Annotated in this window: 49 protein-coding genes and 3 tRNA genes; 27 read left to right on the top strand and 25 right to left on the bottom strand. The window is 64.4% G+C overall.

All coding sequences use genetic code 11. The annotated features are described in order from the left end of the window. Window positions 1-74: 74 nt before the first annotated feature. Both NMG10_RS09210 and NMG10_RS09205 read right to left on the bottom strand, forming a co-directional pair. A complete protein-coding gene (locus NMG10_RS09210; protein ID WP_254464218.1) occupies window positions 75-1010 on the bottom strand; it encodes a ThiF family adenylyltransferase in 936 nt (311 codons plus the stop codon). A gap of 46 nt (window positions 1011-1056) precedes the next feature. Further along, entirely contained in the window at window positions 1057-1269 is a 213-nt protein-coding gene (locus NMG10_RS09205; RefSeq protein ID WP_254464217.1) for a hypothetical protein, read from the bottom strand. Between the two features lie 424 nt (window positions 1270-1693). Here NMG10_RS09205 and NMG10_RS09200 point away from each other — a divergent pair, with 424 nt between their 5' ends. Together NMG10_RS09200 and NMG10_RS09195 are read left to right on the top strand one after the other, a co-directional pair. Then, entirely contained in the window at window positions 1694-2419 is a 726-nt protein-coding gene (locus tag NMG10_RS09200) for a class I SAM-dependent methyltransferase (RefSeq protein WP_254464216.1), read from the top strand. Continuing rightward, the gene (locus NMG10_RS09195; protein WP_254464215.1) at window positions 2407-4173 is read left to right on the top strand and encodes a GNAT family N-acetyltransferase; all 1767 of its coding nucleotides are present in this window, start codon (window positions 2407-2409) and stop codon (window positions 4171-4173) included. The genes NMG10_RS09200 and NMG10_RS09195 overlap by 13 nt, the downstream gene beginning before the upstream one ends. A gap of 175 nt (window positions 4174-4348) precedes the next feature. On the opposite strand, the gene NMG10_RS09190 is transcribed toward NMG10_RS09195, so the two are convergent. The 5 genes from NMG10_RS09190 to NMG10_RS09170 form a co-directional block, all read right to left on the bottom strand. After that, window positions 4349-4422: transfer RNA gene (locus NMG10_RS09190), tRNA-Gly, on the bottom strand. Window positions 4423-4537: 115 nt separating this feature from the next. Then, window positions 4538-5422, bottom strand: a complete 885-nt coding sequence (locus NMG10_RS09185) for an alpha/beta fold hydrolase (RefSeq protein ID WP_203647821.1) — start codon at window positions 5420-5422, stop codon at window positions 4538-4540. Between the two features lie 526 nt (window positions 5423-5948). Next, window positions 5949-6641, bottom strand: coding sequence for a pseudouridine synthase (locus NMG10_RS09180; protein ID WP_254464214.1), 693 nt, complete (start codon window positions 6639-6641; stop codon window positions 5949-5951). Between the two features lie 34 nt (window positions 6642-6675). Next, window positions 6676-6897: a cysteine-rich CWC family protein gene (locus NMG10_RS09175; protein ID WP_203647819.1), complete on the bottom strand. Its 222-nt coding sequence runs from the start codon at window positions 6895-6897 to the stop codon at window positions 6676-6678. Beyond that, window positions 6890-8380, bottom strand: coding sequence for a diguanylate cyclase (locus NMG10_RS09170; RefSeq protein ID WP_254464213.1), 1491 nt, complete (start codon window positions 8378-8380; stop codon window positions 6890-6892). Before NMG10_RS09170 ends, NMG10_RS09175 begins: the two co-directional genes overlap by 8 nt. 212 nt (window positions 8381-8592) lie before the next feature. Here NMG10_RS09170 and NMG10_RS09165 point away from each other — a divergent pair, with 212 nt between their 5' ends. Next, the gene (locus NMG10_RS09165) at window positions 8593-9030 is read left to right on the top strand and encodes a hypothetical protein (RefSeq protein ID WP_062572988.1); all 438 of its coding nucleotides are present in this window, start codon (window positions 8593-8595) and stop codon (window positions 9028-9030) included. 13 nt (window positions 9031-9043) lie between these two features. Here NMG10_RS09165 and NMG10_RS09160 read toward each other — a convergent pair whose 3' ends face one another. Beyond that, on the bottom strand, window positions 9044-10150 hold the full coding sequence (locus NMG10_RS09160) for an enoyl-CoA hydratase/isomerase family protein (RefSeq protein ID WP_203647817.1): 1107 nt from the start codon (window positions 10148-10150) through the stop codon (window positions 9044-9046). A gap of 128 nt (window positions 10151-10278) precedes the next feature. Here NMG10_RS09160 and ung point away from each other — a divergent pair, with 128 nt between their 5' ends. Beyond that, window positions 10279-10971, top strand: a complete 693-nt coding sequence (gene ung, locus NMG10_RS09155) for a uracil-DNA glycosylase (RefSeq protein ID WP_232855766.1) — start codon at window positions 10279-10281, stop codon at window positions 10969-10971. Window positions 10972-11084: 113 nt separating this feature from the next. On the opposite strand, the gene NMG10_RS09150 is transcribed toward ung, so the two are convergent. From NMG10_RS09150 to NMG10_RS09130, 5 genes are all read right to left on the bottom strand, one after another. Next, window positions 11085-12113 carry an AbrB family transcriptional regulator gene (locus NMG10_RS09150; RefSeq protein ID WP_232855767.1) on the bottom strand — a complete coding sequence of 343 codons (1029 nt, stop codon included), beginning with the start codon at window positions 12111-12113 and terminating at the stop codon, window positions 11085-11087. Next, window positions 12106-13620 (bottom strand): tripartite tricarboxylate transporter permease, encoded by a 1515-nt coding sequence (locus tag NMG10_RS09145; RefSeq protein WP_232855768.1) that lies wholly within the window; start codon window positions 13618-13620, stop codon window positions 12106-12108. The genes NMG10_RS09150 and NMG10_RS09145 overlap by 8 nt, the downstream gene beginning before the upstream one ends. A gap of 3 nt (window positions 13621-13623) precedes the next feature. Further along, window positions 13624-14082, bottom strand: coding sequence for a tripartite tricarboxylate transporter TctB family protein (locus NMG10_RS09140; protein WP_203647814.1), 459 nt, complete (start codon window positions 14080-14082; stop codon window positions 13624-13626). 176 nt (window positions 14083-14258) lie between these two features. Beyond that, on the bottom strand, window positions 14259-15239 hold the full coding sequence (locus tag NMG10_RS09135) for a tripartite tricarboxylate transporter substrate binding protein (RefSeq protein ID WP_028690165.1): 981 nt from the start codon (window positions 15237-15239) through the stop codon (window positions 14259-14261). A 31-nt stretch (window positions 15240-15270) separates the two neighbouring features. Next, window positions 15271-16560 (bottom strand): OprD family porin, encoded by a 1290-nt coding sequence (locus NMG10_RS09130; protein WP_203647813.1) that lies wholly within the window; start codon window positions 16558-16560, stop codon window positions 15271-15273. A 199-nt stretch (window positions 16561-16759) separates the two neighbouring features. Between NMG10_RS09130 and NMG10_RS09125 the strand changes: the two genes are divergently transcribed. Both NMG10_RS09125 and NMG10_RS09120 read left to right on the top strand, forming a co-directional pair. Beyond that, entirely contained in the window at window positions 16760-17431 is a 672-nt protein-coding gene (locus NMG10_RS09125; protein ID WP_028690163.1) for a response regulator, read from the top strand. After that, complete coding sequence (locus NMG10_RS09120) at window positions 17424-18803, top strand: sensor histidine kinase (RefSeq protein ID WP_203647811.1); 1380 nt, start codon at window positions 17424-17426, stop codon at window positions 18801-18803. The genes NMG10_RS09125 and NMG10_RS09120 overlap by 8 nt, the downstream gene beginning before the upstream one ends. Window positions 18804-18910: 107 nt before the next feature. On the opposite strand, the gene NMG10_RS09115 is transcribed toward NMG10_RS09120, so the two are convergent. Next, complete coding sequence (locus NMG10_RS09115; RefSeq protein WP_050703963.1) at window positions 18911-19717, bottom strand: HDOD domain-containing protein; 807 nt, start codon at window positions 19715-19717, stop codon at window positions 18911-18913. A 55-nt stretch (window positions 19718-19772) separates the two neighbouring features. Beyond that, window positions 19773-20714 (bottom strand): folate-binding protein YgfZ, encoded by a 942-nt coding sequence (locus NMG10_RS09110; RefSeq protein WP_254464212.1) that lies wholly within the window; start codon window positions 20712-20714, stop codon window positions 19773-19775. Between the two features lie 133 nt (window positions 20715-20847). Here NMG10_RS09110 and NMG10_RS09105 point away from each other — a divergent pair, with 133 nt between their 5' ends. Then, a complete protein-coding gene (locus NMG10_RS09105; protein WP_028690159.1) occupies window positions 20848-21102 on the top strand; it encodes a succinate dehydrogenase assembly factor 2 in 255 nt (84 codons plus the stop codon). Next, window positions 21086-21538 (top strand): protein YgfX, encoded by a 453-nt coding sequence (locus NMG10_RS09100; RefSeq protein WP_203647809.1) that lies wholly within the window; start codon window positions 21086-21088, stop codon window positions 21536-21538. Before NMG10_RS09105 ends, NMG10_RS09100 begins: the two co-directional genes overlap by 17 nt. Window positions 21539-21541: 3 nt before the next feature. Here NMG10_RS09100 and rdgC read toward each other — a convergent pair whose 3' ends face one another. Then, window positions 21542-22462, bottom strand: a complete 921-nt coding sequence (rdgC, locus tag NMG10_RS09095; RefSeq protein WP_232855770.1) for a recombination-associated protein RdgC — start codon at window positions 22460-22462, stop codon at window positions 21542-21544. Window positions 22463-22678: 216 nt separating this feature from the next. Here rdgC and NMG10_RS09090 point away from each other — a divergent pair. The 3 genes from NMG10_RS09090 (at window position 22679) to NMG10_RS09080 (ending at window position 24708) form a co-directional block, all read left to right on the top strand. Beyond that, window positions 22679-22754 (top strand) — tRNA-Val (locus NMG10_RS09090). A gap of 13 nt (window positions 22755-22767) precedes the next feature. After that, window positions 22768-22844, top strand: a tRNA-Asp gene (locus tag NMG10_RS09085). 157 nt (window positions 22845-23001) lie between these two features. Continuing rightward, the gene (locus tag NMG10_RS09080; protein WP_254464211.1) at window positions 23002-24708 is read left to right on the top strand and encodes a molecular chaperone HscC; all 1707 of its coding nucleotides are present in this window, start codon (window positions 23002-23004) and stop codon (window positions 24706-24708) included. Here the strand turns inward: NMG10_RS09080 and NMG10_RS09075 are convergent. The 3 genes from NMG10_RS09075 to pcaQ all read right to left on the bottom strand — a co-directional run bounded on the left by NMG10_RS09075 (window position 24702) and on the right by pcaQ (window position 29032). After that, complete coding sequence (locus NMG10_RS09075) at window positions 24702-27347, bottom strand: DUF805 domain-containing protein (RefSeq protein WP_254464210.1); 2646 nt, start codon at window positions 27345-27347, stop codon at window positions 24702-24704. The genes NMG10_RS09080 and NMG10_RS09075 overlap by 7 nt on opposite strands. Then, window positions 27344-28036, bottom strand: a complete 693-nt coding sequence (locus NMG10_RS09070; protein WP_203647806.1) for a DUF1266 domain-containing protein — start codon at window positions 28034-28036, stop codon at window positions 27344-27346. The genes NMG10_RS09075 and NMG10_RS09070 overlap by 4 nt, the downstream gene beginning before the upstream one ends. Window positions 28037-28099: 63 nt before the next feature. Beyond that, window positions 28100-29032, bottom strand: coding sequence for a pca operon transcription factor PcaQ (gene pcaQ / locus NMG10_RS09065; protein ID WP_232855774.1), 933 nt, complete (start codon window positions 29030-29032; stop codon window positions 28100-28102). A gap of 131 nt (window positions 29033-29163) precedes the next feature. On the opposite strand from pcaQ, the gene NMG10_RS09060 reads away from it, so the two are divergent. Beyond that, the gene (locus NMG10_RS09060) at window positions 29164-29589 is read left to right on the top strand and encodes a DcrB-related protein (protein ID WP_203647804.1); all 426 of its coding nucleotides are present in this window, start codon (window positions 29164-29166) and stop codon (window positions 29587-29589) included. Between the two features lie 55 nt (window positions 29590-29644). Here NMG10_RS09060 and nirD read toward each other — a convergent pair whose 3' ends face one another. The 3 genes from nirD to NMG10_RS09045 form a co-directional block, all read right to left on the bottom strand. Next, entirely contained in the window at window positions 29645-30013 is a 369-nt protein-coding gene (nirD, locus tag NMG10_RS09055) for a nitrite reductase small subunit NirD (RefSeq protein WP_254464209.1), read from the bottom strand. Then, a complete protein-coding gene (nirB, locus tag NMG10_RS09050) occupies window positions 30013-32565 on the bottom strand; it encodes a nitrite reductase large subunit NirB (RefSeq protein ID WP_254464208.1) in 2553 nt (850 codons plus the stop codon). The genes nirD and nirB overlap by 1 nt, the downstream gene beginning before the upstream one ends. 260 nt (window positions 32566-32825) lie before the next feature. Then, complete coding sequence (locus NMG10_RS09045) at window positions 32826-36806, bottom strand: bifunctional nitrate reductase/sulfite reductase flavoprotein subunit alpha (RefSeq protein WP_254464207.1); 3981 nt, start codon at window positions 36804-36806, stop codon at window positions 32826-32828. A 319-nt stretch (window positions 36807-37125) separates the two neighbouring features. Here NMG10_RS09045 and NMG10_RS09040 point away from each other — a divergent pair, with 319 nt between their 5' ends. From NMG10_RS09040 to NMG10_RS09015, 6 genes are all read left to right on the top strand, one after another. Continuing rightward, window positions 37126-37329, top strand: a complete 204-nt coding sequence (locus NMG10_RS09040; protein WP_050703975.1) for a ParD-like family protein — start codon at window positions 37126-37128, stop codon at window positions 37327-37329. Next, window positions 37326-38105 (top strand): type I methionyl aminopeptidase, encoded by a 780-nt coding sequence (gene map / locus NMG10_RS09035; protein ID WP_232855778.1) that lies wholly within the window; start codon window positions 37326-37328, stop codon window positions 38103-38105. The genes NMG10_RS09040 and map overlap by 4 nt, the downstream gene beginning before the upstream one ends. A gap of 192 nt (window positions 38106-38297) precedes the next feature. Beyond that, a complete protein-coding gene (locus tag NMG10_RS09030) occupies window positions 38298-39020 on the top strand; it encodes an FKBP-type peptidyl-prolyl cis-trans isomerase (protein WP_050703977.1) in 723 nt (240 codons plus the stop codon). Window positions 39021-39299: 279 nt separating this feature from the next. Beyond that, window positions 39300-39740: a YkvA family protein gene (locus tag NMG10_RS09025; RefSeq protein ID WP_050703978.1), complete on the top strand. Its 441-nt coding sequence runs from the start codon at window positions 39300-39302 to the stop codon at window positions 39738-39740. Window positions 39741-39830: 90 nt separating this feature from the next. Continuing rightward, complete coding sequence (locus NMG10_RS09020) at window positions 39831-40175, top strand: helix-turn-helix transcriptional regulator (RefSeq protein WP_203647798.1); 345 nt, start codon at window positions 39831-39833, stop codon at window positions 40173-40175. Continuing rightward, the gene (locus NMG10_RS09015) at window positions 40172-40540 is read left to right on the top strand and encodes a hypothetical protein (protein ID WP_050703980.1); all 369 of its coding nucleotides are present in this window, start codon (window positions 40172-40174) and stop codon (window positions 40538-40540) included. Before NMG10_RS09020 ends, NMG10_RS09015 begins: the two co-directional genes overlap by 4 nt. 69 nt (window positions 40541-40609) lie before the next feature. Here the strand turns inward: NMG10_RS09015 and NMG10_RS09010 are convergent, their stop codons facing one another. After that, window positions 40610-42367 (bottom strand): bifunctional diguanylate cyclase/phosphodiesterase, encoded by a 1758-nt coding sequence (locus NMG10_RS09010; RefSeq protein ID WP_254464206.1) that lies wholly within the window; start codon window positions 42365-42367, stop codon window positions 40610-40612. Between the two features lie 108 nt (window positions 42368-42475). Next, on the bottom strand, window positions 42476-44557 hold the full coding sequence (locus NMG10_RS09005; RefSeq protein ID WP_203647797.1) for a carboxy terminal-processing peptidase: 2082 nt from the start codon (window positions 44555-44557) through the stop codon (window positions 42476-42478). Between the two features lie 144 nt (window positions 44558-44701). Between NMG10_RS09005 and NMG10_RS09000 the strand changes: the two genes are divergently transcribed. Next, a complete protein-coding gene (locus NMG10_RS09000; RefSeq protein WP_254464205.1) occupies window positions 44702-45664 on the top strand; it encodes an NAD(P)H-quinone oxidoreductase in 963 nt (320 codons plus the stop codon). A 149-nt stretch (window positions 45665-45813) separates the two neighbouring features. On the opposite strand, the gene nadB is transcribed toward NMG10_RS09000, so the two are convergent. Continuing rightward, the gene (gene nadB / locus NMG10_RS08995) at window positions 45814-47415 is read right to left on the bottom strand and encodes an L-aspartate oxidase (RefSeq protein WP_203647795.1); all 1602 of its coding nucleotides are present in this window, start codon (window positions 47413-47415) and stop codon (window positions 45814-45816) included. Window positions 47416-47851: 436 nt separating this feature from the next. Here nadB and rpoE point away from each other — a divergent pair, with 436 nt between their 5' ends. The 8 genes from rpoE (at window position 47852) to era (ending at window position 56353) form a co-directional block, all read left to right on the top strand. Continuing rightward, window positions 47852-48433: an RNA polymerase sigma factor RpoE gene (rpoE, locus tag NMG10_RS08990; protein ID WP_010220971.1), complete on the top strand. Its 582-nt coding sequence runs from the start codon at window positions 47852-47854 to the stop codon at window positions 48431-48433. Window positions 48434-48464: 31 nt separating this feature from the next. After that, window positions 48465-49055 carry a sigma-E factor negative regulatory protein gene (locus NMG10_RS08985; protein ID WP_203647794.1) on the top strand — a complete coding sequence of 197 codons (591 nt, stop codon included), beginning with the start codon at window positions 48465-48467 and terminating at the stop codon, window positions 49053-49055. A gap of 13 nt (window positions 49056-49068) precedes the next feature. Continuing rightward, a complete protein-coding gene (locus NMG10_RS08980) occupies window positions 49069-50034 on the top strand; it encodes a MucB/RseB C-terminal domain-containing protein (RefSeq protein WP_203647793.1) in 966 nt (321 codons plus the stop codon). A 167-nt stretch (window positions 50035-50201) separates the two neighbouring features. After that, window positions 50202-51641, top strand: a complete 1440-nt coding sequence (locus NMG10_RS08975) for a DegQ family serine endoprotease (RefSeq protein ID WP_232855782.1) — start codon at window positions 50202-50204, stop codon at window positions 51639-51641. 306 nt (window positions 51642-51947) lie between these two features. Beyond that, entirely contained in the window at window positions 51948-53747 is a 1800-nt protein-coding gene (gene lepA / locus NMG10_RS08970) for a translation elongation factor 4 (RefSeq protein ID WP_110739522.1), read from the top strand. Between the two features lie 5 nt (window positions 53748-53752). Further along, complete coding sequence (gene lepB, locus NMG10_RS08965) at window positions 53753-54607, top strand: signal peptidase I (RefSeq protein ID WP_110739523.1); 855 nt, start codon at window positions 53753-53755, stop codon at window positions 54605-54607. A gap of 161 nt (window positions 54608-54768) precedes the next feature. Next, on the top strand, window positions 54769-55458 hold the full coding sequence (rnc, locus tag NMG10_RS08960) for a ribonuclease III (protein WP_028690123.1): 690 nt from the start codon (window positions 54769-54771) through the stop codon (window positions 55456-55458). Next, complete coding sequence (gene era / locus NMG10_RS08955; RefSeq protein ID WP_203647791.1) at window positions 55451-56353, top strand: GTPase Era; 903 nt, start codon at window positions 55451-55453, stop codon at window positions 56351-56353. The genes rnc and era overlap by 8 nt, the downstream gene beginning before the upstream one ends. Window positions 56354-56380 lie beyond the last annotated feature (27 nt).

The raw sequence follows: 56380 nt of genomic DNA, 5'->3' as shown, positions 1-56380 counted from the left end.
GAGTGCATTGACAGAAAGACGGCGCACATGTTGGCCAGGGCCGCTCAGGTCAGCGGGCCACCCTCTTCTTCATGCTATTGGAAAGTTTCTCTCGAGTTCCATCGGGCGATACGGGTCTTCTGCCGTCCGAACGTATTCTCTGCCAGAGAAGCGATCAGGTTCGAGCTCAACGCGGAGGCCAACGAAAAATTCATAGGACCATAGCTTGGCATAATGGCACTCGGTAATGCAGTCCACTGCTCTTCTTCTAGCATGTTGTAAGCATCTTCGATCGCTTCACAATCATCAGGTACAAAGTGAAAAGAGGTGCATATTTGGTGCAAATAACCGCCAGAAACAACCGGTATGCCTAGTGCTTTGGTGATCATCCAACCTTCTCTCGCCAGCGTCGGTGGATTGTCTGCGGTAATGGCAACGCCATGAATATTTGTCATGGCCAGTTGATGAATCCCATCTGTTCCCGGGCTGGCGTCTACGCAGTCAACCTCTATATCCTCGAATCGAGCTTCCAAGGCACGTTTTAGTACGTCCACCTTTTTGTGATTAACATCGCTAAGTACCCAGAATAACTGACGGTTCAAATTGCTTCTCTCGACAACGTCAGTGTCTACCAGGCAGAACTTTCGTATTCCCGCACCCGCCAGCAACATGGCGAGCGAACTGCCAATTCCACCGCAACCGACAATCAATACCCTGGATTGCCGAAGGTTTTTCAAGTCGGCAATCAAGCTTGTGCAGTTTTTTGCGTAGCAGAGTAGATAACTTGCCGTCCTGCTCGTCTGAGGTTCCGCCAGAAGGCCAAGTACTGCATTAACCTCAGCAGGGGTTCCTTTTACAAGCGAGCCGGCAGCATGCAGCGCTTTGTGCAATGCACTCTCTGAGTTTTCAGGGATCTCCACAATGGCATCAGGCCCGTTTACAAAGAGCGATCCGGGCCTGCTTGAGAACAATGTGGAGGGCGCAACAACGCCTGTCGCTATTCCTTTTGAGTAAAACACCAGATCTTCCATATCATCTCCAACAAGGCCAGAGCTCTTGAGCTCTGGCCTTGATCTATCAATTACGGCAAGAGGGGAGCATGGCGACCCCAGGCAAGCAGCCTGGGCCTGCTGCCACGGTCAACTGATGAGGGGTCACACTCACTTCTTTAGTCGCCACACTCACTTCTTTAGTCGTAAGTTTTTGAGCATCCTTCTCTTGATGCAGAGCGGCCTGGGCTGCAGGAGAGCCGATTAGAACTGCTGCTGCTACACCAATCATCTTCTTCATCATGTAACTCCTGTATGAGAACGGTTATCGTTCGCCTCGGACATTATTCTCTAAATGATTCTCAGTCAAGATGTAAAAACAGATTTTTATCGATGAAAGCACCGTTGATGGTGTCAGTGCGTTGCCTATGAGGCGTTGAGCCGGTGCAGCCAGGGAACGAGGCTTTATGGCGATTGGCCATCGCTTGAGCGGCGGTGCAGTCTGATTCTGGTTCGCAGGCAGATATAAGGAATAAGAGCCTTTTATTCCGTTCGTTCGGCAATAGATCGAAGAGGTTGACAAGGTGAAAAATAACATCCATCATCGCGAATGATTATCATATCGATCACCGGGAGGGATGCCTGTGAAATGCTCAGCTGAAGTAATAAATACCGATAAATCTTCACCCTTTCAGGGGATGTCATATCCCGATCTTGTAGCGTACATGAAGCAAGAAAATACGCCTCCAGGTGCTGGCTTCACGCTTGATTATTGGATTGAAAACGCATTCATCGATGGTTCATCTTTTCTACTGGATTTAGCGTGCTCAACCGGATTTAGCTCTAGATATTGTTATGATAAAGTGGGTGCCACAGCTGAAGGGGTTGATTTGAGCCATAAGGCTGTGGAAGTAGCAAACGAAAAAGCAAAGGTTGTTGGGGCAAGTCGCAATGCCTATAAAGTAGGGGATGCCTGTCAATTGCCCTATGCGGATCATACATTTACTCACGTACTGGGTGGGTGTAATTTCGCCTTCATTCAAGATCGTGAAAAAGGGATTTTAGAGTGCAAGAGAGTGCTTAAGGATAATGGCATTCTGTGCGTGTCGAACTATTTTTATTTTGAGACGCCTCCAGTCGATGTCATCGATGCGGTCGAACGATCATTGGGATGGCGTCCTGACCCCTCTTGGGATTACGATTATTGGAACAACTTTTACCAGCGCGCTGGCTTTGTCCTGGGGTCTGAGATGAAGTTTGGTCTGGAGGTAAAGAGCGAGAGTGAGTTATTTGACAGCATCTGCTCATACATAAGGGATGAAAATGAATGTACAAGCCAGCTCGACGCCAGCCTGCAGGAGCCGCTGATCAAGCACTTCTATGAAGTTAGAAAAAGCCTGAATGAGCAAAGGAACTATCAGGGGGTTGCAATCCAGCTATGGCACAAGTGAAGCCGAAGGAAGATTTACTGAGGATTATTGGCAGGATTGCCAGCGAGCCATCCTCTTCTGGCGAGCCGTTCTTTGTTTTTGACCTCGATGCATCCTTGGAAAACGCTGCTGCTTTTCAAGACGCTGCGAGGCGTGAGTTTGAGAAGGTTTCACTTAGGGCGTCGATCAAATCATGCAATGTCGGCTTGTTTTGCGAGCGGCTCAGGCAGTTAGGCTATGGGGCCGAGGTGTGTAGTTTAGAAGAACTCGGGTTGGTTGAACGCGCCGGGTTCAGTTCCTCGGATATCATATTTGACGGCCCGTTGAAGACGGATGAAGAGTTAGGCTACTGTATCGATAACGATGTGCTCGTCCAGATTGATGGCCTGGGAGAGCTTGAGCGAGTCTGTGAAATAGCCCAGGCCAGACTCAAGAAAGTAGATGTTCTTGTCCGTCTAACCCATTTGTATAAGGATCAGGGTTATTCCAGGTTTGGCATGTCCGGCTCTGAATTTACCGCTGAGGCCGCCCCCCTGCTCAAAGATTGCAGCTTCGTTGAGCTCAAAGGATTTCACTTCAATTTTGGTTCGAACCTTTCTTCCCATCTTCCCATCGTAGAAGGACTTTCTCACTGGGTAGAGTTACTGAATACATGGATGCCGGAAAATGGCGTATTAGATCTGGGCAGCGGTTTTCCAGCAGATTCATTCAGCGATGACCCCGGGACGTCGACCCCTGACGCTGCCCAGTTTTTCTCTGGTATAAAGTCTTATCTGCTCGACAAATTTGGAATCAAGGCCAATGCCTGGACATACCTGTTCGAGCCTGGCCGGGTATTGAGCGAAGACTTTGGATACTTGGTAGGCAGGGTCGTAGATTCTAAATGGAGGAATGGGATCGAGATACTGCAGAGTAATCTTGCAGTCAACTGGGTGGGGTCCATGCGGTCATGGCATCATCTGGTCGCGCCTTTGGACCACGCCCGACCTCCCGCCAGAGCGACTCAGTATATCGCTGGCTTCAACTGCTTCGAGCAAGATTATTTAACCGCGATAGGTTCTGAGTTTTCGTTAAAGGCAGGTGATTGGTTTTATATCAGGGGCTGTGGCGCATATGATCTGCAGACGATGACTGAGTGGGTAAGGCGTCGTCCGGTGGTCTTGGCAGTAGTCAATGGCGATGTGGAGGTCGCGAGGCCTCGTGGGTTGACGAACGGGCTGTGCTCTGACGATCTATACCTTGCGTATGAATCCATAGATGTAAATGAGGACATATCGCTCCTTCAAGCAAGACCACGATTTGCTGACAAACTATATCCGATCATCGACAGGAACAGGCAGGGCTTTTCTGAAGCGATGCATTGGCCACGCTATTCGACCAGCCTCAAGAGCGTTCAAGATTTCTTGTTGCAGTCTCAGCTTGAACATCAGAAGGGAGCGTCGAAAACTTACGTCGTACACTTCAGGGGCGAGCCATGTGGCATGCTTTCATTTCACGAAATAGATTCGTCAAATAAAACGGCCTATATTGGATATTGGCTCGATCCTGACCGCCGTGGTTGCGGCATCATCACCCAAGCCCTACAGGCTCTTATCTCACACTATGCCGATGGCGGAGATATTCAACGATTCGTTATCAAAGTGTCCGTGCACAACGGCCCAAGCAATCGAGTCGCGCAGCGCTGCGGATTCGCGTTGGAGGGCACTCTTAAACGATCAGAAAGAATTGGCGACCGTTACGTCGACCAAAATATTTATGGGCGTGTTGTGGAGTGAATGTTCAAGTGGGAGGAGGGCAGTAACGCAGCGCCCTTTTGACCGCTGGCTGGCGGGGCTATGTCCGGGTTGAGCGGAAGGCCAGATCAATGCTTTGGCGCAGAGACGAAAAAAGGAGCCGAGGCTCCTTTTGACGGCGACGACGTTATTGGAACGTCGTGCGGGGAATGCGAGTTGGAGCGGGTAGAGGGAATCGAACCCTCCTCAATAGCTTGGGAAGCTATAGTTTTACCAATAAACTATACCCGCTTCGAAGCACGACTTTTTACCAGAACCCTCGCCGAATGAGAAGCCCAAGGCTGCAAAAAAGCCTGTCGGCGACCCGTAGCCTGCGGGTATCGAGGGCTACGGGGCGCCGATGCGCTCAGATGGCCAGTGCATGCTGCCCCGTTTCCTGTGAGTAGCGGTGGCGGGATTCGCGCAGAGCCGGCTTGAGGAAACCGAGCATCGCACTGCGGGTATCCTCGCAGGCGGTCTTGTGCTCCATGTCGAGGAAGTGGCCGGCGCCCTGGATCACGCTGAACTGGCTGCGCCCGACATGGCGGCTGAACTGGCGGGCATCCTCGACGGTGGTGTACTCGTCGCGGTCGCCGTTGATGAACAGCACCGGGATGTCGATGTTGCGCGCGGCCTTCAGCGCCCGTTCCAGGTCGTGGTCGAGCACCTGGTTGATGTGGAAGTGCATCTGCGCGTATTCGTGGCTGTCCAGGCTGCTGACGTGGCGGTAGTTGAAGCGCTTGAACAGCGACGGCAGGTACTTGCCGATGGTGTCGTTGACCAGGTTGCCCACCTGGTAGCGGTCGCAGGCGGCCAGGTACTGGCAACCGCGGTCCAGGTAGTCGCGCATCGGTTCGTTGATCACCGGCGAGAACGAACTGACGATGGCCTTCTTCACCAGCCGCGGCTGGTGCGCCAGCGCCAGCAGGGTGCAGGCACCGCCCCAGGAGAACGACAGGACATGGTCGGCACGGAAATGCTCGATCAGTTCGAGCAGGATGTGCGCCTCGGTCTCCTTGGTCAGCAGCCGTTCATGGCGGTTGTGCGGTTTGGACTTGCCGGCATACGGCTGGTCGTACAGCACCACGTTGAACTGCGGGTGCAGGCTGCGCACTGTCTGTGCAAAGGACGCCGTGGTAGCCAACGAGCCATTGATCAGGATGATCGTCTTTTCGGCGCCCTGCGCGCGATGGAACTCCGTGTAAACCCGGTACTGCCCTTGGATATCAAGTACAGCGATTTCTGGCCTCATGTCATCGACTCCTGGCGCAAAAAGGGTATTCGCGTCACCTGGTGGCGTGTGCGATCGGCAGGCGGGCTAGGCGCCGAATCGACCGGACAGGCCATTAGGGTGCACGTGCTTTATGACAGGTAGGCATTCGCCTGGAACGGAAACCGGTGGGCCCTTGTGTCGATCCTTGACGCGTGTAGTCGACGGTATTGTTGTGCGGGCGATTACCGTGCCCCAGGGCATCGAGACCCCGGGTGGCCGGTAAAGGGCGTCTTGGACTGCGGTTGTGACCGTTGAGTCACATGCAGACCGACGAGTTAGCAGTCAAGCAGGGAGGGCGGGATCGCGCAAGTGCCGTTGGAGCAATCTTTCGTGGGAAACCGCCGAATGGTGGATCGGCCGCATACACGCCCTGTAGGAGCGGCCTTGTGCCGCGAAAGGGCTGCGAAGCGGCCCCACGACCTCCGCGTCGAGGTAGAAATTGCCGGGGCCGCTGCGCGGCCCTTTCGCGGCACAAGGCCGCTCCTACAGGGGCATGCAAATCCGCTCAGACCGAGGCGATTTCCTCGGCGGTCAGCGCCCTGAACGCTCCTGGAAGCAATATCGGGTCCAGTGTGATCGAACCCATGCTTTCCCGATGCAGCCCCACCACCTTGTTCTGGAAGTGCCCGAACATCCGCTTCACCTGGTGATAACGCCCCTCGACGATGACCAGACGTGCGCTGCGCGGGCCGAGGATATCCAGCTGGGCGGGCAGGGTGGTGAGGTCTTCGAAGGCGAAGTAGAACCCTTCGCGGAACCTGTCGACGTAATGTGCGCCGATCTCGTCCTCGGTGTGCACCAGGTAGGTCTTGGGCTGCTTGGTCCGTGGCTGGGTCATGCGTCGCGACCACTGGCCATCGTTGGTCAGGATCATCAGCCCGGTGGTGTTGTAGTCCAGGCGCCCGGCGATGTGCAGGTCATCGCGCAGCTCTGCCGGCAGCAGGTCGAGCACGGTACGGTGCTGCGGGTCCTGGGTGGCGCTGACGCAACCGGTGGGCTTGTGCAGCATCAGGTAGCGCGCCGGACGGCCGGCCTGGAGCACCTGCTCATCGACCTCGACGCGGCTGAATTCACGCACCTCCAGCAACGGGTCGGCGGTCGGCAGGCCATCCACGCGCACGCGCCGCTGCGCCAGCAGCAGGCGTACTTGCTGGCGGTTGTAGCAGGGCAGGTTGCCGAGGAATCGGTCGAGGCGCATGGGGCGGGTCGCTTGCGGGAAATCGGCGCGCAGTCTAGCGGATCGTGTGCACTGGCGCTGCCTTGAGTTGCCCATCGACCTGCGCGCAGCGCGGGCACAGGCAAGCCTTGTCGCGCAGTTCGGTGGGCAAGGCCTCGATCACTGTTGGGTCGATGGCCACTTCGAAGCACCAGCAGCCTTGCGTGGCGTTGCGCGGGTCGGCCAGGCCGCACCGGTTGAGGGCGCCGCAGGCGGGGCAGTGTCGAGGATCAGGCATGGTCGGTTCCGGGCATTTCGCTGCAGACACGGTTGCGTCCGCCTTGTTTGGCACGATAGAGCGCGTGGTCGGCGCGGGTCAGCAGGCTGTGCAGGCTGTCGTCGCGCTGCAGGGCGGACAGGCCGATGCTCACGGTCAGGCGCAGTGGCTGGTCGGCATGGCTGAAGGTCAGTTGCTCGGTGCGCCGGCGGATCTTTTCCGCCACCTCGATGGCCTGGCGACCTTCGGCTTCGCGCAGCAGCACGATGAACTCCTCGCCGCCCCAGCGGCACAGTATATCGGACTGGCGCAGGCTGCCCTGCAGCACATTGGCGAACTGGCGCAGCACTTCGTCGCCGGCCAGGTGGCCGTGGGTGTCGTTGAGGGTCTTGAAGTGGTCGAGGTCGATCAGCAGGGCGACCAGCGGCGCGTTGTCGCGCTGGGCTTCGATAAGGGCCTGGCCGGCCAGCAGGTCGAAGCTGCGGCGATTGGGCAGGCCGGTGAGGCTGTCGAGGGTGGCCAGCGCTTCGGCGTTGTCCTGGTGCCGCTTGACCATGGCATTGAGCAGCGACAGGACCACCAGGGTGATCATGGCGCAGATCGCCAGGTTCAGGTACAGCGACTGGCGGATGCGGTCCAGGGCGCCGGTTTCGCGCTTGTCCACCAACAGGTACCAGTCCAGTTCCGGCAGCAGGCGCACATTGAGGAAGTGACTGTGGCCGTCGTTGTCGGTGTACTCGTGGCTGCCGCTGGCCGGTGTCGGCATGCGTGCCAGCAGGTCCTGCCACTGGCTGCTGTCGGCCAGTTGCTGGCCAGCCCGCAGGCCATGGGGGCCGCCGTCGGAGCCGGTCAGCAGGACCTTGCCCTGGGCATCGGTGAACAGCACCGAGCGCTGGTAGCGCCGTTGGTAGTCGTCGATCAGGCGGACCACCGACTCCACGCTCAAGCCCACGCCGGCGGCGCCGATGAAGCGCTGCTGGTAGTCGAGCACCCGGTGGTTGATGAACACGGTGAGCTTGTCCTGGTTGGCCATGTCCAGGTCGACGTTGATCTCGTAGGGTTTGCTCGACTGGCGCAGGCGAAAATACCAGGCGTCGCGCCAGGCGTCGGCCCGCACCTGCTTGAGCACGCCCTTGGCCTGGTAGTAGGTGAGGCTGCGGTCGGAGACGAAGAAGCTGGTGCAGGTGGCCTGGCTGCCCATCACGGCGCCCAGGTAGCGGGTGATGCGCCCGGTGTCCTGCTCGCCGGCCAGCACCCAGTCGCGCAGGAAGGTATCCTGGGCCATCATCGAGGCGATCAGCACCGGGCGGATCAGGTCCTTCTGGATCTCCGAGTAGACGTTGTCGGAGGTCAGCGGCAGCTCGGTGTTGACGATGCCGTCGCGGATCGCCCCGCGCGAGGCGTAGTAGCCGAGCAGCGAAGTGGCCAGGAAGCCACCGGCCAGCAACAGCAGCAGGGCGAAGATCAGCGAGCGTTGCGAGAACAGGGTGGAAGGCGAGGGCATGATCGTCCCGTGAGGTGTGCCGGTGGCCACATTCTAGAGAGATGACCGAAAAATGACTGCATGTTTTTCGGCGTTACAGGACCTGTTTCAATTTGTTGCGAAAATGGCACTGAACCCGGTTGCCACGGTCTTATCCTGTGTCGACCAACAGCTTGTCGTCGACGCCCGCCAGCGTCGCTGTGCCGGGCATCCCTGCGGTCCAGGAGGCCGCCATGTACCCACGAATCCTGCTCGTCGTCCTGCTCGGACTGCTGACCTCCGCCTGCGCCCCCTATTACGAGAGCGGCGGCTATTACCGCAGCGACTACTACACCAGCGATCGCTACGTTTACCCAGGCTACTACCGCCAGGACCGCTACTACGTGGTGCCGCAGACCCGTTACTACTATCAGCCCGCGCCGCGTTACTACAGGCCGGCGCCGGTGCCGCAGTACCGCCCTTATCCGGCGCCCGGCATGCAGCCGCGCTGGCACGGGAATCCGCGTTACGACTACGGCAACCGCCAGCGCTATGACTACGGGCGGGATCGCGACCGCCACGACTACCGCAATGACGACCGCCGGGGCGATCGCTGGCACTCCAACGGGCAGGGCAACCGTGACCGTCGACCCGATGGGGGCCGGGGTGGCGAGCGGGGCTGGTCGCGGTGACAGGGCACTGACGTCATCCCAGTTCCGCCAACGGATGGCGCCCCTCCCAGGCCTTGCTGAAATGCGCCTCCACCACCGCCGCCGGCACCTGTGCCACATCCGGCCAGTGCCAGCGCGGGGTGTTGTCCTTGTCCAGCAACCTGGCCCGCACCCCTTCACTGAACTCCGGGTGACGGCAGCAGTTCAGGCTCAGGGTGTATTCCATCTGGAACACCTGGGCCAGTGACAGGTGCCGCGCTCGACGGATCTGTTCCCACACCAGGTGCGCCGTCAGCGGGCAGCCCTCGTGCAGACGCTGGCCCGCCGCCGCCAGCAAGGGATCGGTATGGGTGGCCAGGCCGGCCAGGGCCCGCCAGGCCGCCACCGGGTCGGCCACATCGAGCACTTCGTCGATCACGGCGCGGCGTGCCAGCCACTGGCCTTGCGGCAGTTCGGCGCAAGCGCGGTGCTGCTCGGCCTTGAGCAGGCTGTTGAGCTGCAGGGCGGTCTGCTCCTGCCAGTTCAATTGCAGCAGTTCCTCGATCAGCGCCTCCTGCTGATGCTCGCCCAGGAAACGATCGGCCAGGTCCAGGTCCAGCGCGTCGCGGGCGTTGAGCGGGGCCCCGGTCAGCCCCAGGAACAGGCCGAGCTTGCCCGGCAGGCGGGCGAGGAACCAGCTGGCGCCGACATCCGGGTACAGGCCGATGCTGATTTCCGGCATGGCCAGGCGGCTGCTGGGGGTGACGATACGTACCGCGGCGCCCTGCAGCAGGCCCATGCCGCCGCCCAGCACATGGCCATGGCCCCAGCACAACAAGGGTTTGGGGTAGGTGTGCAGGCGATGGTCGAGGCGATATTCGCTGGCGAAGAAGGTAGCGGCCAGCGGCGGTACGCTACCGGGGTGTTCGCGGCAGGCCTCGACCAGGGCGCGGACATCGCCACCGGCACAGAAGGCCTTCGGCCCGTTGCCGCGCAGCAGCACGCAGACGATCCCGGGGTCGCTGGCCCAGGCGCGCAGCCGCTCGTCGAGCACTTCGATCATGGGCAGCGTCAGGGCGTTGAGCGCCTTGGGCGCATCCAGGGTGGCGATGCCGATACGGGCGCCGTCGACGCCGGTCAGTACCTCGCATTGAATGGACATGGACTACCTCGTGCAGGTCATCCCCTCAGTATGGCCTGCCGCGGCGAAGCTGCCGGTCGTCGGTCGGATCGATTGACAAGCCGCCCCGGCTTTCCTAGTGTCGCGGCACTTTGCTTTTGGATGCCCCCATGACCGACGACGATCGCATCAAACTCGAACCCAGCTGGAAGGCCGCGCTGCGCGTCGAGTTCGACCAGCCCTACATGCATCAGCTGCGCGAGTTCCTGCGTACGGAATACGCCGCCGGCAAGGAGATCTACCCGCCCGGGCCGCTGATCTTCAACGCCCTGAATTCCACGCCGCTGGAGCAGGTCAAGGTGGTCATCCTCGGCCAGGACCCGTATCACGGCCCCGGCCAGGCCCATGGCCTGTGTTTCTCGGTGCAGCCGGGCATCCCCACGCCGCCGTCGCTGGTCAATATCTACAAGGAGCTGCAGCGCGATCTGAACCTGCCGATTCCCGCGCATGGCTACCTGCAGAGCTGGGCCGAGCAGGGCGTGCTGCTGCTCAACACCACCATGACCGTGGAGCGCGCCAATGCCGCGTCCCACGCGAAGAAAGGCTGGGAGTTCTTTACCGACCGGATCATCCAGGTGGTCAGCGAGCAGTGCCCGAACGTGGTGTTCCTGCTGTGGGGTGCCCATGCCCAGAGCAAGCAGAAGCTGATCGATGCCAGCAAGCACCTGGTGCTCAAGTCGGTGCATCCATCGCCATTGTCGGCTTACCGTGGGTTCTTTGGCTGCGGGCATTTCAGCCGTACCAACAGCTTCCTGGAACAACGCGGGATGGCGCCGATCGATTGGGCGTTGCCGCCGCTGTGATTGGCTGAGGGCCTCTTCGCGGGTAAACCCGCTCCCACAGAAAATGTGCTGCCTTTCAGGGGCTGCGCAGTACCTGTGGGAGCGGGTTTACCCGCGAAGAAGCCAGCACATCTCTACTGGCTGGCATTCCAGCGCCGGAACAACGGCTCGGCCAGGAACAGCACGAACAACAGCCGCATCACCTGCAGCGCCGTCACCAGCGGCACGGACAGTTGCAGGGTCTCCGCCGTCAGGCTCATCTCGGCGATGCCCCCGGGCATCATCCCCAGCGTCAGCGAGCGCAGGTCCAGGTGCGTCAGCAGGCTCAACGCCCAGGCCGCGCCCGCCGCGATCAGCATGCACAGCGCCGTGGCCAGCAAGGTCCGGCCAAGGAACGACGGCGCCCGGCGGAAGAATGCGCGATTGAAATGACAGGCCAGGCCGCTGCCGATCAGCCACTGGCCGATCTGGCTGGCGCCGTTGGGCAGGCCGATTTGCAGGTTGCCCGCCAGGCTCACGCTGGCTGCCACCAGCAACGGCCCGAACAACCAGGGGTTGGGTTGGCGCAGGCGCTGCCAGAGCAGCGCCACCAGCACCCCCAGCGGCGCGATCAGCGCCAGCCAGCCCCAGCTCACGCTGCCGGCATGGTTCAGCGGCACGCCATCGCCGAGCAAGAACTTGAACAGCGCCGGCACGCACAGCACCACCGCCAGCACCCGCAGGCTCTGCGCCGCGGCCACCTGGCTGAGCACCGCGCCGTTGCGCGCGCCGAGGTTGACCATCTCGCCCGAACCGCCCGGCATGCTGGCGAAGAATGCCGTGGCGCGGTCTTCACCGGTACGCCGCAGCAGCCACACGCTGATCACGCTGGAGAGGGTGGTGAACAACGCGCCGAAGAAGATCAGCGCGAAGTGGCTGGCCACCTGCTCGATCACCGCCGGGGTGAAGTGCAGGCCGATGCCGATGCCGATGATCCATTGCCCGCATTTGCGGCCATTGGGGATTTCGCTGAGCTGCCAGGGGCTCAGGCAGCGCACCAGGATGATCGTCAGCAACGAGCCGACCATCCACGGCAAGGGCCAGCCGACCTTGCTGGCGAGAAATCCGCCGGCAAGACCGACCAGCCCGGTGGCCCAGAACAGTGGCAACGACCGATCAGGCATCGGCCATGGCCCGGCGCTGCAGGGCACGTTTGCGCCAGCTGCGCAGCAGCGGCAGGCTCAGCATGCACACCACCAGCACCCAGACGCCCATGCTGATCGGGCTCGACCAGAGGATGCCCAGTTCACCGTTGGAGATCGACAGCGCACGGCGCAGGTTCTGCTCCATCAGCCCGCCGAGGATGAAGCCCAGCAGGATCGGCGACAGCGGGAAGTCCAGCTTGCGCAGGATGTAGCCCATGATGCCGATGCCGACCATCAGGAACAGGTCGAAGGTGGTGGCATGCACTGCGTACACGCCGATCGCGGTAATGATCGCGATTATCGGCACCAGCGCCCAGTTCGGCACGGCGAGGATGCGGGTGAAGACACGGATCATCGGCACGTTGAGGATGATCAGCATCAGGTTGGCGATGAACAGCGAGGCGATCAGGCCCCAGACGATGTCTGGCTGTTGTTCGAACAGCAGCGGGCCGGGGGTGATGTTGTACAGGGTCAGCGCGCCGATCATCACCGCGGTGGTGCCGGAGCCTGGCACACCTAGGGTCAGCATCGGCACCAGGGCGCCGCAGCAGGAGGCGCCGATGGCGGTTTCCGGCGCGGCCAGGCCACGGGCGTCGCCCTTGCCGAACTTGCCTTTGTCGCCGGCGATGCGTTTTTCGGTCATGTAGGCCACGGCACTGGCCAGGGTCGCGCCGGCACCCGGCAACACGCCCATGAAGAAGCCCAGCAGGCCGCAACGGATGTTGACGAAGAACACCGAGGCCGCTTCCTTGAGGTTGAACAGCATGCGCCCGGTGGCCTTGACCGCCACGTGACCGTGGTGGGTCTTTTCCAGCAGCAGGAGGATTTCGCTGATGGAGAACAGGCCCAGCACCAGCACCACGAACTGGATGCCGTCGGCCAGGTGCACGCTGTCGCCGGTGAAGCGGTACACGCCGCTGTTGGCGTCGATGCCCACCGCCGAGAGGAACAGGCCGATCAGCGCGGCAATGAAGGTCTTCAGTGGCTTGTCGCCGGCCATGCCGCCGAGGGCGACGATGGCGAACACCATCAGCACGAAGTACTCCGCCGGTCCGAAGGCGATCGCCCATTTCGCCAGCAGCGGGGCGAACAGCACCATGCCGCAGGTGGCGATGAAGGCGCCGATGAACGAACTCCAGGCCGACAGCGACAGGGCCACGCCGGCCAGGCCCTGGCGGGCCATGGGGTAACCGTCCAGGGTGGTCATCACGGTGGAGGCCTCCCCGGGGATGTTCAGCAGGATCGAACTGATCCGCCCGCCGTATTCGCAGCCCAGGTACACCGCGGCCAGCAGGATCAGCGCCGACTCCGGCGGCAGGCCGAGGGCGAAGGCGATGGGGATCAGCAGGGCCACGCCGTTGATCGGGCCCAGGCCCGGCAGCAGGCCGACCACGGTGCCGATCAGGGTGCCGGTCAGGGCGGTGACCAGGTTGTACGGGCTCAGGGCGACGCCGAAGCCCTGGCCCAGGTAGCTCAAGGTATCCATGTGTCAGTTCTCCAGTACGTCGAGCAGGCCGAGGGGCAGGGGCACGTCCATCACGCGGTCGAACAGCCAGTAGAGGAACAGGCTCATGCCCACCACCACCAGGGCACTGTGCAGCCAGCGGCCACCGTACAGGCGGGCCATGGGCACGCCGACCAGGATGGCGCTGAGGATGAAGCCCAGGGTTTCGAAGGTGCTGGCGAAGACGAGCAGCAGGCCGACGCAGGCGGCGATCTTGATCAGGGTCTCGCGGTCCAGTTCCGGTTCGTCGTCCTTGCGCACGATGGGTGTGGGGCGGATCGCCAGGTACAGCAGGCCCAGGCCCATCAGGCCGAGCATCAGCAGCGGGTAGGCGCGCGGGCCTACCGGTTCATAGGAGAAGGCGGCCTGGTAGGGCCAGGCCATCACGGCCAGCACGGCGCACAGCGCCAGCAGGGCCAGGGCGAAGAGGCGTTGCAGGATCATGGAGGAATCCTCGGTAATGTTCGACACGGCGCGGCCCTCTGTAGGAGCGGCCTTGTGCCGCGAAAGGGCCGCGAAGCGGCCCCAGGATTTCAGCTTCGCAGCTTGAATTGCCGGGGCTGCTGTCCAGCCCTTTCGCGGCACAAGGCCGCTCCTACAGAGGGAGCTGTGTGAGTGGCTTACTGGATCAGCCCGAACTCACGGGCCAGCGCCTTGTAGTCCGCCACCTGCTTCTTCACATAGCCGTCCAGCTCCTCGCCGGTCATGGCGAACGGGAACAGCTCGCGCTGGTCACGCAGCTTGGCGAAGTCCTCGGAGGCCAGCAGCTTGTCGAACGAAGCCTTCCACCAGGCATAGTCCTCGTCGCTGACCTTCGGCCCCAGGTAGAAGCCGCGCACCACCGGCCAGACGATGTCGTAGCCTTGCTCCTTGGCGGTGGGGATGTCCTTCATTTCCGGCTCGTCCAGGCGCTTGTCGGAGAACACCGCGAGGATGCGCATGTTGCCGCTCTGGATATGCGGCATGGAGTCGGAGATGTCGGTGGAGCCGACCTGGATGTGCCCGCCGAGCAGCGCGGTGGCGATTTCGCCGCCGCCTTCCAGGGCCACGTAGCGCAGGTCGCGCGGGTTGATCCCGGCGGCCTTGGCGATCAGCGCGGTCTGCATCCAGTCCTGGCTGCCGACGGTGCCGCCGGAGCCGATCACCACCTTGCTCGGGTCTTTCTTCAGCGCCGCGACCAGGTCGTCGAGGGTCTTGTAGGGCGAGTCGCTCTTCACCGCGATGGCGCCATAGCTGGTGCCGACGGCCGCCAGCCACTTCACCGCGTTCTCGTCGAAACGGCCGAACTTGCCCTGGGCCAGGTTCAGCAGCGAGCCGCTGGACCAGGCCACCAACGTGCCGGCGTCAGCCGGGCGCTGGGCGACCACGGCGTTGTAGGCCACCGCACCGACACCGCCGGGCATGTAGGTCACGCGCATGGGCTTGCTGAGGATCTTCTCGTTGACCAGGGCGCTCTGCACCAGCTTGCAGGTCAGGTCGAAACCGCCACCGGGCGAGGCCGGGGCGATGCATTCGGGGCGTTTCGGTTCGGCGGCCAGGGCGTTGCCGGCCAGCAGCAGGCAACCAGTGGCCAGGACGAGGCGGCGCAGTGAAAAGGTCATCGTCTATCTCCGTGAACGTTGTTGTTATGGGTTACCACAGAGCCACGCTGTAGCTCACCAGCAGCCGCACTTCGTCCGCGTCGCGGGTGAAGTTGGAGCGGAAGGTGGCGTTGCGCAGGCGCACGGCGACGTTCTTCAACGGGCCGCTTTGTACCACGTACTTCAGTTCGGTGTTGCGTTCCCACTCCTTGCCCTCGCCACCGGCGGCGCGGCTGACGTTGTCGCCACTGATGTAGCGGGTCATGAAGGTCAGACCGGGGATGCCGAGGGCTGCGAAGTTGTAGTCGTAGCGTGCCTGCCAGGAGCGTTCGTCGGCGCCGGCGAAGTCGTTGATCTGGACGAAGTTGACCAGGTACGGGTCGGCGCCATCGACGTAGGGGAAGGCGCTGTCACCGGACAACTGCTGCCAGGCACCGCTGACCTTGTGCCCGCCCAGGGTGTAGCTGAGCATGCCGTTGACGGTGGTGTTGTCGATCTTGCCGGCCTTGGCCGCGCCGGCGTCGTCGCTGATCGCCAGGCGCAGGTCGGCGCCAAAGGTGCCCGGGCCCCAGGGCTGGGTGGCGAGCAGGCCGATGAAGTGCTGGCGGTAGATGTCGTCGAGCTGGGCGAAGTGGTAGCTGCCGGTGATGCGGTCGGTGAACTGGTAGTCCAGGCCGCCCATGTCGAAGTTGTCGGCACTGAAGGTGCCACCGAAGCGGCCATTCTTGTTGTTCAGGGCCAGGTCTTCCCAGTTGCTGTCGTCGCGGTCCTTGGCTTTTTCCAGGCGCCCGCCGGTGAAGGTCAGGCCCTTGATCTCCTTCGAGGTGACCAGGCCGCCTTCGAAGGTCTGCGGCAGGATGCGCCCGTCGTTGGGCTGCAGGGTGGGCAGTTCGGGGATCAGCGTGCCGATCTTCAGCTCGGTCTGCGAGACCTTGACCTTGCCGGTGAGGCCCAGCTTGGAGTACTCGTCGGCCGCCTTGCCGTTGTCGTGGGTGGGCAGCAGGCCGGTGCCCGTGCGGTCCTTGCTGGAGTCGAGCTTGACCCCGACCATGCCCAGCGCGTCCAGGCCGAAGCCCACGGTGCCCTCGGTGTAGCCGGACTCGAAATTGAGCATGAACCCCTGGGCCCATTCGTCGCGTTTGGATTGCTGCGCGCTGGTGCCGTCGCGGAAGTCGCGGTTGAAGTACATGTTGCGGGTTTCGAAGGTGGCCGTGCTGTCTTCGAAGAAGGCGGCCTGGCTGATGGGCGCGACACCGGCAAGGGCGACGGCGCTGGCGAGGGCGGAAGGTCGGGCGGCGAATGAACGGATAGGCGCAAACGCCTGCGGCTGCATGGACAGCATCGTCGGTGACTCCATTTATTGTTCTTATGTGTTGCACCTTGCTGGTGCTTTTTGCGGCGCGCGGGGCGACCGTGGTGCGATGCTAGGCAACCAACCTTTCGCTAACCTTTCAGCGTGAAAGGTTTCCGGCGAGGGCTTCACAGCACCCGCCACGGGGTTACACTCCGCGCAAAAAGCCCAGCCGAACAGGGAGAATCCGATGCGTGTGCTGCTGGTCGAAGACCATCTGCAACTGGCCGAAAGCGTGGCCCAGGCCCTCAAGAGCCAGGGCCTGACCGTGGACGTGCTGCATGACGGCGTGGCCGCCGACCTGGCCTTGGCCAGCGAGGACTACGCCGTGGCAGTGCTGGATGTCGGCCTGCCGCGGCTGGACGGTTTCGAGGTGCTGGCGCGTTTGCGCGGACGCGGCAAGACCTTGCCGGTGCTGATGCTCACCGCCCGCAGCGATGTGAAGGACCGTGTGCACGGCCTGAACCTGGGCGCCGACGACTACCTGGCCAAGCCCTTCGAGCTGACCGAGCTGGAAGCGCGGGTCAAGGCCCTGCTGCGCCGCAGCGTGCTTGGTGGCGAGCGCCAGCAGCGCTGCGGCCCGCTGGTCTACGACCTGGATACCCGGCGCTTCAGCCTGGGCAGCGAGCCGCTGACCCTGACCCAGCGCGAGCAGAGCGTGCTCGAGGCGCTGATCGCCCGCCCTGGCCGGGTGATGAGCAAGGAACAGCTGGCGGCCCAGGTGTTCGGCCTCGACGAGGAGGCCAGCCCCGACGCCATCGAGATCTACATCCACCGCCTGCGCAAGAAGCTCGACGGCCACCCGGTGGCCATCGTCACCTTCCGTGGCCTGGGCTATCTGCTCGAGCACCGCGATGCGTGACAACGGCAGCCTGCGCGGGCGTTTGCTGGGCAACCTGGCGCTGCTGCTGGTGGTGCTGATGCTGGCCAGCGGCCTGAGCGCCTACTGGAACGGTCGCGAAGCCGCCGACACCGCCTATGACCGGACCCTGCTGGCGTCGGCACGGACCATCGCCGCCGGCCTGTCGCAGCGCGACGGCACCCTCAGCGCCGATGTGCCCTACGTGGCCCTGGACACCTTTGCCTACGACAGCGCCGGGCGCATCTACTACCAGGTGCTGGACATCCACCAGAAGCTGATCTCCGGCTACGAGAACCTGCCGCCGCCGCCGCCGGGCACGCCGCGCACCGACGACTATCCGGCGCTGGCGCGTTTCTACAACGCCACCTACCTGGGCCAGGATGTGCGCGTGGTCAGCCTGCTCAAGGCGGTGAGCGAACCGAACATGAACGGCATGGCCGAGATCCGCGTGGCCGAGACCGAGGAGGCGCGGGTGCGCATGGCCCGCGGGCTGATGGCCGACACCCTGCTGCGCCTGGGCATGCTGGCCTTCGGCGCGCTGGTGATGGTGTGGTTCGCGGTGAGTGCCGCGCTGCGCCCGCTGGAGCGCTTGCGCACGGCGGTGGAGGAGCGCCAGCCGGACGACCTGCGTGCTCTGCCGGTGGTCCAGGTGCAGCGCGAGCTGGGGCCGCTGGTGCGCGGGCTCAATCACTTCACCGAGCGCTTGCGGGGGCAGTTCGAACGCCAGGCGCAGTTCATCGCCGACGCCGCCCACGAGCTGCGCACGCCGCTGGCGGCGCTCAAGGCGCGGGTCGAACTGGGTTTGCGCTCACAGCAGCCCGATGAATGGCGCAAGACCCTGGAGGCAGCGGCCCAGGGCACGGACCGACTCACCCACCTGGCCAACCAGCTGCTGTCGTTGGCACGGGTGGAGAACGGCGCCCGGGCCATCGCCGAGGGCGGCGCCCAGCGCCTGGACCTGAGCCAGCTGGCCCGCGAACTGGGCATGGCCATGGCGCCCCTGGCCCATGCCCGCGGCGTCGCCCTGGCGCTGGAGGCCGAGGCGCCGGTGTGGCTCAAGGGCGAGCCGACCTTGCTCAACGAACTGCTCAGCAACCTGGTGGACAATGCCCTGGCCCACACCCCGCCCGGTGGCGACGTAGTCCTGCGGGTACTGGCGCCGGCCGTGCTCGAAGTCGAGGACGACGGGCCGGGGATTCCCGAGGACGAGCGTGAGCGGGTGTTCGAGCGCTTCTATCGGCGCAGCGCCCAGGGCAGCGGGCTGGGGTTGGCGATCGTCGGCGAGATCTGCCGGGCGCACCTGGCGCAGATCAGCCTGCACGACGGCGAGCGGGGCGGGCTGAAGGTGCGGGTGAGTTTTATCGCGGATTGATGTGTTGTCCCTACAGCCCTATTCGCGGGTAAACCCGCTCCCACAGGGAGGCTGGTGACTGTGGGAGCGGGTTTACCCGCGAAGGGGGCGGCGCAGACGGGGCTCGATCAGCGCAGCATGCTCCGCGCATCCAGCAGCTCGGCGATATCCAGCTCGGTGCCATAGGGCAGCCCCAGGTGGCGGTAGGCGGGCAGGGCGGCCAGGGGCCGGCTGCGCTCGCGCTGGCTGATGCAGCGGGCGATCTGCACGATGTCGATGTAGTCGATCTGGTCGGTGCGCCGGTCCAGGTCCTGCACCTGACTGGGCACATTGACCAACTGCTCGGGGAATTCCCAGGCGCTGAGGATCTTGTCGCCCAGCACCGGTTGGATCTGCTCGATCACGAAATGCAGGCAGATCGGGTCGGACAGCAGCTCGTTGTGCTCCTCGGCATAGATCAGCACCGGCAGGGCGCCGATCTGGTGCACCAGGCCGCCGAGGGTGGCCTGGTCGGGCTTGAGCTGGGTGTAGCGTCGGCACAGTTCATAGCTGATGCCTGCGACTTCCAGGCTGTTGGCCCAGATATCCCGCAGCTTGTGTTCCACCGCCGGGGCGCGGGCATGGAAGATCTGCTCGATCACCAGGCCGATGGCCAGGTTGCAGCTGTAGTTGATGCCCAGGCGGGTGATGGCGGTGTGCAGGTCGGTGACTTCGACGGCGGCGCGCATCAGCGGGCTGTTGACCACCTTGATCAGGCGGGCCGACAACGCGGCGTCGCGACCGATCACCTTGCTCAGGGCGGAAACGCTGATCTCGCTGTCTTCGGCGGCTTCGCGGATGCTCAGGGCGACTTCCGGCAGCGTCGGCAGGACCAGGTCGTCCCGGTCGATGGCGGCGAGCAGTTGCGCTTGGACCTTCTCGGCCAGCTTGTTCATGGACTTCTCTACGGCAAAGGTGGTGCTGCCCCGGCATAAAGCCGGGGCGGGCTGGTCAGCGCTGGATTTCCCGGTCGCGGTCCAGTTCGTAAGGCAGGTCGAGCAGCGTCAGGCGCGGGCCTTCCAGGCTGCCCAGGTGCAGGTTGTCGTCCGCCACCGCCTCGGCGCTGAGCACGGCCAGCAGTTCGACGGCGCTGCCGGTGCTGGCCCCGATCACCACTTCGCCGACCGACGAGCCGTGGGTCGGCGAGAAGATCTCGGCGCCCGGCTGGGGTACCGCTGTCTCGGCCAGCGCCAGGCGATATTGGCGGCGCTTGAGCTTGCCCAGGTATTGCATGCGGGCGACGATTTCCTGGCCGGTGTAGCAGCCTTTCTTGAAGCTCACGCCATCGACGGCCTGCAGGTTGATCATCTGCGGGATGAACAGCTCGCGGGTCGGGCCCATGACCTGGCCGATGCCGGCGCGGACCTGGCCCAGCAGCCAGTCGTTGAGCGTGCCCTCAGACAGCAAGGCTGCGAGTTTTTCACCAATGGCGGCAGCCTGGTCGGCAGGCGCCCACAGTTCGACCCGGCCGGCCGAGGCGCGGACGGCGATCAGCCCATCATGGCGGGCGGTCGCGCCGGCCTCGTCCGCCACGGACAGGCCCAGCGCCTGCAGGGCGGCGTCGCCCTGCTGCAGGCCGAAGCGCGTCCAGGCGGCGCTGTCGTCGACCAGCGTGGCCTTGGAGAACACCGCGTACTTCTTCAGGTCGGCAAGCTGCGCCGCGAGCAGTTCGCTGGCCATGGCCAGCAGGTAGCCATTGCCCTCGGGCAGGATACGGAAGCTCGACTGCATGCGCCCCTTGACCATGCAACGGGCGCCAAGGCTCGCGTGCTCGTCGCTGAGGTAACTGATGTTGCAGGTCAGCTGACCTTGCAGGAACTTGCCGGCGTCGGAGCCGCGGACGGCGAGGATGCCCTCATGGGAGAGGGTACAGAAGAAAGCGGAATCGGCCATGGGTCATCGCGGTAGCTAAAGACTGGCGGCCATCATAGAACGCCGGTAACAAAATAGGTAGGTGACTAGACCAACGCCTTGTGCCGCTTTGTCCGCTGCACGGTATACTGCGCGACCACTCGAGGAGGGCCCCATGGTCGAACAAACTGAACTCAACCGGCTTTTCTGGCACAGCCGCCGCGGCATGCTGGAACTGGACGTGCTGCTGGTACCTTTCACCCAGGAGGTCTACCCGAGCCTGAGCGAAGCCGACCGCGAGCTGTATCGTCGCCTGCTGACCTGCGAGGATCAGGACATGTTCGGCTGGTTCATGGAACGCAGCGAGTCCGAAGACCCGGAGCTGCAGCGCATGGTTCGCATCATCCTGGACCGTGTCCAGCCCAAGTGAATGCTTCGAGTGCCGTTGGCAAGGCTCGCGCCTGCTGCTGACGGCCTACCTCGCCAGCCTGGCGCTGGCACTGCTCACCCTCGCGCTGATGGCGCTGCCCGGTTGGCTGCGCGGCCTGCTGGTCGTCGCCTGTCTTGCCCACGCCTGCTGGGCCATTCCCCGGCGAATCCTGCTGATACACCCCGAGGCCATCACCGGCCTGCGCCGTGACCCACGTGGTTGGCTTCTATATAGCCGCGCGCGGGGCTGGCAGTTGGCGCGCCTGTGCAGGGACAGCGTCGCACTGCCCAACCTGGTGGTACTGCGGTTCGTGCCCAAGGGGCACAGGTTCAGCCAGAGCCAGTGCATCCCCAGGGACGCACTGGATCGTGAGGCGCACCGGCGATTGCGGGTGCGCCTGAAGTTCAGCCGGCGCCGCTGGGCCGCGCCGGCCTGACCCTCAGACCCCCTGCGGGATCTCTTCGCCGCCCAGGGCTTCGAACAGCACTGGCAGGAACTCGGTGAAGGTCATCATCATCAGCTGGAAGCTGGCGTCGAACTGTTGCTGGGCCTCGTCGCCGCCATCCTGCTCGGCCTGCTCCTGCAGCAGTTCCTCGAACTTCAGGCGCTTGATCACCATCTTGTCGTCGAGCACGAACGACAGCTTGTCCTGCCAGGCCAGGGCCAGCTGGGTGACCAGCTTGCCAGTGCTCAGGTGCAGCTGGATTTCCTCGCTGGTCAGGTCCTGGCGCTTGCAGCGCACGATGCCGCCGTCCTCGGCGGTGTCGCGCAGTTCGCACTCGTCGAGGACAAAGAAGCCCTCGGCGGCCTTTTGCGACTTGACCCAGTCGGTCATGGTCGCGCTCGGCGCGATCTTCACGGTGGCCGGGCGCACCGGCAGCGAGCCGATCACTTCACGCAGGGTCGACAGCAGGTCTTCAGCGCGCTTGGCGCTGGCCGAGTTGACCAGGATCATGCCCAGGCGCGGGGCGATGGCGGCGAAGATCATCGAGCGGCGGATGAAGGCACGCGGCAGGAAGGCCTGGATGATCTCGTCCTTGATCTGGTCGCGTTCCTTTTTATAGACCTTGCGCATCTGCTCGGTCTCGATCTCCTCGACCTTCTCCTTGACCGCGTCGTTGACCACGCTGCTGGGCAGGATGCGTTCTTCCTTACGGGCGGCGATCAGCATGAACTCGCCACTGACGTGGACCAGGGGGGCATCCTCGCCCTTGCCGAACGGCGCGACGAAACCGTAGGTGGTCAGTTCCTGGCTGGCGCAGGGGCGGGCCGGCTTGCTGGCCAGGGCGGCCTCCAGGGCCTCGGCCTCGAACGGTACTTCCTGGGTCAGGCGATAGGACAGCAGGTTCTTGAACCACATGAGGGGGAATCTCTCCTTAATACATAAGGCGGGCATTATTCTCCGAGCGGCGGTTCCAGGCCAGCCCTGTCAGAGGGCCAGCAGTCTTATATAGAGGAAGAAAATCGCGGCGCGGCTAGGTCTTTGAAAGGCCTGGAAATTTTTTTCAGAAATTTTGAAAAAAGTGCTTGCCAGGGTAGGAGGTCCTCCGTAGAATGCGCGCCACACCGAGACGAAGGGTGATTAGCTCAGCCGGGAGAGCATCTGCCTTACAAGCAGAGGGTCGGCGGTTCGATCCCGTCATCACCCACCACTCGATGTATAGCGCGGCGGTAGTTCAGTCGGTTAGAATACCGGCCTGTCACGCCGGGGGTCGCGGGTTCGAGTCCCGTCCGCCGCGCCATATTTAGCTTCCAGGGCCCACTGAACACCCGGAAGCAACAGAGAAAGCGACCTTAGGGTCGCTTTTTTTGTTTCTGGCATTGCGCCAGAATGCCCCTGTCCGCCGCATGTGGCCAGCAGGCCCCGCGTCGGTTCCTATCGCAAGCCAGAGACCGATCATGCAGGATGCCAGCCTCTCCAACGCCCCCACCCATTCCACGCCACTGCTCGGTATCGACCTCGGCACCACCAACAGCCTGATTGCCGTCTGGCAGGGCGGTGAAGCCCGGCTGATCCCTAATGCCGTGGGTGAAGTGCTCACCCCTTCGGTGGTCAGTGTCGATGACGACGGCTCGATCCTGGTCGGCCAGGCCGCCCGGGCGCGATTGACCACGCACCCCGAGCGCTCCGCGGCGGCGTTCAAGCGCTTCATGGGTAGCGACAAGCGCTACACGCTGGGGGAGCATCGATTCACGCCTGAAGAATTGTCTGCACTGGTGCTGGGTGCGTTGAAACAGGATGCCGAGGCGTACCTGGGCTGCGCGGTCAACGAGGCGGTGATTTCGGTACCGGCGTATTTCAGCGACGAGCAGCGCAAGCGCACGGTGTTCGCGGCTGAATTGGCCGGGCTGAAGGTCCAGCGGCTGATCAACGAGCCGACCGCCGCGGCCATGGCCTATGGCCTGCACGAGCAGAAGTTCGAGCGCACCCTGGTGTTCGACCTGGGCGGCGGCACCTTCGATGTCACCGTGCTGGAGTACGCCTTGCCGCTGATCGAGGTGCATGCCTCCACCGGTGACAATTACCTGGGCGGCGAGGATTTCACCGAAGCGTTGTTGCAGGCCTGCCTGCGCGACTGGAACCTCAAGGTCGAGGAGCTGGCCCCCCAGGCCCTGGCCAGCCTGCATGACGCCATCGAACAGCTCAAGCGCGAGGCGGGCGAGGGCAGCCGCGTGCTGGACTGGCACGATGGCGTGCAGCCCCGCGAGTGGCGGTTGGACGACCTCAAGCTGCAGGCGATCTGGGCGCCTTTGCTGACCCGGGTGCGTGCGCCCATCGAGCAGGCCCTGCGCGATGCCCGGCTGAGCCCACGCGAGCTGGACAGCCTGGTGCTGGTAGGCGGCGCCACGCGCATGCCGCAGGTGCAGCAACTGGTGGCCAAGCTGTTCGGCCGCCTGCCGTACCGGCACCTTGACCCGGACACCATTGTCGCCCTCGGCGCGGCTAGCCAGGCCGCCTGCAAGGCCCGCGACGCGGCCATCGACGAATTGATCCTGACCGATGTCTGCCCCTACACCCTCGGTGTGGCCTCGTCCCGGGGCGAGGACGTCACCGGCGCGTTCTCGCCGATCATCGAGCGCAACACGGTGATCCCCACCTCGAAGGTGCAGCGCTTCTACAGCAGCCACCCGGAGCAGAAGTTCGTGCGCATCGCCGTGTACCAGGGCGAGCGGCCGTGGGTGCGCGACAACATCCTGGTGGACAGTTTCGAGATCCCCTTGCAGTCGACCGGCGAGATCCAGTCGCTGGACGTGCGTTTCAGCTACGACATCAACGGTCTGCTGGAAGTGGATGTGACCTTCCTCGAAAGCGGCCAGAAGCACAGCCACAGCATCGACCGCAGCCCCGCCGGGCTGGATGCCGAGGCGCGCCTGGCCAGCGAGGAGCGCCTGACGCGGCTGAAGATCCACCCGCGCGACACGCTGCCCAACCGGACCCTGCTGGCCCGCCTGGAGCGGGCCTGGATGCAGAGTCTGGGCGACGAGCGCGAGCTGATCGGCAACTGGCTGGACGCCTTCAACGCCGTGCTCGCCGGGCAGCAGGCCGGTGAGATCAGCCGTGAGCGCCAGGCGTTGAGCCAGGCGCTCGACGAGCTGCGCTACTGACCGTTCAGGCGCCGCAGGGTAGCCTGCAGGCTGTCATCGAGCAGCGCCTGCTGGCCCGGTTGCGAGCCGTAGCGGTTCGGCAGCCGGTCACCGGGCAGCCCCAGCAGCAACAGCGGCAATACCGGCAACACCCTGCTCAGCACGAGCAGCAGGATCAGCGCCGGGATACCCTGGCCAAGGTCGCGCAGGCGCCTGAGGAAGGCGCTGATCAACAACAGCACCGTGACCAGCATCATCACCGGCAGTGTGAGCATCATGCTGGCGCAGAGGGCGGCGGCGGCCAGGTTCAAGGCGAATCCTGAGCGGTTCAGGCGGCTATTGAGCTTCCATACGGCCCAGAATTTCGCCGGAGGGTGCTGCAGGGCATTGCGCAGCATGCGCTCGCTCCACGACAGCACGGCCATGATTGCACAACGCAGGCCCGGGTCCTGCTGCGGGTCGTCCTTGATCTTCTGCAAGGCGCGCAGGGCGCGCAGCTTCGGCGGCGCGCAATCGTTGTACAGGCTGTCCAGGGCGTCGAGCACGTCATTGAGCGCACGGCTGTCGACGCCGTGGGCATGGGCGAGTTCGGCCGGTGGATGCTTGGTCTTGCCTTGCAGCAAGCCGTTGCGCAGCGCCTCGAACCATTCGTCCTGCGGGGCCAGCGCTTCCAGGCGCTGGCGCAGACGTTCACGCTGCTCGGTGTCCAGGGAGCGGTCATGGTGCAGCACGGCGCAAAACAGCAGATAACCCAGAGGATGGTCGTTGCCCAGGCTGCCATCGTCATGCTCCAGGCAGGCCAGCAATTGCGCTGCATCCGGTAGACGTGTGCTGTTCAGGGCTTGATGCAGGGTCAGCAACCGCGCTGAAACCACCGCCTGTACAGGGTCGCGGGTGTCCAGGCTGCCGAGCAGGCCACTGCTGCCGTCGGGGCTGGGCAGCAACTGGCAGAGCAGGGCGTGCAGCGGGGCGAACGGATGCCCGGCCGGGTAGTGCAGCTGGCTCGGCAGGGCCGGGTCGATCAGGGTCAGCCAGCGTGACGGCTGCTCCAGCAGGGCGAGCATGAACAATTGCTGGCGATGCCAGTTCCACAGCGCGTCACCCTCGGGCATCGCCGGCAGCAGTACCCCTGCTTCGGCGAGGTTGCCCTGCAACTGCAGCGCGAACGGCGTGGTGAACAGGCGGCGCATGTCGAAGCGCACATTCAGGGCAGGCAGGGCATGGGCCGGGTAGACCCGCATGCGCCGCAGCCATTCGCGAGAGACCGGGCGAATGGCGTCCTCGGTCAAGGCCTCGGGCAGGGCCGCTACCGGGTCGTCGCTGGCGCAGAAGTCCACCAGCACCTTGACCACCGGGGCCTGTTCAAGCCAGTGCAGTTGCTGGCTGGCCTGGCGCTGGAAGCCTTCGAGGATCAGCGCGTCGAGGGCATCTTCGGCGAGGGGCTGGGCGAGAACCTGGCGCAGCAGACCGGCTTCCCCGCGTTGCAGCGCCCAGGCCTGCCAGTACAGGCGGTGCAGGTCGTGGTCCTGCGGGTCCTGCAACAGCCAGGCGAGCAGCGGCAGTTCGTCGTCGCCGTCCAGCCGCCAGTCGACAAAGGTCGCGGCGATGCCTTGCAGTTCCAGGCGCGAGGCTTCGGACCAGCGCGCCAGGGTCTGCGGGGATTGCCCGGGGCTGCCCCAGTTCTGCGCGGGGTCGTCCAGCTCGGCGGGCCAGCCGGCCGGGGTGTGCAGGCGGTCGAAGGCCTGGATCAGCAACGGCAGGCGCTGGGGCTGGTGACGGGCGCAGAGGTCGATCAGCCAGCGTTCGGCCTGGGGGTGCTGGTGTTCGCGGTACAGTCGCAGCCAGCAGTCCAGGGCCTGTTGCTCGGCGCCCAGGGCATCGGCCTGGCGGGCCAGCAGGTAGAGCAGGTCGGCATCGTCCGGGGCCTGTTGCTGGCGCGCCTGGAGCAGGTCGTGGAAGGTCCGGCTGGGGATGCCGGCCTGGCTGAACTGCACCAGCAGGCGTTGCACCAGGGCCGGGTCATCCGGCATGGCCAGGCAGGTATGCACGCCGGCGAACTGCTCGTACTCGAACAGTGGGCGCTGCTGGTAGCAGTATTCAAGGCTGCGGAAATACCACAGGCTTTCCATCTGTGCGCTGGCCGGCCAGTCGCGCATGCAGGCGGTATCGAAGGGGTCGGGTTCTTCCAGGCGGTCGAGGAAAGCTTCCACTTCGTGGCGGTCGTCCAGGCGCAGCAGCTGTTCGGCCCAGCCCAGGCGCCGGGCCAGCAGGCCCGCGCAGTGGTGGGACAGCGGTCCGCAGTCGCGCAGGGTGTGCAGCAGTTGCCAGCCGAGGTCGTCCAGTTCGTCCAGCGGCAACTCGTCCAGTTCGGCGATAAAGCGCTGCCAGGCTTGTGGGTCGAAGCGCAGGGACGGCTCCTCAAGCAGGGTGTGGAACTGCTTGAGTGCTGGATGGGGGGCATTCTCTTCGAGTGTTGGCTCAGCCTCGCTGGGCGCCTGCTCGCGGGCCAGGCGCAGGGCTTCCTCGTAGGCTGCCCGCAGTGCCTGGAAACCTTCGGGGTCGGTTTCTGGGTGGTGCGAGGGCAGGCGGCCGCGATAGGCCAGGCGGATGGTGTCCAGGTCCTGGGTCGGTTCGATCCCCAGGCGAATCCAGCAACTCATGACCAGCAGTCCTCTTCCAGCGTGGTGGGCCGTGCGGGCTCGGGCAGGGGCATGTCCCAGGGCAGCCCGGCCAGCAGGTCATGGGCGCCGAGGCGCAGGTTGAGCACGATGCAGCGATTCCAGTGCTCGCAGCCCTGGCGCTCGAGGTTGGCGGCCAGGGTCTCGTCGCTGCTGTCGCTGGCATTCCACAGCGCCTTGCCGAACAGGTAGCCGGCCAGGTAGCCGTCCCAGCGGTTGTAGTAATGGCGGGCGCGCAGGGCCAGGCGGTAGTGCAGGTAGAGGCTCTCGTCGCGTTCGATCAGGCCTTTCTTGACGCCGGCACGCAACAGGAAACCCATGCGCCCCAGGTCCCAGGCCCGGGTGCCGCCCGGGCCACAGTCGGGGAAGGTGCGGGCGGCGTATTCGTGGCGGATGCGCTCGCGTGGAGACAGGGTGTCGAGCAGGGCTTGCCACTGGCTGGGCAGGCAGCGCTGGTATTGCCAGTAGGCCTCGCTCATCTCGGTGGCGTGGCCGTTGTCGGCCATGCTGAGCATGTCCAGCAACTGGGCGCGGTTGCTGATGCCCCACCAGCGCTCGAGGTCGGTCTGGTCTTCGCCCTCGAAATAGTCGGGGGCGGTGTAGCTGGCGCCGTTGAGGGCGGCCATGGGGGCGGAGAGGGCATGCAGCCAGTGCTGCGCGGTTTCGTCCATGAAAGGGGTCCTGGAGGCGCGGGGAACTGGCGGGGATTGTATAGGAAGATGCCTGCCGGGTTGTCAGGGATAGGTCCCGAGTCGATAGGCCTCGGCCACCTCGCGGAGCACCTCGCACACCCATTGCGCCGGCAGGCTCTGGGGCAGGGCCGCATTGCGGCAGATGCCCACCGACCCGCCCGGTTCGCGCACACCGAGGTCGAGTTCGGCCAACTCACCACGCCCGAAGTCGATCAGCACGGCGTCCCGTGGCGCCACCCAGACCGCCTCGCTGCCCAGCACATAGCGCCTGCTCAGGGCCAGCGACAAGGTTTCCAGGCGCTGTGCCGGCAGCGGGATCGCGCATTGCACGAACAGGCTGTCGGCATGCTGGCGAATGGTCGTCCCCGGTGGCGGCAGCACCAGCGGATAATCACCGACCTGCCTGCGCTCGACGGGCTGCTGCGCCAGCAGTGGATGCCCGGGCCGCACCACCAGGGTCATCGACTCGCTGTACAGGTGCTCGAACGACAGCCCCTGGATCTGCGGGCTGTCGGTCATCCGCCCGACCACCAGTTCCAGCTCCCCCAGGTGCAACTGGCCGAGCAACTGGGCGCTGGCCCCGGTCACCACGCTGATCAGCAACGCCTCGTGACGTTGGTGCAGGCGGCACAGCACCTCGGGCATCAGCAGCCCTTCGACCGTCGACAGCACGCCGATGCGCACCTGCGACGGCGCCCGCGCCTCGCCGCGGACACTGCCGACCCCGTCGCGCAACGCCTGCACGCTGGGGCCGGCGTAGCGCATGAAGCGCGTGCCGGCCGGGGTCAGGGTCACGCCGTTGTGGCCGCGCTCGAACAGGCGTGCCTCGAGCAGCTCCTCCAGTTCCTTGAGGGTCTTGGAGATCGCCGGCTGGCTGATCGCAAGCACGTCGGCGGCCCTGGCCAGGCTGCCCTGCCGGGCAATCTCCAGGAAGCACAGCAGGTGCCGGAACTTGATGCGGGTATCGAGGTTCATGCCCGGCAGTGTATCCGTGCGGGCCAGACCTGCAACGTCTGGGTGATCTTCGTCACTGGGCGGCGGTTCCTCCCTTGCAGGCGAAGCCCCGAACCTTTAGCGTGTGCCGCTTCGATGCATGGAGCAGCGCTATGGCCGCCTACCTGACCCAGGACCTGGTCCTTGAACTGGGCGATGAAACGCCCGAAGACACCACCATGAACATGCTGACCTTCCGTCAGCGTGGCACCACCCTGGTGATCGCCCGCAGTCCGCTGGCGGCCGGGCAGACGCTGGAGGCGCTTTACCAGCAGCAACTGGCGCAGTTGCGTGAGCGCCTGGGGGCGGTCATCAGCGAACCACAGCCGGTCAGCGCAGGCGTCGATCGCGGCATCCACGGCCTGGAAGTCAGCCTGCAATTCAAGCGCGGCGAAGTGGTCTCGTACCAGCGTCAGTTGGCCTACGCGCCAAGCGGGCAGGCCCGTTTCGTGGCAGTCAGCTATAGCAAGGAAACACCACTGGAGGCGGTTGATCTGGCCCATTGGGAAGCCATCAAGGCAGGTTTGCGGCTGAACTGATTACCCGCGGCAAGAGCCGGGCACTGGCCGGGGGCATGCCCCGGCAGGCTGATCGTTATCTGAATCTCTGTCCCAGTTCGACCGTCATCCCACGGATACGCACCGGCCACACCGGCAAGCGCTGTGTCGGATCTTCCAGGCAGTTACCGTTTTGCAGGCAGAAATGTTGCTTGTACAGCGGTGCCGCTACCACCACGGTTGCTCCCAGGCTGCCCACCAGCCCACGCCCGATGATGTTCGCGCCCGAACGCGGGTCGCGGTTACCGACGGCGTACAGCTCCTGCCCTTGTCCCGGCAGGTAGAACAACGCCACCTGTTCGCCCTCATGCCACACCACCACCCCGGAGTCGGCGACCAGGTCGCTGGCCAGGCACACCGCCTGCCAGCGGGTTTCACTTGCTACAGCCGTGTTGGACAGGTTCATCACATTGCCTCCTCGTGGGTGGGAATCAGCTGAAGCGGCGCAGCCGGCCGGCGCTGTCCACGCTCGCGCACGAAGTGCACATCCGGATCGGCGCGCTGGTCGTTGACGAAGGTGCGGAAGCGCTTGAGCTTTTCCGGATCGCCCAGGGCGTTGGCCCACTCGCACTCGTAGCGGTCGACCACCAGCTGCATCTGTGCCTCGAGTTCGGCGGCCAGGCCCAGGCTGTCGTCGATCACCACCTGCCTGAGGTAGTCGAGCCCGCCTTCGAGGCCCTCGCGCCACACCGAGGTGCGTTGCAGCTTGTCGGCGGTGCGGATGTAGAACATCAGCACGCGGTCGATCAACCGTACCAGGGTCTCGTCGTCGAGGTCGGTGGCGAACAGTTCGGCGTGGCGCGGGCGCATGCCGCCGTTGCCGCACACGTACAGGTTCCAGCCCTTGTCGGTGGCGATCACGCCGATGTCCTTGCTTTGCGCCTCGGCGCATTCGCGGGTGCAGCCGGACACCGCGAACTTGAGCTTGTGCGGTGAGCGCAGGCCCTTGTAGCGATCCTCCAGGCGCAGCGCCATGGCCACGCTGTCCTGCACGCCATAGCGGCACCAGGTGCTGCCGACACAGGATTTCACCGTGCGCGTCGACTTGCCGTAGGCGTGCCCGGTCTCGAAACCGGCGGCGATCAGCTCGCCCCAGATCAGCGGCAGTTCATGCAGCTGGGCGCCGAACAGGTCGATGCGCTGGCCGCCGGTGATCTTGGTGTAGAGGTCGTATTTCTGCGCCACCTGGCCGATCACGATCAGCTTTTGCGGGGTGATTTCGCCGCCGGGAATGCGCGGCACCACCGAGTAGGTGCCGTTTTTCTGCATGTTGGCCATGAAGGTGTCGTTGGTGTCCTGCAGCGGCACCAGCGCCGGGTCCATGATCGGCTGGTTCCAGCACGAGGCGAGGATGTTGCCTACCGCCGGCTTGCAGATGTCGCAACCCACGTGGCCCTTGCCATGGCGTTCGAGCAGCTCGCTGAAGGTGCGGATGCCCTCCACCCGCACCAATGCGTAGAGTTCCTGGCGGGTGTAGGCGAAGTGCTCGCACAGGCTCTTGTCTACCGTCACGCCACGGGCGGTCAGTTCGTGTTCGAACACCTGCTTGAGCAGGGCTGCGCAGCCACCACAGCCGCTGGCGGCCTTGGTACAGCCCTTGACGGCGGCAAGGTCGGCGCAACCACTGTCGATGGCGGCGCACACCGCACCCTTGCTGACGTTGTGGCAGGAGCAGATGGTCGCGCTGTCGGGCAGCGCATCGGCGCCCAGGGCCGGCGCGCCACCGCCTTGCGGCAGGATCAGCGCGGCCGGGTCGGCCGGCAGGGCGATGCCATTCTGGGCATACTGCAGCAAGGTGTCGTAGTAGCTGTTGTCGCCCACCAGCACCGCGCCGAGCACCTGCTTGCCGCTGGCATCCACCACCAGCCGGCGGTAGGCGCTGTTGGCCTCGTCGATGAAGCGGTAGCTGCGTGCGCCGGGCGTGGCGCCGTGGGCATCGCCGATCGAGCCGACATCCACGCCCAGCAGCTTGAGCTTGGTCGACATGTCGGCGCCGGTGAAGTCGTCTGCCGCCTCGCCCAGCAGCCGCGCGGCCAGGTTGCGCGCCATGGCGTAGCCGGGGGCGACCAGGCCGAACACGCTGCCATTCCACGACGCGCACTCGCCGATGGCGAAGATCCGCGGATCACTGGTCTTGCACTGGTTGTCGATCACAACACCTCCGCGCGCGGCGATCTCCAGGCCACAGGCCCGGCCCAGGGCGTCCTGTGGGCGAATGCCGGCGGAAAAGACGATCAGATCGGTCTCCAGGTGTTCGCCACCGTCGAAGTTCATCCGGTAGCGGTACTGCTCGCCAGCGCTGATCGACTGGGTCGCGCGGGACAGGTGCACGCCCACGCCGAGGGCCTCGATCCGTGCCTTGAGCGCCGCGCCGCCTTCGCTGTCCAGCTGTACCGGCATCAGGCGTGGGGCGAATTCCACCACATGCGCCTCCAGGCCCAGGGACTTGAGGGCGTTGGCCGCCTCGAGGCCGAGCAGGCCGCCACCGACCACCACGCCACGCCGGGCATCCGCGGCGGCGGCGCGTATCGCGTCGAGGTCCTCGAGGGTGCGGTAGACCAGGCGCGCATTGCCGCTGGAGCCTTCGATCGGCGGCACGAACGGGTAGGAGCCGGTGGCCAGGATCAACTGGTCGTAGCCCAGGCGCCCCTCGGCGGTGAGCAGTTCCTGGCGCTCGCGATCGATGTCCAGCACCGCTTCGCCCAGGTGCAGGTGCACGCCGTGGCGGCTGTAGTAGTCCGGGGCGCACAGGGCCAGGGTCTCGGCGCAACTGCCAGTGAAGTACTCCGACAGGTGCACCCGGTCGTAGGCGCGCTGGCGCTCCTCGCCGAACACATGCAGCTCGAAGTGTGCCGTGGCGCCGCGTTCGATCAACTGCTCGACGCAGTGATGGCCGACCATGCCATTGCCGACGATGACCAGTCGTGCTCGTTGTGCCTCGTTCGCTGTTGCCTGCATAGCCGATCCTCGATCACGGAAAACGAAAAAGGCGCCTGGAGCCGAAGCTCCAGGCGCCTTTGCCTGTACTCATCAGTGTGAGGCCCCTGTTGACCGCCGTTGGTCGTTGGGGCTGTTGTGCATTGGGTGAAGCAGGGAGTGTGCCAGGCTTCCGGTCATCGCGGGGCAAGCCCGCTCCCACAAGGGTTGCAGCTTTGTGCGTGTGCTGGCCAGGTGGTGCGGCCGCACAAGCAGGGTGCAGCCCTCACCACCGTGGTGCATCAATACACATCCCGCCGGTAGCGCTTGTCCCGTCCCAAACCTTCGACATAGGCCGCTGCCGCGGTCTCGTCCAGGCCGCCGTGCCGCGCCACCACCTGTCGCAAGGCCGCATCCACATCCCGGGCCATGCGCTGGGCATCGCCACAGACATACACATGCGCGCCATCCTGCAGCCAGCGCCACAGCTCGGCGCCCTGTTCCAGCAGGCGTTGCTGCACATAGATCTTCTGCGGCTGGTCGCGGGAGAACGCGGTGCTCAGGCGCACATGGCCCTGTGCTTCCCAAGCCAGCAACTGCTCGCGATAGTAGAAGTCGTGCTCCTCGTGCTGCTCGCCGAAGAACAGCCAGTTGCGGCCAGACGCAGCGCGTTCCCGGCGTTCTTCGAGAAACGCCCGGAAGGGCGCGATGCCGGTGCCGGGGCCGATCATTACGATGGGCGTGCCGTCGTCGTCGGGCAGGCGGAAGTGTCTGGATGGTTGGGCAAAGATGGCCACTTCGACGTCCGCAGCACGGTCGGCGAGAAAGGCCGAGCAGACCCCCTTGCGTTCACCGTAGCGCACTGTGGACACCGTCAGGTGCACCTGCCCGGGATGCGCCTTGGGGCTTGAGCTGATCGAGTACAGCCGCGGCTGCAAGGGCTTGAGCAAGGTCAGCCAACGGCTCAGTGGCCATTGCCGGGGAAACTCGCGCAGCACATCGGCCAGTTGCCGGCCCCATAGCCAGTCCTTGAGCGCGGTCTTGCACTCAGGCTGCAACAACTGTTGCAGAGAGGGTGCGTTTTCGCTGAGCGCTTCGAGCTGTCGTGGCGTGACACGGGCAATCTCCAGATGCCGTTCCAGCGCCAGGCTCAGGGGCATCGGCGTCTGACCTTCAAGCTCGACCACGGCCTGGCCATCGAGTTGCATCAGGCTGAGCAGCTCCTGGACCAGCGCCGGGCAGTTGCGCGGCCACACGCCCAGGGCATCACCGGGCTGATAGTCCAGGCCGCTACTCGTGAGGTCGAACACCAGTTGGCGGGTTTCCTTGGTCGAGCCGGGGCCGTTGAGCAGGCGGTTCTGCACCAGGCGCGCAGGCCATGGCTGGTGCCTGCCGTGAGATTCGGCGGTTGCTGGTGCCGATGTCGCGGGGGTGTTTGTGCCGAGGGCCGCCAGCAGGGCCTCGAGCCACGCACTGAATGCGGCATCGAAATCCGGCTCGCAGTCGACCCGCTCCAGCAGGCGTTGGCCGCCCAGTTCCGCCAGGCGCTGGTCGAGCTTGCGACCGAAGCCGCAGAACTGGTCGTAGCTGGAGTCGCCCAGGGCCAGTACCGCATAGGGCAGCTTGACGCAATCGACGTCGCCCGCGCCCTGCAGGGCCTGCCAGAACGAGGCGCCACTGTCCGGGGCGTCGCCGTCGCCGAAGGTGCTGGCAATCAGCAGTACGCTGGCGCAGCCGCGCAGTTGCGCCGGGCTGACACCTTCCATGCTGCTGAGCTCCACCTTCAGCCCTGCCTCGCGCAGGCGTTTAGCGCAGCGCTCGGCCAGCGCCTCGCCGTTGCCGGTCTGCGAGGCCCACAGCACGCGATGGCAAGGTAATCCTGCCTGTGCCTGAGGCTGGGCGAACAGCCCCGCCAGCAGACCATCGACGAACAGGCGTCGGGGCGGCGCCAGCGGTGCGTTAGCCGGCAGGCTTGGCACGCCTTCGGCCCGCGCCTGTTGCAGGCCGAGCAGGAAACCTTGCAGGTAATGCCGCTCCTCCTCGGCAAGCACCGGGGCAGGCTGTGTCTCCAGGCCCAGCAGGCGGGCGAGGGTGGCGGTCGGCATGGTGACGGGCTCCGAAGGAATGGCGACGTTCAGGTCGAGGGCCTCGATGCGTTCGCCCGCGACCCGTTCGAGGGTCACGGCGCAGTACTTGAAGGCCGGTTGCAGCGAGGTGGGGTCGACGGCGTCGCTGGTCAGCGCGTTGATCGCCAACTGCTCGCCGTACAGGTCATTCCAGTGGAACGGCGCGAAGCAGCCACCAGGCAGCACCCGGTTGCTGAGACGGGCCGGCAGCAGCGCCTGGCCACGGCGTGAACGGATTGCCACCTGGTCCTTGTCGCGGATGCCCAGGCGCCGGGCATCGTCGGGGTGGATCTCGACAAAGGGGCCGGGCTCGAGCCGGTTCAGGCTCGGGACCTTGCCGGTCTTGGTCAGGGTGTGCCACTGGTGTTGCACGCGGCCGGTGTTGAGGACAAAGGGGTAGGCGTCGTCCGGCAGCTCGGCGGGCGCCAGCCAGGGCCGCGCATGAAAACGCGCCTTGCCGCTGACGGTCGGAAAGGCCAGTGCCGCTGGCTGGCCGTGTTCGTCGTTGCGATAGCGCAGCGGGCTGCGGTCATCCTCGCGCCCCGGCGCGCAGGGCCACTGCCGGGGGCTGGCGCGCAGTCCGGCATAGTCGATGCCGCGCAGGTCGTAGCCGGTGTCCGGGTTATGGAAGTGGCGGATCTCATCGAACACCGCCTCGGCGTCGGGGTAGTCGAAGGCATGCGCGTAGCCCAGGGCACAAGCGATGCGCGCGATCAGGCGCCAGTCTTCCAGGCTTTCGCCGGGTGGCTCGACGGCGCGGGGCATCAGGGTCAGGTTGCGCTCGCTGTTGATCATCACCCCTTCACCCTCGGCCCACAGCGCCGCCGGCAGGAGAATGTCGGCGTAGCGGTTGGTCTCGGTGTCGAGGAAGGCGTCCTGGCTGATCACCAGTTGCGCCTGGTTCAGGCCGTCGATCACCTGCTGGCGGTTGGCGACGCTGGCCACCGGGTTGCTGCAGATGATCCAGCAGGCCTTCACCTCGCCGCTCTTGAGCTGTTCGAACAGCGCCACGGTGCCTTCGCCGCCCTCGCTGCGCAACGTGCCGGGCGCCAGCTGCCATTGCCGCTCGACGAAGGCGCGGTGCGCCGCCACCTGTGCCGAGCGTTGGCCCGGCAGGCCCGGCCCCATGTAGCCCATCTCGCGGCCGCCCATTGCGTTGGGCTGGCCGGTCAGCGAGAACGGCCCGCTGCCGGGGCGGCAGATGGCGCCGGTGGCCAGGTGCAGGTTGCACAGGGCATTGCTGTGCCAGGTACCGTGGATGCTCTGGTTCAGGCCCATGGTCCAGCAGCTCATCCATTCGTCGGCCTCGCCGATCAGGCGGGCGGCTGCGCGGATGTCGGCCTCGTCCAACCCGGTGATGGCCGCGACCCGCTCCGGGGTGTAGTCCGCAAGAAACGCCGGCAGGTCCTCCCAGCCCTCGGTATGGCGGGCGATGAAATCCGCGTCGGTGTGGCCGTTGGCATGCAGCAGATAGAGAAGGCCATTGAGCAACGCCAGGTCGGTGCCCGGACGCAGTTGCAGGAACAGGTCGGCCTTGTCGGCGGTGGCGCTGCGTCGGGGGTCGACGACGATCAGCCTGGCCCCGGCCTTGAGCCGGTCCAGCAGGCGCAGGAACAGGATCGGGTGGCAGTCGGCCATGTTCGCGCCGATCACCAGGAACACCTCGGCACGCTCGAAATCCTGGTAGCTGCCCGGCGGTCCGTCGGCGCCCAGCGACTGTTTGTAGCCGCTGCCGGCACTGGCCATGCACAGCCGTGAGTTGGACTCGATATGGCGGGTGCGGATGAAGCCCTTGGCCAGTTTGTTGGCCAGGTACTGGGCTTCCAGCGACATCTGCCCGGACACGTACAAGGCCACGGCATCCGCGCCATGGATGTCGATGATCGCGCGCAACCGCGCGGCGGTTTCGCTGATGGCCGTGTCCAGGCTGCGGCGCGCCGGCTGCTGGTTGCGCTGGTCGCGCACGAAGGCGTGGGCCATGCGCCCGGCCTGCAGCGGCACATGGGCACTCTGGCCCTTGGTGCACAGGCGGCCGAAGTTGCTCGGGTGCTGCTTGTCGCCACTGACCTTGACCACCTTGCCATCGCTCACGTGCATGACGATGCCGCAGCCGACCCCGCAATACGGGCACACACTGCGCACTTGGCTGTCGCTCATCGGCAATCTCCTGCTGATGAAACGACAAAGGCGCCGGCTGCCCGGCCTGCAAATGGCAAGCGGGGCAACACGGCGCCTTCGTCGTGATGGGAGGGGACCATCGGCGTTGATGGTCTCGATGCCATATGGGGCAGCAAATCCCGGGCCATGTCATCGCGGGGCAAGCCCGCTCCCACGCCCCGCAGGTGAGCACGCGTGGGCGCGGGCTTGCCCCGCGATGGGCGTGCACCGATACGGGGAGCCACGCACCAGCGGATGGCACATGCAATTGGATGAGTATATGATTCACATACGTTTTATATATGCGAGTAACTGCACCATGGGCATCGTCAAGATCTCCGACGACCTCCACGAAGACCTGCGCGTGGCCAGCGCCGCGCTGTCGCGTTCGATCAACGCCCAGGCCGAGCACTGGATCCGCATCGGCATGCTGGCCGAGCTGCACCCGCAAGCGACCTACCAGGAACTGCTGCGCCAGTTGCTGCGCCAGGAACAGGCCAACCTCAAGGAGTTGCTGCAATGAGCAAGGTCATCCTCAAGGACGCCGCCGAGCTCAAGCTGATGCGCAACGCCGGCCAACTGCTCGCCCGGGTGTTCGCCGACCTCGACGGTTTCATTCGCCCCGGGGTGACCACGATGCAGATCAACGACCGCGCCGAGGCCTTCATCGTCGAAACCCTCAAGGCCCGGCCGGCGAGCAAGGGCCAATACGGTTTCCCCTATTCGCTGAACACCTCGGTGGACCATGTGGTCTGCCATGGCATGCCCAAGGTCGACGAGGTGCTCAAGGAAGGCTCGATCGTCAACGTCGACATCACCCTGGAGCAGGGCGGCTACATTGCCGACTCGTCGAAGATGTACTGCATCGGCCAGATCGGCGACGAGGCCAGGCGCCTGGTCGACACCACCTATGCCGCCTTGTGGAAGGGCATCGAGCAGGTGCGCCCCGGCGCGACGCTCGGCGATATTGGCCATGCCATCCAGGCCCACGCCGAGGCCGCCGGCTACAGCGTGGTGCGCGAGTACTGCGGGCACGGCATCGGCCGGCAGATGCACGAGGCGCCGGAGGTGCTGCACTACGGCCAGCGCGGCCTGGGCATGCCGCTGCAAGCGGGGATGGTGTTCACCATCGAGCCGATGATCAACCAGGGCGGGCGCGGCACGCGCGGGTTGCGCGATGGCTGGACGGTGATCACCCGCGACCACAGCCTGTCGGCGCAGTGGGAACACACGGTGGCGGTGACCGAGAGCGGATTCGAGGTGCTGACGCTGCGAGAGGAAGAGCAGCGGGTTGTATGAAATTCTTCCGGCAACACGCCTTTGAACCGTCAATACTGGCCATTGGCTTCAAGCGCCGAGGATGAACAACCTTTCACCCAGGAACTTCCTGCGCGCAACCCGCTCTTATGCCGGTAGCCATTGGTCGCGGCCGCCTGCTAAGCTCGCGGCTTTACCCTGATTGCCCTCATGGCGCATGAACAAGGAAATTACATGAAACAGCATCGTTTGGCGGCCGCGGTTGCCCTGGTAGGCCTGGTCCTCGCGGGCTGCGACGCCCAGACCAGCAGCGTCGAGCTGAAGACTCCGGCACAGAAGGCCTCCTACGGTATCGGCCTGAACATGGGCAAGAGCCTGGCCCAGGAAGGCATGGACGACCTGGACTCGAAAGCCGTCGCCCAGGGCATCGAGGACGCGGTAGGCAAGAAAGAGCAGCGCATCAAGGACGAAGAGCTGGTCGAAGCCTTCACCGCCTTGCAGAAGCGCGCCGAAGAACGCCTGGCCAAGGCCAGCGAGGAAGCTGCCGCCGCCGGCAAGAAATTCCTTGAGGAAAACGCCAAGAAGCCTGGCGTGATCACCACCGCTTCGGGCCTGCAGTATGAAGTGGTCAAGAAGGCCGACGGCCCGCAACCCAAGCCGACCGACGTGGTCACCGTCCACTACGAAGGCAAGCTGACCGACGGCAAGGTCTTCGACAGCTCCGTCGAGCGCGGCAGCCCGATCGACCTGCCGGTCAGCGGCGTGATCCCGGGCTGGGTCGAAGGTCTGCAACTGATGCACGTCGGCGAGAAGTACAAGCTGTACATCCCGGCTGAGCTGGCCTATGGCGCCCAGAGCCCGAGCCCGCTGATCCCGGCCAACTCGGTCCTGGTCTTCGACCTGGAACTGATTGCCATCAAGGATCCGGCCAAGGCCGACCAGGCACCGGCCAAGTAATACCCGGCCCGTTGCAAGAAGACGCCCCGTTTCGACGGGGCGTCGTCGTTTTCAGTCCGGCTTGACGCGAACCGTCGGCGTCATTCACTGTCGCAAGCAGTAGCCGCGCAGACACGGGTGCCGGTGTCGCAAAACGTTTGCGCGATTGAAACGGTTGTGTAAAAAACGCCCGATTCGTACCTGGCCCTTGCCCGGCGGGCACCACGCGGCGCCAATGTCGCCCTGTTCACAAGGTTATCCACAATAAATGTGGATAACCCCTGCTCCTCTGGAGGTCCCATGAGCGCACCCTGGAATTTCGCCCGCTTCCTGCCCTTGGCCGAGCGCCTGCTCAGTCGTGGCCGGCTGCCGGCCCTGTTGTTCGCGGTGGCCCGCAAGGGGCCGAAGCTGGGCCAATTACGCGAGGACCTGCGCCTGATGCAGGCGCTGTGCCTGGCCTGGTGGCGTGGCGAGTACCGCGCCGTCAGCCCCAGGGCGCTGGTGACCATCGTTGCCGGGCTGCTGTATTTCGTCAGCCCCCTGGACGCCATCCCCGACTGGTTGCTGGGTGTCGGCCTGCTCGATGACATCGCCGTGCTGGGCTGGGTGCTCAAGACCGTGGCCGATGAGCTGGGCCGTTTCAAGGCCTGGCGCGATGCCCAGTCGCCGGAACGGCTGCGGGTGGTCGAGCGCCTGCCTGATACTCCCGAGGCCCTGCGCCTTGAGCGTCCTGGCAGCTGATTCCGCACAGACCCCCGAGGTTGGTAATATAATTGGCATAAGGGTTATGCCTACGGATTACATGCCGTAATCCAACGTCAAGGGGGTTGTATGGGTATTCAGGTCATCAGCCGGGACGGTCAGCCCGAGTACGCAGTGGTTCCCTGGGAGCAATATCAGAAGTTGCTGGCGGCCGCAGGCCAGGCGCCGGCCGTAGCTCCCGACTCAGTCAGTCACAACGAGAGCACTCAACCGAGCGCCAGCCAGTCCTCCCTGGACCAGCTGGCGTCCTTGCGTCAGGCCAAGGGCCTGGCCCCGGAGCAACTGGCACGCAGTGTCGGCATCAGCCCGGCCTACCTGGCGATGATCGAGTCCGGGGAGCGCCGCCCGGACGCTGCGATCCTGCGCAGCCTGGCCTGGCACCTGGGCGTGGCCGGCTGGAGCGAGCCGTCATGAGCCAGGTCAGGATCAGCCGTCAGCAGTGGCAGAGCCTGCTGACCGAGCTCGACCTGGCCCGCCGTCAACGCCACCTGCTCACCTACCGTGCGCTGCTCGAGCGTCTGCAATTGCCCAGCCCGGCCATGCAGACCCTGACGGCGGCCCTCGAGTACCTGGCGACGCTCGACGCCCGCGCCGAGCAGCCGCTGCGCAGCTCGCTGGTGATCAGCCAGGGGGCCAGTCGCCTGCCACGCACCGGGTTCTTCGAGTGCGTCGAGCGCCTGGGGCGGTTTTCCGGACCGGTGGATGGCATGGAGGCGGCATCCTGGCATGCCTCGGAAGTGGTGCGGGTGTTCGAGTATCGCTACCCGGAAGAAGCCTGAAATCGGGGCTGTAGGCTGGATTGCGGGAGCCGGCTTGTCGGCGAAAGGACCGCATAGCGGTCCCCTGGTTTAACTCAGCACAGTCGTATCGATCAGGCTCAGGCCTGAGCCACCGCCATCCTTGGCCTGGCGCTTGGCCTGGGAGGCGAGTTCGGCCAGTTGACCGGCATCCAGCCCGTCGCTGCTGTCGGGCTCCAGCCAGACCACGCCGATCGACAGTGACAGCAAGGCGAACGTCTCCCGCTGCCCCTGACGGTTGTGGGCGATGAGGCAGCCGGCCTCCAGGTGTTCGCTACGGTAGAAGCGCCGGCATTGCCGGCCAAAAGCCTCCAGCAGTAATTGCAGGCGCTCGCGCCAGTCCGTCGAACCCAGCACCAGCATGAAGTCGTCGCCGCCGATATGGCCGACGAAATCCCGGCTCGGATCGACGCAATCGTTCAGGCACTGGGCCAGGCACAACAGCACTTCATCGCCTCGGGCGTAGCCATAGATATCGTTGAAGGGCTTGAAACTGTCGATGTCCACGTAACACACAGCCGCCTTGCGCCGCTGCAACAGCAGGCGTGCCAGGCACTGCTGGATCGGCACGTTGCCCGGCAGCAGGGTGAGCGGATTGGCGTGCCTTGCCTGCTGGATCTTCTGCTCGGTGATCAGCTTGAGCACGTCGATCACCCGCCCAAGCCCCAGGTAACGCCCATTCTGGGTGATGATGAAGTCTTCCTCGATACGCTGGCGCGCACGGCTGGTAAGCAGGCGGCTGACCTGCTGCAGCGACTGGCCGCGCTCGACGGCGAGAAAATCCTGGCTCATCAGGCGGCTGATCGGCTTGCGCGCGAACAGGTCGGTGCCGAAAGGCTGGAGCAGGACGTCGGCGAGCGAGTGGCGGTGGACGATGCCACAGGGGCGACCTTGCTCGTCCAGCACGGCGAGGGAGTTGAGGTTGGCCTGTCGACGGAAAGCGTCGAGCACCTGCTGCGTGGCGGTGTCGAGGGTGACCGAGGGTTGCTGGATAAGCAGGGCGCTGAGGTCGCGGCTGTCCTCGCACAGCGCAACGCCCGAGCCTGTCACTGGGGGCGGCAGGCCGAGGCTGTCGCCTGCTGGAAACTCCTGAGGGCGGCCGAGCAGGTAGCCCTGGACCAGGGTCACCCCCATGTCGCCCAGCACTGCCAGCTCCTCGGCCAGTTCGATGCCCTCGGCGATCACCTGGGCGCGGGAGGCACGGGCGATCTGCAGGATGGAGCCGACGAACTCGCGCTTGAGCGGGTCCTGGTGGATGCCATCGATGAAATGACGGTCGATCTTCACATAGTCCGGGCGCAGCTCCGACCACAGGCGCAGGCTCGAGTAACCGGCGCCCAGGTCGTCCAGGGCAATGGAGAAACCCATGTCGCGGTAGTGGTGCAGGGCGTTGTACAGCAGCTGGAAGTCTTCGGTAGGCGTCTGCTCGGTCAGCTCGATGACTACTCGGCTGGGTGCCAGGCCGACCTGTTCGAGCATTTTCAGGGTGCGCCCGGACGGGTAGTCGGGCTCGACCAGGGACTCGGGCGAGACGTTGAGGAACAACAGGCCCGGAAGGTTCAGCTCGCTGAAACGGCGGCAGGCGGTTTCCCGGCACAGCACCTCCAGTTCGGCGAGGCGGCCGGCCTGGCGGGCGATGGCGAAGAGGTTCAGCGGCGAGTGCAGTGGGCTGTTGGACGGGCCGCGGCTCAGGGCCTCATAGCCGAGGATACGCCTTTCAGAGAGGCAGACGATGGGTTGGAACAGACAGTGGACGCTGCGTTGAGCCAGGATGGCGCTCAATGCGCTGAGCTGTTCGGTGACGGTCATGGACTGCTTCCTGAAGTGAAAAAGGCCGGACGCTTGCACGTCCGGCCCTTACATTTCACGACAGTCCGGTGACTGTTTGATGACAGGTCACATTATTTCGCCATCATTTCAGTGCTTGGCCACCGACGTGCTGAGGCCCAGATAGTCGAGCAGGATGCGACCGGTCTCGGACAGGTAGGCATCGTCCTCTGGCTTGGTGTCGTCCGGCTCGGCAGGCAGGGCGTCCTCGTCTTCCTTTTTAAGTTCCTTGAGCGGCTCTTCACCCTTGGCCTTGCGGCGGATGTTCTCCAGTGCCAGCTGCTTGGCCTCGATCTCGTCGTGGCGGGCGCGACGCTGTTGCTCGTTGAGGCTGACGGTCTTCTCGTTCATCAGCTTCTGGGTCAGCGCCAGGCGGTCGCGAATGTAGACGAACTCGGCGTCCTTGTCGCTGCGCGCCTCATGCTGCGCCTTGAGCTGGGCCAGGAACGGCTTGAACGGATCGAAGGCCGGCTTGACCACCGGGCGGATGGTGTCCCACGGCATGGCCTCAGGCAGCGCGCTTTCGCCGATTTCCTTGGTGTCGATGATCGACGGATAGGCGATGTCCGGCAGCACGCCCTGGTGCTGGGTGCTCTGCCCGGAAACCCGGTAGAACTTGGCCAGGGTCAGCTTGAGCTCACCATGGTTGAGTGGCTGGATAGTCTGCACGGTACCCTTGCCGAAGGTCTGGCCGCCGATGATCAGCGCGCGGTGGTAGTCCTGCATGGCACCGGCGAAGATCTCCGAGGCCGAGGCCGACAGGCGGTTTACCAGCAGCGCCAGCGGGCCTTTGTAGAAGGCGCCCGGGTTCTCGTCCTCGAGCACGTCGACACGGCCGTCGGCGTTGCGCACCAGTACGGTCGGGCCCTTCTCGATGAACAGGCTGGTCAGCTCGGTGGCTTCCTGCAGCGAGCCGCCACCGTTGTTGCGCAGGTCGATGACCACGCCGTCGACTTTTTCCTTCTGCAGCTCGGTGAGCAGCTTTTTCACGTCGCGGGTGGTGCTCTTGTAGTCCGGATCGCCTGCGCGATAGGCCTTGAAGTCCAGGTAGAAGGCCGGGATTTCGATGATCCCCAGCTTGTAGTCACGCCCGTCCTGCTTGAGCTTGAGCACCGACTTCTTCGCCGCCTGCTCCTCGAGCTTGACCGCTTCGCGGGTGATCGAGACGATCTTGCTGGTCTGGTCGTTCGGCGCGTTGCTGGCCGGAATGACCTCCAGGCGCACCACCGAGCCTTTCGGGCCGCGGATCAGCTTGACCACCTCGTCCAGGCGCCAGCCGACCACGTCGACCATTTCCTTGTTGCCCTGGGCCACGCCGATGATCTTGTCTGCCGGGGCGACCTGCTTGGTCTTGGCGGCAGGGCCTGCCGGCACCAGGCGCACGATCTTGACCTGGTCGTTGTCGCTCTGCAGCACCGCGCCGATGCCTTCGAGCGACAGGCTCATGTTGATGTCGAAGTTCTCGGCGTTGTCCGGCGACAGGTAGTTGGTGTGCGGGTCGTAGGACTGGGCAAAGGTGTTGATGTAGGCCTGGAAGATATCTTCCGCACGGGTCTGGTCCAGGCGCGCCAGCTGGTTCTTGTAACGCTTGATCAGGGTTTCCTGGATCTGCTTGAGCTCCTTGCCGGAGATCTTCTGGCGCAGCACCTCGTCTTTCACGCGCTTGCGCCACAGGTCGTCGAGCTCGGCCTGGTTCTTCATCCAGGGCGCGTCCTTGCGGTCGACCAGCAGGTCTTCCTTGGCGCTGAAGTCGATCTTGTCGACGCCTTTGTTCAGCTCGCCCAGGGCATAGTCCAGGCGCTGCTTCACGCGGTCCAGGTAGCGCTTGTAGATGGTGAAGCCGGGTTCGAGGTTGCCGCTTTTGAGGAAGTCGTCGAACTGGGTCTTCCACTTGTCGAATTCGGCGATGTCGGCCGCGGTGAAGTAGCTGCGCGACGGGTCGAGCAGCTTGATGTAGCTGTCGTAGATGATGACCGAACGGGCGTCGTCGAGCGGCGGCTTGCTGTAGTGGTGGCGCTTGAGCAGCTCGACGATGTTGAGGCTGGCCACGACCTCGTCGCGGTCCGGCTGCAGGCTGTCCCACTTGTTGGCGGCGGCCGCATTGCCACCGAGCGTGAGGCTGCCCAGGCCGATCATGAGGGCGAGGGCGGTGCTGGGGAGGAAATGCTTCATGCTGATTCGACGTGGAGGCAATTGATCACGCATAGTAGGCCGTCTTTTCCGTTCGCCGGTTCCATCGGAGCCGGACGCATACTGCAAAAAGCCTGGGACGTGCTTATCCCAGGCTCAGTCATATGATTCAACTATGGAGGCACTGTGAAGGCATTGCAAGGCGTTGACGGACATGTGGCGTGGGTCGAGGCCGAGCGCCCGGCCTGCGATGCCGGGCAGGTGCGCATCCGAGTGGCCGCCGCCGGGCTGAACCGCGCCGACTTGCTGCAGCGGGCCGGACTGTACCCGCCACCGCCTGGCGCCAGTCCATATATGGGCCTGGAGTGCTCAGGGATCGTCGAGGAGGTCGGGGCTGGCGCCGATTGGCGCGTGGGCGACCGGGTCTGCGCGCTGCTGGCTGGCGGCGGCATGGCCGAGGAAGTCGTGGTCGACGCCCGGCACGTGCTGCCGGTGCCTGAAGGCCTGAGCCTGCACAAGGCAGCGGCGGTGCCCGAGGTGTATGCCACGGCCTGGCTGAACATCTTCCAGCTGGGCGCGTTGAAAGCCGGCGAGAAGGTGCTGGTGCATGCCGGTGCCAGTGGTGTGGGCTCCGCGGCCATCCAGTTGTGCAAGGCGTTCGGCAACCCGGTGTGGGTCAGTGTCGGTTCGCCGGAGCGCCTGGCCTATTGTCAGTCCCTCGGCGCCGCCGGCGGCGTGGTGCGCAATGACAACCTCGACGATCTGGAGCAGCTCGGGCCGTTCGACGTGATCCTCGACCCGGTGGGCGCCAGCTATGGCCCGCTCAACCTCAAGCTGTTGGCCCGTGACGGGCGCTGGGTGATCATTGGCCTGATGGGCGGGCGCAAGGTCGAGCTGGACCTGGCGCTGGTGCTGGGCAAGCGCCTGGAAATCACCGGTTCGACCTTGCGCAACCGCGATGATGTATTCAAGGCAGAGTTGTTGCGCGAGCTGCGTCAGCAGGTGTGGCCGCTGTTCGCCGAGGGGCGCCTGTCGCCACAGCTGGTCGACACCTACCCGGTGGCATTCGCCGAGGCCGCCTACGCGGAGCTGGCGAGCAACCAGGTGTCCGGCAAGCTGGTGCTGGTGATCGACCCTACACTTGTGTGATCTGGCGCATGCCCCTGTAGGAGCGGCCTTGTGCCGCGAAAGGGCTGCGAAGCAGCCCCGGCGGTTGATGCGTCAATCGATCAACCCTGGGGCCGCTTCGCGACCCTTTCGCGGCACAAGGCCGCTCCTACAGGGATCGCGCAGACTGCCTACGGCACCAGGATGGTGTCCCGGGCCTCGGGCAGCATCCCCGGGTAGTCCAGGGTGTAGTGCAGGCCCCGGCTTTCCTTGCGCTGCATGGCCGAGCGGATCATCAGCTCGGCCACCTGCGCCAGGTTGCGCAGTTCGATCAGGTCGCGGCTGACCTTGTAGTTGCTGTAGAACTCGTCGATCTCGTCCAGCAGCATGCGCACCCGGTGCTCGGCGCGCTGCAGGCGCTTGCTGGTGCGCACGATGCCGACATAGTCCCACATGAACCGCCGCAGCTCGTCCCAGTTGTGGGCGATGATCACGTCCTCGTCCGAGTCGGTCACCTGGCTTGCGTCCCAGCAGGGCAGGGCGCGGGGCATGGCCACCTGCTCCAGGCGCGCCTCGATGTCGGCGGCGGCGGCGCGACCATAGACGAAACATTCGAGCAGCGAGTTGCTGGCCATGCGGTTGGCGCCGTGCAGGCCGGTGAAGCTGGTCTCGCCGATGGCGTACAGGCCGGGCACGTCGGTGTGGCCGTGCTCGTCGATCATCACCCCGCCACAGGTGTAGTGGGCCGCAGGCACCACCGGGATCGGCTGGCGGGTGATGTCGATGCCGAAGGTCAGGCAGCGCTCGTAGACCGTCGGGAAGTGGCTGGTGATGAAATCGGCCGGCTTGTGGCTGATGTCCAGGTAGACGCAGTCCACCCCCAGGCGCTTCATCTCGTGGTCGATGGCGCGGGCGACGATGTCTCGTGGCGCCAGCTCCTCGCGCGGATCGAAGCGCGGCATGAAGCGCTCGCCGTTGGGCAGGCGCAGCAGGGCACCCTCGCCGCGCAGGGCCTCGGTGATCAGGAAACTCTTGGCCTGTGGGTGGTACAGGCAGGTCGGGTGGAACTGGTTGAACTCCAGGTTCGCCACCCGGCAACCGGCGCGCCAGGCCATGGCGATGCCGTCGCCGCAGGCGCCGTCGGGGTTGCTGGTATACAGGTAGACCTTGGCCGCGCCGCCGGTGGCCAGTACGGTGAAGCGCGCGCCGAAGGTGTCCACCTCGCCGCTGTTGCGGTCCAGTACGTAGGCGCCCAGGCAGCGGTCGCCGTCCAGGCCCAGGCGGCGCTCGGTGATCAGGTCGACGGCCACGCGTTGTTCGAGCAGTTCGATGTTCGCGCGTTGCCGAGCCTGTTCCAACAGGGTGGTGAAGATCGCGGCGCCCGTGGCATCGGCGGCATGGATGATGCGCCGGTGGCTGTGGCCGCCCTCGCGGGTCAGGTGGAATTCGAAGCCGCCGTCGTCGACGCTGTAGTGTTCGTCGCGGGTGAACGGCACGCCTTGCTCGATCAGCCACTGGATGGCCTCGCGGCTGTGCTCGACGGTGAAGCGCACGGCGTCCTCGTGGCACAGCCCACCACCGGCGTTGAGGGTGTCCTCGACATGGGACTGCACGGTGTCGGTGTCGTCGAGCACCGCGGCGACGCCGCCCTGGGCCCAGAAGGTCGAGCCGTTGGCCAGGTCGCCCTTGCTCAGCACGGCGATGCGCAGGTGGCGCGGAAGGTTCAGTGCCAAGCTGAGACCGGCGGCACCGCTGCCGATCACCAGGACATCATGTTGGAATTGTTGGCTCATGTCGGGACACTAGTAATCTTTGGAAGGGGCACGGCACAATAGTCGAGCGCAGATGGCACTGTGAAACTATCGTGAAACCTGGCCGGGATGCCTTTATAGCAGCCCCGGGCGCCTGATTTCCAATGGCGCATACGGGTGGATGGCGATCTTTATGGGAACTTTCCGATACCCCTGGAAATCCTATGAAGGCTGCCCGTACGCCACAGATCGCCGCGGCGACGCAAGGCGGCAGCTCTATCTTGGGCTGGCACCTGCGTAATGAAACCAGATTATCGACGCAGCCGGCCGTGACCGCGCTGCGTCTTTCGTGCGAGCCGACCAAGGGCCGCAGGAAACTTGCTTGGAGGGGAGAACTTTTGCGCAAAGCCCGAGTCTATGGTTGCAAGCCTGAACGATGGCTGTTGCAGCGCTCCTTCGAGATCACTGAGGAGTGTTCATGCTAACCCAGGAAGAGGATCAGCAGCTTGTCGAGCGCGTGCAGCGTGGCGACAGGCGAGCTTTCGATCTGTTGGTGCTGAAGTATCAGCACAAGATTCTCGGGTTGATCGTGCGTTTTGTACACGACACCCATGAGGCGCAGGACGTGGCGCAGGAAGCCTTCATCAAGGCATACCGGGCGCTTGGGAATTTTCGCGGTGACAGTGCTTTTTATACCTGGCTGTACCGCATCGCCATCAACACGGCGAAGAACTACCTGGTGTCCCGCGGTAGACGGCCACCAGACAGCGATGTGAGCTCCGAGGATGCGGAGTTTTACGACGGCGATCATGGTCTCAAGGATCTCGAGTCCCCAGAGCGCGCGTTGTTGCGGGATGAAATCGAAGGCACTGTCCATCGCACCATCCAGCAACTGCCGGAAGACCTGCGTACAGCATTGACGCTGCGCGAGTTCGATGGACTGAGTTACGAGGACATTGCCAGCGTCATGCAATGTCCAGTGGGTACCGTGCGCTCTCGAATCTTCCGCGCTCGGGAGGCCATAGACAAAGCCCTGCAACCTTTGTTGCAGGAAACCTGAGACAGCGGCGACAGCCAAGAGAGGAACCGCCATGAGTCGTGAAGCTTTGCAGGAATCGCTGTCCGCGGTGATGGATAACGAAGCGGACGAACTGGAACTGCGTCGCGTGCTGAACGCCGTCGACGATGCCGAAACCCGTGCCACCTGGTCGCGTTACCAGGTTGCCCGCGCAGCCATGCACAAGGAGCTGCTGCTGCCCAAGCTGGACATCGCCTCGGCGGTTTCCGCGGCGCTGGCCGACGAGGCCGTGCCGGCCAAGGTCAAGCAGGGCCCGTGGCGCAGCATCGGCCGCCTGGCCGTGGCCGCTTCGGTGACCGTTGCCGTACTGGCCGGCGTGCGTTTCTACAACCAGGACGAGATCACTGGTGCCGAGCTGGCCGCCCAGCAGCCTGCCCAGCAGGGCCTGAGCATGCCACAGGCGCAAGGCCCAGCCGTATTGGCAGGCTATAGTGAAGGCAACGAGCAACCGACCGGGCCGATGGCCAACGGTGTGCTGCAGAACCAGGCCGGCTGGGATCAACGTCTGCCGGGTTACCTGCGCCAGCACGCCCAGGAGTCCGCGCTGAAGGGCAACGAGACCGCGCTGCCTTACGCCCGCGCCGCCAGCCTGGAAAACCGCTAAGTTAAGGAGGATCATGCGCGCGCTACCTCTCCTGTCGCTGCTGCTTGGCAGCAGCCTGACGGTGCAGGCCCTGGCCGCCAACTCCTCGCCCGAGGCGAGTGAGTGGCTGAACAAGCTGGCACGGGCCGAGCAGCAGCAGAGTTACCAGGGATCCTTCGTCTACGAACGCAACGGCAGCTTCTCATCCCACGATATCTGGCATCGCGTCCAGGACGGCAAGGTCAGCGAGCGGCTGCTGCAGCTCGACGGCTCGGCCCAGGAAATCGTGCGGGTCGATGGCAAGGTGCAGTGCGTCAGCGGCAACCTGGCCAGCAGCGTGGGCACACCGCCGGACAGCGCCCCGCGGGTGCTTGATCCCCTGAAACTGATGAGCTGGTACGACCTGAGCGTGGCAGGCAAATCACGCGTCGCCGGGCGCGACGCGGTGATTGTCGCGCTCACCCCGCGTGACCAGCATCGCTATGCCTTCGAATTGCACCTGGACCGCCGCACCGGCCTGCCCCTGCGCTCGTTGATGCTCAACGACAAGGGTCAGTTGCTCGAGCGCTTCCAGATGACCCGTCTGGACACCGACAATTTGCCGACCGATGCCGAACTGGGGGCCAGCGCGAGCTGCAAACCGGTCGAGCGCAAGGCTGCCGGCACCGCCGAAACCGTCGCCGGATGGCGTTCGGACTGGCTGCCGCCGGGCTTCGAGCTGGTCAACAGCTCGGTACGTCGCGATCCTGAACGCAAGAGCACCGTCAGCAGCCTCATGTATGACGACGGCCTCGCTCGTTTCTCGGTGTTCCTCGAGCCGATCGGCAACGAGGCCGGTATCGATACCCGTGCCCAGCTCGGTCCCACCGTCGCGGTGTCGCGGCGCCTGACCACGCCCAAGGGCAAGGTAATGGTCACCGTGGTCGGCGAGATCCCGCTGGGGACCGCTGAACGTGTCGCCCTGTCGATGCGGGCCCAGGATGCCCAGGCGCGTCAATGACGGCGCGCCTTCTGACAGCTCTTGTTACACAGAGCTGACATGAAATTAAGGCATTGTCATTTGCAATCCTGCCGCAAATTTTCTATAGGTCAGGCTTCTCGGAGTCTGGCCTTTCCTGCGTCTGCGGGAACCTTACTGCTAACTACGCTCGTTGTGACGGGAGCCGTATGTCAATACCACGCTTGAAAACCTACCTATCGATGTTCGCCGCCGTGCTCATGCTCGGCCAGGTGCTCAGCGCCCAGGCCGAAGAGTCCCTGCCGGACTTCACCACCCTGGTCGAGCAGGCCTCGCCGGCGGTGGTCAACATCAGTACCAAGCAGAAACTGCCGGACCGCCGCGTCGCCGCCGGGCAGATGCCGGACCTAGAAGGCCTGCCGCCGATGTTCCGCGAGTTCTTCGAGCGCAACATGCCGCAGCAGCCGCGCTCGCCCCGTGGCGATCGCCAGCGCGAAGCGCAGTCGCTGGGCTCGGGCTTTATTATCTCCAGCGACGGCTATGTGCTGACCAACAACCACGTGGTGGCCGACGCCGACGAGATCATCGTCCGCCTGTCGGACCGCAGCGAACTGCAGGCCAAGCTGGTAGGCACCGACCCGCGCACCGATGTGGCCCTGCTCAAGGTCGAAGGCAAGAACCTGCCGATCGTCAAGCTGGGCGACTCGGAGAAGCTCAAGGTCGGTGAGTGGGTGCTGGCCATCGGCTCGCCGTTCGGCTTCGACCATTCGGTGACCAAAGGTATCGTCAGCGCCAAGGGCCGTACGCTGCCCAACGACACCTATGTACCGTTCATCCAGACTGACGTGGCCATCAACCCGGGCAACTCCGGTGGCCCGCTGTTCAACATGAAGGGCGAGGTGGTGGGCATCAACTCGCAGATCTTCACCCGTTCCGGCGGCTTCATGGGCCTGTCGTTCGCCATCCCGATCGACGTGGCGATCGATGTGTCGAACCAGCTGAAGAAAGATGGCAAGGTCAGCCGCGGCTGGCTGGGCGTGGTGATCCAGGAGGTCAACAAGGACCTCGCTGAGTCCTTCGGCCTGGACAAGCCGGCCGGCGCCCTGGTGGCCCAGGTCCTGGAAAACGGCCCGGCAGCCAAGGGCGGCCTGCAGGTGGGCGACGTGATCCTGAGCATGAATGGCCAGCCGATCGTCATGTCCGCCGACCTGCCGCACCTGGTCGGCAGCCTCAAGGACGGCGAGAAGGCCAAGCTGGAGATTATCCGCAACGGCAAGCGTCAGAATCTGGATGTCACCATCGGCGCGTTGCCTGAGGATGACGCCGACATCGGTCTGGGCGCCGGTGCCGATGGCAGCGCCGAGCGCAGCAGCAACCGTCTGGGCGTATCCGTGTCCGATCTGACTGCCGAGCAGAAGAAGTCGCTGGAACTCAAGGGCGGCGTGGTCATCAAGGAAGTCCAGGATGGTCCGGCGGCCATGATCGGCCTGCGTCCGGGTGATGTCATCAGCCACCTGAACAACCAGGCCATCGCCTCGGCCAAGCAGTTCACCGAGATCGCCAAGGAGCTGCCGAAGAACCGTTCGGTGTCCATGCGTGTGCTGCGTCAGGGGCGTGCCAGCTTCATCACCTTCAAGCTGGCTGAATAAGCGGGTTGAACAGTAGGGAAAGGGCAGCTTCGGCTGCCTTTTTTCATGAAATTTCACAATTCTCTGTAGGAGCGGCCTTGTGCCGCGATCGGGCGCGCAGCGGCCGCAGAGGCACTGTCACCGCTCGCCAGGTGCAGCGCATGCTGGATATTGCGGCCGCTGCGCGCCCGATCGCGGCACAAGGCCGCTCCTACAGTGCGTAAGTGCACCCGATAGAGGAATCTCCCATATCCCTCCGGCTTGAGGTACAATTCCCGGCTATTTTTCGGCGGGCGTCCGGCTCGCAGCCTTTTCGAGTGTTGACCTGTGAGTGATTTGAGTCATATCCGCAATTTCTCCATCATCGCCCACATCGACCATGGCAAGTCGACGCTGGCCGACCGTTTCATCCAGATGTGCGGTGGCCTGACTGCGCGCGAAATGGAAGCTCAGGTTCTCGACTCCATGGATCTCGAGCGCGAGCGCGGTATCACCATCAAAGCCCACAGCGTCACGCTGCACTACAAGGCCCAGGATGGTAAGACCTACCAGCTGAACTTCATCGATACCCCCGGCCACGTCGACTTCACCTATGAAGTCTCGCGCTCGCTGGCGGCGTGCGAGGGTGCGCTGCTGGTGGTCGATGCCGGTCAAGGTGTCGAGGCCCAGTCCGTGGCCAACTGCTACACCGCCATCGAGCAGGGCCTGGAAGTCATGCCCGTGCTGAACAAGATGGACCTGCCCCAGGCCGACCCGGACCGCGTCAAGGACGAGATCGAGAAGATCATCGGCATCGACGCCACCGATGCCGTGGCCTGTAGCGCCAAGAGCGGCATGGGCGTCGACGAGGTACTCGAGCGCCTGGTGCAGACCATCCCCGCGCCGGAGGGCGAGATCGATGCGCCGCTGCAGGCACTGATCATCGACTCCTGGTTCGACAACTACCTGGGCGTGGTCTCGCTGGTGCGCGTGCGCCAGGGCCGCGTCAAGAAGGGCGACAAGATCCTGGTCAAGTCCACCGGCAAGGTGCACCTGGTCGACAGCGTCGGCGTGTTCACCCCGAAACACACCCAGACTGCCGATCTGAAAGCCGGTGAAGTGGGCTTCATCATCGCCAGCATCAAGGACATTCACGGCGCGCCGGTGGGCGACACCCTGACCCTGTCCAACACGCCTGAAGTCGAAGTGCTGCCAGGCTTCAAGAAGATCCAGCCGCAGGTCTACGCCGGCCTGTTCCCGGTCAGTTCCGACGACTTCGAGGACTTCCGCGACGCCCTGCAGAAGCTGACCCTGAACGACTCGTCGTTGCAGTACATGCCGGAAAGCTCCGACGCCCTGGGCTTCGGCTTCCGTTGCGGCTTCCTCGGCATGCTGCACATGGAGATCATCCAGGAGCGCCTGGAGCGCGAATACGACCTGGACCTGATCACCACCGCGCCGAGCGTGATCTACGAGCTGGAGCTCAAGACCGGCGAGACCATCACCGTCGACAACCCATCGAAGCTGCCGGACGTCTCGGCGGTCAACGACTTCCGTGAGCCGATCGTCACCGCGACCATCCTGGTGCCACAGGAGCACCTGGGCAACGTCATCACCCTGTGCATCGAGAAGCGTGGCGTGCAGCGCGACATGCAGTTCCTCGGCAGCCAGGTGCAGGTGCGCTACGACCTGCCGATGAACGAAGTGGTGCTGGACTTCTTCGACCGCCTGAAGTCGACCAGCCGCGGTTACGCCTCGTTGGACTACCATTTCGACCGTTACCAGTCGGCCAACCTGGTCAAGCTGGACGTGTTGATCAACGGCGACAAGGTCGATGCCCTGGCCCTGATCGTGCACCGCGACAATGCCGCCTACAAAGGCCGCGCATTGACCGAAAAGATGAAGGAACTGATCCCTCGGCAGATGTTCGATGTGGCGATCCAGGCAGCCATTGGCGGCCAGATCATCGCGCGGACAACCGTCAAGGCGCTCAGAAAGAACGTACTGGCCAAGTGCTACGGTGGTGACGTCAGCCGTAAGAAGAAGCTGCTGGAGAAGCAGAAGGCCGGTAAGAAACGCATGAAGCAGGTGGGTAACGTGGAAATTCCACAGGAAGCCTTCCTTGCCGTGCTCAGGTTGGATAGCTAGGTCCTATGTCGCTAAATTTCCCGCTGTTGCTCGTCATCGCCGTCGCCGTCTGCGGTCTGTTGGGTCTGATCGACCTGCTGTTCCTGGCCCCGCGCCGGCGGGCGGCGATCGCCAACTACCAGGGCAGCGTCAGCCAGCCCGAAATGGCCGTGGTCGAACGCCTGAACAAGGAGCCCTTGCTGGTCGAGTACGGCAAGTCGTTCTTCCCGGTGCTGTTCATCGTGCTGGTGCTGCGTTCGTTCCTGGTCGAGCCGTTCCAGATCCCGTCGGGGTCGATGAAGCCGACGCTGGAAGTGGGCGACTTCATCCTGGTGAACAAGTTCTCCTACGGCATTCGCCTGCCGGTGATCGACAAGAAGGTCATCGAGGTGGGCGATCCGCAGCGCGGGGATGTGATGGTGTTCCGCTACCCAAGCGACCCCAACGTCAACTACATCAAGCGTGTGGTCGGACTGCCGGGCGACGTGGTGCGCTACACCAGCGACAAGCGACTGTTCGTCAACGGCCAGTCGATCGCCGAGCAACTGGTCGGCAGCGAGCCGGGTACCCTGGGCAGCGCCGAGCTGTACAAGGAAAAGCTCGGTGAAGCCGAGCACCTGATCCGCAAGGAAATGACCCGCTACCGCATGCCGCCGGACCAGCAATGGACCGTGCCGGCCGGTCATTACTTCATGATGGGCGACAACCGCGACAACTCCAACGACAGCCGCTTCTGGGATGACCCGAATATTCCCAAGGAGCTGCACGGCATGGTTCCTGACCGGAACATCGTCGGCAAGGCGTTCGCGGTGTGGATGAGCTGGCCGGAGCCGAAACTCAGCCACTTCCCGAACCTGTCGCGGGTCGGGCTGATCCATTGAGTAACGACGGCGCTGTCCACGGACAGCGCCGATTGCATTTCTGACATAGGCTGTGTTCTCAGGGAGCGAGAGCTTTCGCCGTTTCCGGCGACAGACCGCAGTCAAACCGTCTTTCAGGATGTTGATTTGAACAACGCGTTGAACATTGCACGGGTGGCCCCATGAGCGCTTCCCTGGCCCGCCTGGAGCGCAAGCTCGGCTACACCTTCAAGAACCAGGACCAGATGCTGCTGGCCCTGACCCATCGCAGCTATGCCGGGCGCAATAACGAGCGCCTGGAATTCCTTGGCGATGCCATCCTCAACTTCGTGGTCGGCGAGGCGCTGTTCGAGCGCTTCCCGCAGGCCCGCGAAGGCCAGCTGTCGCGCCTGCGTGCACGCCTGGTCAAGGGCGAGACCCTGGCCCGTCTGGCCCGTGGCTTCGACCTGGGCGAGTACCTGCGCCTAGGCTCGGGCGAACTCAAGAGCGGTGGCTTTCGTCGCGAGTCGATCCTCGCCGACGCCCTCGAGGCCCTGATCGGCGCCATCTACCAGGACGCCGACATGCAGACCGCCCGCGAGCGTATCCTGGCCTGGCTGACCGATGAGTTCGACGGGCTGACCCTGGTCGACACCAACAAGGACCCCAAGACCCGCCTGCAGGAGTTCCTGCAGTCGCGTGCCTGCGAGCTGCCACGCTACGAAGTGGTGGACATCCAGGGCGAACCGCACTGCCGGACCTTCTTCGTCGAATGCGAAGTGGTCCTGCTGAACAAGAAAAGCCGCGGCCAGGGCGTGAGCCGGCGTATCGCCGAGCAGGTCGCCGCTGCCGCCGCATTGATCGCCCTGGGCGTGGAGAATGGCAATGACTGAGAACACTTCGACCCGCTGCGGCTATGTCGCCATTGTCGGTCGCCCCAACGTGGGCAAGTCCACGCTGCTCAACCACATCCTCGGGCAGAAGCTGGCGATTACCTCGCGCAAGCCGCAGACCACCCGCCACAACATGCTCGGTATCAAGACCGAGGGTGACGTGCAGGCGATCTATGTCGATACCCCCGGCATGCACAAGGCCAACGACAAGGCGCTCAACCGCTACATGAACCGCAACGCCTCGGCGGCCCTCAAGGACGTCGACGTGGTGATCTTCGTGGTCGACCGTACCAAGTGGACCGACGAGGACCAGCTTGTGCTGGAGAGGGTGCAGTACGTCACCGGCCCGTTGATCATTGCGGTCAACAAGACCGACCGCATGGAAGAGAAGTCCGAGCTGATCCCGCATCTGCAATGGCTGCAGGAACAACTGCCGAACGCCGAAGTGATGCCGATCTCCGCGCAGCAGGGGCACAACCTCGAAGCGCTGGAAGCCCAGATCGCCAAGCACCTGCCGGAGAACGAACACTTCTTCCCGGAAGACCAGATCACCGACCGCAGCAGCCGCTTCCTCGCCGCCGAACTGGTGCGCGAGAAGATCATGCGCCAGCTGGGCGCGGAGCTGCCGTACCAGATCACCGTGGAAATCGAGGAGTTCAAGCAGCAGGGCCATGTGCTGCATATCCATGCGCTGATCCTGGTCGAGCGTGACGGGCAGAAGAAGATCATCATTGGCGACAAGGGCGAGCGTATCAAACGCATCGGTTCCGAGGCGCGCAAGGACATGGAAGTGCTGTTCGACTCCAAGGTCATGCTCAACCTGTGGGTCAAGGTCAAGGGTGGCTGGTCCGACGACGAGCGCGCCCTGCGGTCGCTGGGTTACGGCGACCTGTAAAGCCTGTACCCCCTCTGTAGGAGCGGC

Source organism: Pseudomonas sp. DVZ6, from assembly GCF_024259445.1.
Lineage (GTDB): Bacteria > Pseudomonadota > Gammaproteobacteria > Pseudomonadales > Pseudomonadaceae > Aquipseudomonas > Aquipseudomonas peradeniyensis.
Note: the sequence above shows the minus strand (reverse complement) of the source record. Positions and strands in the feature narration are given on the sequence as shown.

Coding starts and splice junctions, on each gene's coding strand:
- ung (WP_232855766.1), top strand. CDS start 10,279: ATGACCGACGACGATCGCATCAAACTCGAACCCAGCTGGAAGGCCGCG.
- nirB (WP_254464208.1), bottom strand. CDS start 32,565: ATGCAGGCAACAGCGAACGAGGCACAACGAGCACGACTGGTCATCGTC.
- NMG10_RS09025 (WP_050703978.1), top strand. CDS start 39,300: ATGAGCGCACCCTGGAATTTCGCCCGCTTCCTGCCCTTGGCCGAGCGC.
- NMG10_RS09125 (WP_028690163.1), top strand. CDS start 16,760: ATGCGTGTGCTGCTGGTCGAAGACCATCTGCAACTGGCCGAAAGCGTG.
- rnc (WP_028690123.1), top strand. CDS start 54,769: ATGAGCGCTTCCCTGGCCCGCCTGGAGCGCAAGCTCGGCTACACCTTC.
- NMG10_RS09075 (WP_254464210.1), bottom strand. CDS start 27,347: ATGAGTTGCTGGATTCGCCTGGGGATCGAACCGACCCAGGACCTGGAC.
- lepB (WP_110739523.1), top strand. CDS start 53,753: ATGTCGCTAAATTTCCCGCTGTTGCTCGTCATCGCCGTCGCCGTCTGC.
- NMG10_RS09185 (WP_203647821.1), bottom strand. CDS start 5,422: ATGAGGCCAGAAATCGCTGTACTTGATATCCAAGGGCAGTACCGGGTT.
- NMG10_RS09105 (WP_028690159.1), top strand. CDS start 20,848: ATGGTCGAACAAACTGAACTCAACCGGCTTTTCTGGCACAGCCGCCGC.
- NMG10_RS09135 (WP_028690165.1), bottom strand. CDS start 15,239: ATGACCTTTTCACTGCGCCGCCTCGTCCTGGCCACTGGTTGCCTGCTG.
- NMG10_RS09045 (WP_254464207.1), bottom strand. CDS start 36,806: ATGAGCGACAGCCAAGTGCGCAGTGTGTGCCCGTATTGCGGGGTCGGC.
- nadB (WP_203647795.1), bottom strand. CDS start 47,415: ATGAGCCAACAATTCCAACATGATGTCCTGGTGATCGGCAGCGGTGCC.
- NMG10_RS08975 (WP_232855782.1), top strand. CDS start 50,202: ATGTCAATACCACGCTTGAAAACCTACCTATCGATGTTCGCCGCCGTG.
- NMG10_RS09115 (WP_050703963.1), bottom strand. CDS start 19,717: ATGAACAAGCTGGCCGAGAAGGTCCAAGCGCAACTGCTCGCCGCCATC.
- NMG10_RS09015 (WP_050703980.1), top strand. CDS start 40,172: ATGAGCCAGGTCAGGATCAGCCGTCAGCAGTGGCAGAGCCTGCTGACC.
- NMG10_RS09165 (WP_062572988.1), top strand. CDS start 8,593: ATGTACCCACGAATCCTGCTCGTCGTCCTGCTCGGACTGCTGACCTCC.
- NMG10_RS09080 (WP_254464211.1), top strand. CDS start 23,002: ATGCAGGATGCCAGCCTCTCCAACGCCCCCACCCATTCCACGCCACTG.
- NMG10_RS09170 (WP_254464213.1), bottom strand. CDS start 8,380: ATGCCCTCGCCTTCCACCCTGTTCTCGCAACGCTCGCTGATCTTCGCC.
- NMG10_RS09030 (WP_050703977.1), top strand. CDS start 38,298: ATGAAACAGCATCGTTTGGCGGCCGCGGTTGCCCTGGTAGGCCTGGTC.
- NMG10_RS09200 (WP_254464216.1), top strand. CDS start 1,694: ATGAAGCAAGAAAATACGCCTCCAGGTGCTGGCTTCACGCTTGATTAT.
- NMG10_RS09210 (WP_254464218.1), bottom strand. CDS start 1,010: ATGGAAGATCTGGTGTTTTACTCAAAAGGAATAGCGACAGGCGTTGTT.
- era (WP_203647791.1), top strand. CDS start 55,451: ATGACTGAGAACACTTCGACCCGCTGCGGCTATGTCGCCATTGTCGGT.
- rdgC (WP_232855770.1), bottom strand. CDS start 22,462: ATGTGGTTCAAGAACCTGCTGTCCTATCGCCTGACCCAGGAAGTACCG.
- map (WP_232855778.1), top strand. CDS start 37,326: ATGAGCAAGGTCATCCTCAAGGACGCCGCCGAGCTCAAGCTGATGCGC.
- NMG10_RS09110 (WP_254464212.1), bottom strand. CDS start 20,714: ATGGCCGATTCCGCTTTCTTCTGTACCCTCTCCCATGAGGGCATCCTC.
- NMG10_RS08980 (WP_203647793.1), top strand. CDS start 49,069: ATGCGCGCGCTACCTCTCCTGTCGCTGCTGCTTGGCAGCAGCCTGACG.
- NMG10_RS09120 (WP_203647811.1), top strand. CDS start 17,424: ATGCGTGACAACGGCAGCCTGCGCGGGCGTTTGCTGGGCAACCTGGCG.
- NMG10_RS09020 (WP_203647798.1), top strand. CDS start 39,831: ATGGGTATTCAGGTCATCAGCCGGGACGGTCAGCCCGAGTACGCAGTG.
- rpoE (WP_010220971.1), top strand. CDS start 47,852: ATGCTAACCCAGGAAGAGGATCAGCAGCTTGTCGAGCGCGTGCAGCGT.
- NMG10_RS09145 (WP_232855768.1), bottom strand. CDS start 13,620: ATGGATACCTTGAGCTACCTGGGCCAGGGCTTCGGCGTCGCCCTGAGC.
- NMG10_RS08985 (WP_203647794.1), top strand. CDS start 48,465: ATGAGTCGTGAAGCTTTGCAGGAATCGCTGTCCGCGGTGATGGATAAC.
- NMG10_RS09175 (WP_203647819.1), bottom strand. CDS start 6,897: ATGCCTGATCCTCGACACTGCCCCGCCTGCGGCGCCCTCAACCGGTGC.
- NMG10_RS09070 (WP_203647806.1), bottom strand. CDS start 28,036: ATGGACGAAACCGCGCAGCACTGGCTGCATGCCCTCTCCGCCCCCATG.
- NMG10_RS09140 (WP_203647814.1), bottom strand. CDS start 14,082: ATGATCCTGCAACGCCTCTTCGCCCTGGCCCTGCTGGCGCTGTGCGCC.
- NMG10_RS09195 (WP_254464215.1), top strand. CDS start 2,407: ATGGCACAAGTGAAGCCGAAGGAAGATTTACTGAGGATTATTGGCAGG.
- NMG10_RS09005 (WP_203647797.1), bottom strand. CDS start 44,557: ATGAAGCATTTCCTCCCCAGCACCGCCCTCGCCCTCATGATCGGCCTG.
- nirD (WP_254464209.1), bottom strand. CDS start 30,013: ATGAACCTGTCCAACACGGCTGTAGCAAGTGAAACCCGCTGGCAGGCG.
- NMG10_RS09205 (WP_254464217.1), bottom strand. CDS start 1,269: ATGAAGAAGATGATTGGTGTAGCAGCAGCAGTTCTAATCGGCTCTCCT.
- NMG10_RS09150 (WP_232855767.1), bottom strand. CDS start 12,113: ATGCCTGATCGGTCGTTGCCACTGTTCTGGGCCACCGGGCTGGTCGGT.
- pcaQ (WP_232855774.1), bottom strand. CDS start 29,032: ATGAACCTCGATACCCGCATCAAGTTCCGGCACCTGCTGTGCTTCCTG.
- NMG10_RS09130 (WP_203647813.1), bottom strand. CDS start 16,560: ATGCTGTCCATGCAGCCGCAGGCGTTTGCGCCTATCCGTTCATTCGCC.
- NMG10_RS09060 (WP_203647804.1), top strand. CDS start 29,164: ATGGCCGCCTACCTGACCCAGGACCTGGTCCTTGAACTGGGCGATGAA.
- NMG10_RS09040 (WP_050703975.1), top strand. CDS start 37,126: ATGGGCATCGTCAAGATCTCCGACGACCTCCACGAAGACCTGCGCGTG.
- NMG10_RS09160 (WP_203647817.1), bottom strand. CDS start 10,150: ATGTCCATTCAATGCGAGGTACTGACCGGCGTCGACGGCGCCCGTATC.
- NMG10_RS09010 (WP_254464206.1), bottom strand. CDS start 42,367: ATGACCGTCACCGAACAGCTCAGCGCATTGAGCGCCATCCTGGCTCAA.
- NMG10_RS09180 (WP_254464214.1), bottom strand. CDS start 6,641: ATGCGCCTCGACCGATTCCTCGGCAACCTGCCCTGCTACAACCGCCAG.